Below are 56,082 nucleotides of genomic sequence, written 5' to 3'. Positions count from 1 at the left end.
ATGCCCGAGGGCAGCGCGGACTTCAGCGAGTTCGAGAAGATGGTCGACGACGGCTTCGACCAGCTCACCGAGAGCCAGCACCAGGCGTTCGACGCGATGAACGACGCGATGCAGGACGGCGCGAGCGCGTACGACGAGTTCGCCGACGCGTACGTCGACGCGGTCGACTCCTCGTTCGACTCCTTCCTCGACACGCACGAGCAGGTCGAGGCCGACGTCGAGGACGTCACCGAGTCCGTCTCCGCCTGAGTGCCGACCCAACCGTTTTGAGTACACCCTTCGCAGCAATTACTATGGCAAACCAACAGACAGTCCCGACAGATTGGAACGAGTTCGTCTCCGACATGAACGAGCAGTTCATGGAGGCGATGGAGCAGAACATGGAAGCGCAGGCGTCGTTCGTCGAGCAGTGGAGCGAAGCCGTCGACGCCCAGCAGATGAACCAGCCCGAGATGGAGGAAGGCCTCGAGGGCTACAAGGACGCCTACCAGGCGTGGATGGACGCCGCCGACCAGATGGTCGACCGCGTCAACGACTCGATGGAAGGCGAGGAGGTCGACCCGAGCGAGTTCCGCGACATCTGGCTGAACACCGCGAACTCCGCGTTCAAGGACGTCATGGAGACGACCGCGTTCGCCGCGTGGACGGGGTCGACGGTGCAGCAGATGATGGAGACCCAGCGCCAGGCCGACCAGATGGCCGAGGACACGCTCGAACAGCTCGGGTTCGCGACCGACGAGCAGGTCGTCGAGGTCGGCGACCGGCTCGTGGAACTGGAGCGCCGCCAGCACGCCGTCGAGGAGAAGCTCGACCGCGTCCTCGAACACCTGGAGGACTAGCGTGAAGAACCCCTTCGCTGCCACCATGGAAGCCCAGCGGCGGGCCTGGGAGAACGCGAGCGAACTCATCGAGAAGACGACGGTCGCGCCGGAACGCACGGAGACGTTCCAGGACGTCGAGGTCGGCGAGACGCCGAGCGAGGTCGTCTACGAGGAGAACAAGCTCCGACTCCTGCACTACGAGTCCCGCACCGACGAACAGCACTCGGTCCCGATACTCGTCGTGTACGCGCTCATCAACCGCCCGTACATCCTCGACCTCCAGCCCGAGCGCTCGGTCATCCGGACGCTCCTGGACAACGGGTTCGACGTGTACATGATCGACTGGGACGAGCCGTCGTCGCTCGACCGGTCGCTGACGCTCGACGACTACGTGAACCGCTACATGGAGAACTGCGTGGACGTCGTCCGCGAACGCTCCGGCCAGGACAGCATCAACGTCCTCGGGTACTGCATGGGCGGGACGATGAGTACGATGTACGCCGCACTCAACCCGGAGAAGGTCCGGACGCTCGCGCTCATGGCCGCCGGCCTCTGCTTCGCTGGCGACAGCGGCGTCCTCGAACTCTGGGGCGACGACGAGTACTTCGAGCCTCGTGCGGTCACGGACACGTTCCACAACGTCCCCGCGGAGTTCCTCGACGTCGGGTTCGCGCTCATGGACCCCGTCCAGAACTACGTCACGAAGTACGTGAACCTCTACGAGAACGTCGAGGACGAGGACTTCGTCGAGAACTTCGCGCGGATGGAGGAGTGGCTCGGTGACGGCATCGACGTCGCCGGCCAGACGTTCGTCGAGTTCATCGAGGACATCTACCAGGAGAACAAGCTCATGAACAACGAGCTGTACCTGGGCGGCGAGCACGTCGACATCGACAAGATCGACATGCCCGTGCTCCAGATCGTCGCGGAGTACGACCACCTCATCCCGCCGGAGGCGTCGAAGCCGTTCAACGACGCCATCCCGAGCGACGACAAGACCATCATGGAGTTCCCGACGGGACACATCGGGATGAGCGTGTCCTCGAAGAGTCACGCGAAGCTCTGGCCGGACGTCTGCGACTGGTTCGAGGCACGGATGCCTGACGAGGCGGACGCGGTCGAGCACGACGTCGAGGCGGTCGATGGTGCGGACGCCGCCATCGCGGAGGACGCGACGGACGCGTCCGCCGAAGCCCCCGACGGTGACGGCGTCGAGATCGAGGTCGAGGGGACGGACACGCCCGACCTCACCGACCTCGACGGTATCGGGCCGGCGTACGCCGAGCGCCTCTCGGACGCGGGCTACGACTCCGTTACGGCGCTCGCCGCCGCGGACGCAGTGACCGTCGCGAGCGACACCGACCTTCCGGTGTCTCGCGTCGAGGACTGGATCGACCAGGCCGGCGCGCACGTCGCAGAGTGAGGAGTCAGGGTCGACGACGGCCTCGACGCTCCTCGACGGGATGACGGTTCCGACGGCGATTGGCAGTTCGACTTTTTGCGGGTGACCGTTACACGACGCCGCGTCGTTCGATACGGTCGGTCCTCCGACCAGCAGTTCGAGACGTATCAGGTCGACGAGTGGGTGATATCGAAAGATGACGACCGCCCGTACGGCGCTCGGGAAGGCACACGGGCGAACCATTAAGATGCAGTTGGACGATTGTCCAGATACTGTCGAGTCGCCACCGGTGGCTCGCATCTCAACGCATGTCTATGGAAGGACGCACCTGTGTCATCACGGGTTCAGGGCGTGGCATCGGACGCGGCATCGCCGAACACCTCGGCGCGCGAGGGGCGAACGTCGTCGTGAACTACCGGTCGAGCGACGAGGCCGCGCGCGAGACCGTCGAGAGCATCCACGAGAAAGGCGGTCAGGCCATCAGCGCGAAGGCGGACGTCTGCGACCGCGACGAAGTCGAAGCGATGCGCGAGCTCGCGCACGACGAGTTCGGCCAGGTCGACGTCCTCGTGAACAACGCCGGCATCACGCAGGACACGCGATTCGTGAACATGACTCGTGAGGAGTGGGACCAGGTGATGGACGTGAACCTCGGCGGGCTGTTCAACTGCACGCAAGCGTTCTACGACGACATATGGAACGCCCACGAGGGGCGGCTGATCAACATCTCGAGTATCGTCGGGAAGCAGGGGAACTTCGGGCAGGCTAACTACGCCGCGGCGAAAGCCGGCGTGTTCGGGTTCACGCGCACCATCGCCATCGAGTTGGCGTCGGGTGGCTCGACCGCGAACTGCGTCGCGCCTGGGTTCACGCGCACCGACATGCTCGCCGAGGTCCCCGAGGAGGTCCAGGAGCGCATCGTCGCCCAGATTCCTCTGGAGCGGTTCGCGGAGATCGACGACATCGCAGCGACGGTGCGGTTCCTGGCGACCGAGGAATCGAGTTACATCACGGGCGAGGTCATCGACGTCAACGGCGGCATGGACCTCTGAGCGGTCACGGCCGCGTCCACGGTTGGTTCTTCGGGATGGCGACCGCTTCGTCGCATCGTTGTCGCTTCACATGCAGCGGTGGTGGGGTTGATGCGTGGAACGAACGGATTGAGTCCGCGCGGCCACTGCGGCAAAACACCGCGAGTTCTGCGGCGTCCTCCTCGGCGGCGAGAGCGACTGGCCGGCAAAAACACTAGTCGCCGGGAGCGACTGGCCGGCGAAAACACTAGTCGCCGGGAGCGACTGGCCAGCGGAAACACTAGTCGCCGTGGTCGCCGAGTGCGGCCTGCGTGGTGGGTTCGAGGCCGTCCTCGATGCCGAGTTCGTCCTCGAGTGCGCGCCGCGCGGATTCGAGGGGGACGTCGAGTTCGTAGCTGTAGAAGTTCCCGCGGCTCCCCGAGCGGTTCTCGCGCGCGGTGAGGATACCGAGCATCCGGAGGTCCGAGAGGTGGTTGTGCACCGAGCGCTGCGCGAGACTGTCGATACCCATCGCGTCGCAGACGTCGAGGTAGCGGTCGTAGATGTTCCGCGAGCGCTCCGGGGTACGGCCGGCGCGCGCCAGCGACACGACCGAGAGGAGCGCCAGATGCCCGTGTTGCGTGAGTTGTCGGATGCCCTCCTCGACGCGCTCGCGTTCCAGTTCGTGCTGGGCTTGCTCGACGTGTCGTTCCTCGAGGAAGTCGTCGCCGTTGTTCTGCGCTTGCTCACCGGCGAGGAGGAGGAGGTCGAGCGCCTGTCGCGCGCTCCCACGGTCCTTGGCCGCGAGCGCCGCACAGAGTCGGACGACCGCGTCGTCGTACACGTCCTCGCGGAGCGCGATCTCGGCGCGCGAGGAGAGGATGTTCGAGAGCTCCTGGGCGTTGTACGGTGGGAACTGGAGTTCGCGCTCGCAGAGCGTGTCCTGCACGCGCGGGTCCAGCTGGTCGCGGAACTTGAAGTCGTTCGAGATGCCGATGATACCGACCTTCGCGTTCTCCAGGTCGCCCTTCGACCGGGCGCGGGGCAACTCGTACAGCAACTCGTCTTTCTCGCCGATGGAGTCGATCTCGTCGAGCACGAGGAGGACGGTGCCGCCGACCGCGTCGATCTCCTCGTAGAGCTTGTTGAACACGGTCTGCTGGGGGTACCCCGTCGTCGATATCTCGCCGCCGTCCGGCCGCAGTTCGTTCACGAGTTCGACCGCGACCTGATACGAGGACGAGAGGGGCTTGCAGTTCAGGGTGAGGACGGAGAGGTCGATGTCGTCGTAGCCGCGCGCGTCCTCGCGAAGGCGTTCGAGAAGGTACTCCGTGACCGCGGTCTTCCCGACGCCGGTGTTCCCGTAGAGGAAGATGTTGTTGGGCTCCCAGCCGTCGATGACGGGCTGGAGGGCGTCCATGTACGCGTCGATCTCCTCGTCGCGCTCCTGGATGCGGTCGGGCTGATAGCTCTCTCTGAGCGCGTCCTTGTTTGCGAATATCGTCCGCTTGCGCTCGAAACGACGCATGCGTTCGACCGTAGCACTCACCCTATTTAACGACCGCCTTTTCACGTGATTCGAGTGTTTCGAGTGAACGCCCCGAGCCGAGGTCTCGAACCGGACGGCGATGACGAGTGCGGCCGCACGTTACGGGTTCCGGTACCAACGAACTCGGGCAGTCCCTCGTCGGACGGTCCTCTTGTCTCTCCCGCGCCTCATCCGCTCTGCATCCTCTCTTCCTTTCTTTGCTATTCTCTCTAGTCTAGTCGGTCTAGCTAGACTAGCTAGGTTAGTGAGTAGTCTAGGAACCGTGAGGCGGCGAGGGTGAGCTGGCGGTGACGGGTTGTTCGTGGGGTGAGTGGAAGGTGAGTGATTTGGGGGTGGGGTGAGAGACACCACTGTTTCGTGTGAAGCGTGGGTTGGGCTAGGGGTCACGTGCGAGCACACCGTCGTTTCGAGTGAAGCGCTGACATTTCGGCGAGCGTATCGTCGACCGCTCGTCCGTCCAGTCGTCGCATTCGCCGGATAGTGGGCCTGAAAGTGCCGTTATCGCCGGGCACCCCACCACCATTGCAGGTGAAGTGCCCACGTCGTCGACGGACCCCGCCACTCGCCGCCCCACGCACCACCACCCACACCCAGAACCGCTTCACTTGCAACAGTGGTGTCTCTCTCCCCCTCGAACCCCTCGACCCAGCGACCACACTCGTCTCAACCCCAGCAATCACACTCGTCCTAACCCCAGCGAGCTCACTCGCCTCAACCTCAGCGAACACACCTGGACCTGGTCCTGCCCCAGCGACCACGCTCGGAACGTCACGGTTATTCACTTGCACCAGTGGTGGGTGTCGGTCGCTGAACCACCACTCGTTCGGTCGCGACGCCGCCAGCCCGGCGTCGCTTCACGCGCAACGACGGTGGGGGCGGCAGCGAACACTTCTGTGGCCTGGAAGCGTCCGCGGCGGAAGCAACTACGGCGGAAGCAACCACGGCGGAAGCGACCGCGCCCCGACCGCGCGGGGCGATCGTGGCCGACCGCGTCCTCGGACGGAACGGCGTTCGCGCCAACACCGAGCTATAAGACGCGTCCGGGAGACGGCTCTCGTATGCGAGATGTCGCGATAATCGGCGCGTCCATGACACAGTTCGGGCAGCGCGACGCGTGGATACGAGAGCTACTCGCCGAGGCGGGCGACGCCTGTCTCGACGACGCCGGCGTCGAACCGTCCGCACTCGACCACCTCTACGTCTCGAACATGGCGAGTGGCGAGTTCGAGGGGATGACGGGCGTCCCGAACGCACTCGCGCACGACCTCGGCGCGCTCGGCGCGTACACCCAGCGCGTCGACCAGACGTCGAGTTCCGGTGGCGCCGGCATCTACGCCGCCTGGCAGTCCATCGCGAGCGGCGCGAGCGACGCGACGCTCCTCGTCGGCGGCGAGAAGATGACGCACAAGACGACCGCGGAATCGACGGACGTCATCGCGTCGCTCACGCACCCGGCGGAGTACAAGCACGGCGTCACCCTTCCGAGCTTCGCCGGACTGACCGCGCGACACTACCTGGAGCGCTTCGACGCGCCCCGCGAGAGCCTCGCGAAGGTCGCCGTGAAGAACCACGAGAACGGCACGCGGAACCCGCACGCGCAGTTCCAGAAGGAGGTCGACCTGGAGACCGTCCTCGACTCGCCGATCGTCGCTGACCCGCTCCGGCTCTACGACTTCTGTCCCATCACGGACGGGTCCGCCGCGCTCATGCTCGTCCCAGCCGAGGAAGCCGAATCCTACGTCGACAGGGCCGACGACTACGCCGTCATCTCGGGCGTCGCAGGAGCGACGGACACGCACGTCGTCCACGAGCGCGACGACCCGACGGTGATGAGTGGGGTCGTCGAGAGCGGCGAGCGCGCGTTCGACATGGCGGGGCTCGAACCGGACGACGTCGACGTGGCGGAACTCCACGACATGTTCACCATCCTCGAGTTCCTCCAGATGGAGGGGCTCGGGTTCGCCGAGCACGGCGAGGCGTGGGAGCACGTGGAGGCTGGCGAGACGGAGATGGACGGCGACCTCCCCATCAACACGTCGGGTGGCCTGAAGTCCAAGGGGCATCCGCTCGGCGCGAGCGGTGTCGCACAAGGCGTCGAGATATACGAGCAGATTGTCGGCGAGGCGGGGCCGCGACAGGTCGACGCGGACGTCGCGCTCGCGTGCAACGTCGGCGGGTTCGGGAACTGCGTCATCACCACCATCCTGGAGGCAGCAGCATGAGCGACCACGATTCCACTCACGGCGACGACGAACCGCGGATCCGCGAGGGCCACCTCTCGGGCGACGACCTGACCGCGTACGTCTGCACGAACGGGCACGCGACGTTTCCCGGCCACCAGCGGTGCCCGACGTGCGGCGAGTCACAGGACGCGGAACTCGACCTCTCGGAGACGCGCGCGGAGGTGGTCACGTGGACGACGAGTACGGCGACGCCGCCGGGCGTCCGCGAACCGAACCATCTCGCGATCGTCGAGTTCGACCTCGACGCTGCCCTGGAGGCGTCCCAGGACTTCACCGCGGGGACCGTGCAGGGGCCGGTGCGGACGCTCGCACAGCTCACGACCGGCGACGTCGAATCCGGTGACGTCGTCGCGCCGACGTACGTCGAGGAACTCCGCGAACCGGGCGCTGGAATCCGCGAACCGGACAGTCAGTCCTGGGACGGCTACCGGTTCGAACCCGTGGAGTCGTAGCGCCAGCACACCCGTATTCGAGTCCGTGACGTCGTAGCGACGCCGCATCCGATCTCGTTCCGTTATTCTTCGACGACTGCAAGCGCGACGACGTACTGTCCGTCGAAGACCGACGGGTCTGGTGCGGGGACGCCCGCGCGCTCGTAGACGCCGTCGGGGATGCCGATGTCGCCGAGGAGGAGGTCGCCGGGGACGCTATCGAGACCCGTCTTCGGCAGTGCGAGTGTCAGGGTGGCGTCCGGGTGGACGGCTCGCCCGGGCGCGTCGCCGGTGGTGGCGTCGAACCCGCTGGGGACGTCGAGCGAGAGCGAGCGCTTCGCGCCCTGGTCGACGACCTGTGCGAGGTCGGCGGCGGTGCCGTCGAGTTCGTCGGTGAGTCCGTACCCGACGAGCGCGTCGATGGCGAGGTCGACGTCGAGGACGGTGTCGACCGCGTCGTGGACCGCGCCGTCGCCGTGCACGAGCGTCGCGTCGGTGGCGTCGAGCGCGGCCGCTTGACTGGCTGGGGCGCCCTCGAGTGCGTCGCGGTCGCGGTCGAGGACGACGGTGACGTCGGTCCCGTGATTCGCCAGGTGTCGGGCGGCCGCGAGCCCGCCACCGCCGTTGCCGCCGCCGCCAGCGAGGACGGCCGCGTCCTGTGGGAGTCCACCGACGACCGCACGGCTCGCCTTCGCGAGGTTCCGGCCGGCGTTCTCCATCATCGACAACAGCGGGAGGCCGACGTCGTCGACAGCAGCCCGGTCGACCGCTCGCATCTCGGCGGCGGTGACGGACCGGACTCGAACGCCACGAGTCGTCTCGAACACTGGACGGGCCCTATCCGGTGTGCGTCCGCTACGGTCCACGGACTCCGACCGTTCCGCGGTCATGCGTCCGCGTCGCCGCGCCCATCGTCGGCGTCGTCACCGTCGGCATCGTCGCCCGTTGCTTCCGCCCCATCGTCGCTCGAACCCGCGTCGTCGTCGCCGCCCCCACTCGACGCATCGTTGCCCGAACCCGCGTCCGCGGACCCGTCACCGTCGTCCGCGCCTGCGTCGCCGTCCGCGGTCGCGTCGTCGCGCTTCCCGTATCGGTCCTTGAGCGTCTCTATCTCCGCGTCGACGTCGACCTTCACACCCTCGTCGACGGAGTCGGAGTCCCCGGTGGCACCGGTCGCGTTCCGGTCGGCCGGGTCGTCGTCGCGGGCGGCGTCCGCGCGCCGTGCGTCGTCGGCGCGGTTCGCGCGCTCCTCGAACTCGTCGAGCGTGTGGTCGCGCTCGCGCGCCTCCCGGAGTCGGGACTGGACGTCGTCGCGGAGGGCGCGAGCCTCCGAGAGGAGTTCACCGGCCGCGCCGTCGTCCGGGAGCCCGCCGTCGTCGAGCGCCGTCTGAAGGTCCCCGAGCGACCGTTCGAGGCGTTCGAGCGTCCGGTCGCTGACCTCGGCGAGACGCTCGGCGGACCCCGCCGCTCGGTCGCGTGCACCCGTGGCGCGTTCTCGGGCGCGATTCCCGGTGTCGACGACGCGGATAGCGCGCTGGACGGTCTCGAGGAGTTTGATGTTCACTTCGAGGACGGCGATCGTTCCCGGTATCGCGACCTCGTCGGCGAACCGGACGACTTCGCTCGGCGACGGCGGACGCGGTAACCCGAACGGGCCGCGTGGCGGGTCGCGTCGCAGTTCGTCCCGGAGCTCCTGGAGGACCGTCGACAGCTCCTCCGCGGTGGCCGCGAAGTCGACGTCGTCGTCCCGGCTGTCGGTCATGGTCGGACCTTCTCGCCAGGCGGACAAAAGTCTGGCCCGCTCCAGCGGGTCGCGCTCGCAGCCACGGACCGCTCGTCGACGTTGCGGGTTCGGTCGGTTCGACCGCTCGTCGATACTGCCGGTTCGACCACTTCGACCGCTCGTCGATACTGCCGGTTCGGTCGCCTCGTGGATTATTCTTGCAGGGTGGTCGCCACAATGTTTATTATATGCTGTATCCGTAGTTCCGCAAGAATGCGGACCGATCACGGCGGGGGCGTGCCCGACAGCACTGCATTTGCGCAGACGCTGTCGAGCCTGAAGCAGGAGGGGAGCAACATCCTGCTCGTCGGACAGACGAGCGGGACAGCACATCACGCAGCCTGCGAGCGCTTGCTCGGCGACGGCGAGGAGCCTCGGCGTCGCGTCTACGTCTACACCGCCGGGAACGAGTCCTGTGGGTTCACGGCGACGGCACCGACGGTCGAGGATTCGGCGTGTATCGTCACGCAATCGACGGACGACGGGACGGGCGTGCACGACGGCGTCCCGGAGTCCATCGAGCGGACGGTCGTCGGGAACCAGCTGTTGGCGTCCCTGGGTGCGGAGATAATCGACGCTGTCGCGGCGTACGACGACGAGTTCGACCTCGAACCGGCCGAACTACGGTTATGTTTCGACTCCGTGACGCCGTTGCTCCGCGACCACAAGTCCGAGAACGTGTTCCGACTGCTGCACATGGTGACGTCTCGCGTCCGCGAGGTCGACGGGATGGGGCACTTCCATCTGCCGCTCGCCCGGGATAGCGACTACGTTCACCTGCTGGAGCCGCTGTTCGACGCTATCGTCGAGGTCCGGGATGGCGAGGACGGCCTCGAGCAGCGCTGGGATCTCCGTGACCGCGGCACGGACACGGGCTGGATCTCGCTCTGACGGCTCGGAGCGGCAGGGGCGGGGGTGTCGCGGTCAGGCGTGTTGTGCGACGAGAGCTTCCAGGCTCGCTTTGTCCTTGGCGCCGACGACGCGTTCGACCGGCGTGCCGTCGACGTAGAGGAGCATGGTGGGGACGCCGCGGACGTTCTGTCGTTGGGCGAGCGCCTGGTGTTCGTCGATGTCGACCTTGGCGACGACCGCGGTGCCGTCCTCGTGGAGCGCTTCGACGACCGGCTCGACCATCTTGCATGGGCCGCACCAGTCCGCGTAGAAGTCGACGAGGACGACGTCGTGGGCGTCCGTCACCTCCGCGAGGTGGTCGGGGCCCTCGACGTGGACCGGTGCGTCCGGGCGGGTCTGTTCGGCCTCGCTCTCGCTCACTGCTCCGCCGTCGGCCAGCTGCTCCTGGAGCTCTTTGCGTTTCTGTTCCCGGATCGCGTCGCGTTCGTCTGTCTCTGTCATCGGCTCTCCCTAGCGGTTCCACGCACCTAAACCCACCACAGATGTGTTGGTATGGTGCACAACCGACGTCGGGTCGCGCGTATCGAATCTCGATATCGGACGACGTTCTTTAACGAACGGCGTCCTACGACCGGTAATCATGAGCTCTGAGGTCGTCGTTCCCCCCGCGACCGCCCTGGACGCCGCCGTCCCCCTCCAGGTCGAGATCAGCGTGCAGTTCCTCGCCGGTGTCGCCGGGACGATACTCCTCATGCTGTTGTTCCTGATGGTGGTCGTCCTCTGGGACATCGCACTCGCCCTCCGGGACGTCGCGGAGAAGATAGACTACCTCGAGGACGACGTCGACTCGGACCTGGCGAGCATCAACGGAACGCTCACGCGGATATACGACCGCATGGGTGGCGGAACGCCGACGGGTCGAGAGGGCGTTTCGGGAGCGGGGCCCTCGGCGGGTCGAGAGAGCGTTTCCGGGGCGACGGCGAACGTGCAGGGGACGGACGTGGTCGGCGGGAGCGTCTCGGCGTCTCCCGGGAGCGGCGAACCGGGTGGCGTTCGGCCCGGTGACGTTCGGCCCGGGAGGGTTCGGGCGCACGCTGCTGGCGTGAACGCGGCTGCGGGCGGGACGACGACGGTGAATCCGACCGCGGGTGGCGCGTTCGACGAGCGTGCGACCCCTGCCGATGGTCGTCGTCGGGTCGGCACCGCTCCCACGGCTGCGACGGCCGGGACGTCGACTGATGCGTCCGAGGACGAAGAGTCGACGGCCGCGGGCGTCGGCGTCGACTCAGGTGAGAGTACGCGCGCAGACGGTGCACCGGCCGTCGGGACGCCATCTGCGGGAGACGTGCGCACCGGCGTGGAGGAAGCGACCGACGCGGCCGACGGTGCCGGGGACGGCGACGCCGATGACGACGGGAGCATGGGCGAGGCCGGCAACGACGAGGACGGAGGCGGCGGCGACGAGAACGACGCCGGAGACAGCGACGACGACGGAACCACTGCCGACGGCGGAACCACTGGGAGTGACGTCGAGGGCCCAGCGACCGGGGGTGACGAGACCGGTCCGTCGGTCGATGCGACGTCGCGGAACGTCGGTCGGTTCGCGTCGGACGGGAGCGGCGATCCGGCGTGGTACGACGTCACGATGGACGTCCCACGGACTGCTCGCACGGACCTCGATGACGCCACGACGGATGCGTCAGCGGCGGAGCCGACCGTGGACGAGCGACTCGGGTCGGACGAGGTACGGAACGCGTACGTCGACCCTGTGTCCGCGTTCGGGAACGCGGACGACGACGGCGACCCGACGGTCGATCTCGACGACCTCGGGTCGCGCTTCCAGCCGACGTCCACCGACAGCGAAGCCGACGAGGACGCGGCCGACGGGCCCGACAGTTCCGACGCGTCCGGCACGGAACCGGACGCCCCACGGGACGACGACGGGGAGGCGGCCGTCGACGAAGCCGAACCGGCCACCGGGAGGGCTGACGCTGGTACGGAAGCCGTGGACGTGGAGGACACCGTGGACGTGGAGGGCGACGACGCGACTGGCGACGACGCGACGGGTGACGACGCGACGGGCGACGACGCGACGGGCGACGTGACCGCGGACCCGGGCACGGAGGTCGTGGACGTGGAGACGATGCCGTCCGACGCAGGGGAGACCTCCGGCGTCGACACCGGCGAAGACGACACCGGCGGGAGCGAACCCGACGAAAGCGACCAAGGCAACAGGGAGACCTTCGGAGCGGACGACGAGTTCGACGACGCGAACGTCGACGCGGGCGAGGACGACGCTGAAAGCGGCGACGCGGAGCCTGCGGCCGCAGCCGGCGTGGATGCCGACGCGGTAGTCGATGACCTGTCGGCGGCGAAAGCACGGATCCGCGAGCGACACGAGGACGAGGAGGGGTCGCTCGACTACACGTCGCTCCAGCGGGAGGCGGCGGTGACCCCTGGCGTGAAGGGCAGTGGGATGCCCGCCGAGGAGATGCTTGACGCGCTCGCGGCCGCGGCCGTCCACGGCCTCGACGACCGCGGGGACGAGGACGCAGCTGACGTCGACGCCGTCGAGGACGCGCTCGTCGAGCGACGGGAGGCGACCGACGACGAGTCAGACGCGGCCGAGAACTCGGAGGAAGCAGACGGTGGAGCGGACGACGCGGCCGACGACACGGACGACGATGGTATCGCGGACCTCGTGAACCGCGAGCTGGACACGCTCACCCAGGAGGTCGGCGGGACGAGCATGACGCCCGACGTCTCCGACGCGGACCTCGACGCGGCCGTCGACGAGCTCGATGACGAGTCGTACACGTTCCCGCTCTCGGGGTCTTCGTTCGACGTGACCGCGGACGCGGACGCCGAGACCGCGACGCTCTCGTTCACGTCCAACGAAGCGATGGACCTCGGCGGTGCGCGCGAACGACTCCTCACCTATCAGTTACGGAACTACCTCGACCGTGACGACACCACGCACGCCGAGTTGTCCGTGGACGAGAACGCGGTCGTCCTCGAGATCCCCGCTGCGGACGGGCCGGCGGTGAACGCGTGGGCGGACGCCATCGTCCAGATAATCGACCGCACGCTCTACCTCTCCAAGGACGACGACTGACCCTCAGAGGGGCGACGACTGACCCTCGGCGGTCGCTCGCCTGCGCGCGACAGGCCGAGCCCTTTGTCGAGACCGAAAGACGGAGGGTCGTCCTCGGCTGACCGTTGCGCATGACCGACGACGTGTACGCGGTTGACGTGGCTGTACGGTATCAGGACGTGGACGCGCTCGGGCACGTGAACAACGCGATCTACGCGACGTACCTGGAGGAGGCGCGCGTCCAGTACCTCCCGGACGTGCTCGGTGACACGGGCGCCATCGAGGCGGTGCTCGCGAACCTCGAGATCGATTACTACCGTCCGGTGACGCTCGAGGACGGGTTCGTGACCGTCGAGATCGAGGTCGTGGACGTGGGCACGAAGAGCGTGACGTTCGAGTACGAGGTGTACGCGAGCGGCGAGCTCGCGGCGGAAGCGTCGACCGTCCAGGTGGCGTACGATGGCGAGGCGAAGGAGTCCGTGGAGATCCCCGAGGAGTGGCGCCAGACGCTCCGCGAGTTCGAGGGTCTGAACTGACCGCGCGGGCGGTGGCGGTGGGCGTCTCGCGCGGTCGAAGCGAGGGGTTTAGGCGTCGCCCGACGAACCGTGTGCCGTGCGACTGGAGAACAGTTTCATCGGCGTGCGGGGCGTGGGCGAGAAGTCGGAACGGAACCTGTGGCGGTCGGGGATCACGCACTGGGACGACTTCGACCGGGACGCAGCGAGGTCGACGTCCGGTATCGGGTCGACGACCGCGGAGCGCATCGAGGACTTCCTCGCGGACGCCCGCGAGCGCCTGGACGACGGCGATACGCGGTTCTTCGGGGATGCGTTCCCGAGTGGTGAACGCTGGCGGTTGTACGAGAATTTCCGCGACGAGACGCTGTTCTTCGACATCGAGACGACGGGGCTGGACGAGCACCGGAACGACGTGACGACGGTGTCGTTCCACAAGGGCGGGGACACGACGACACTCGTTCGTGGGCAGGACCTCACCGCCGAGCGCGTCCGCGAGCAGTTCCAGGATGCGGCGTTGGTGTCGTCGTTCAACGGCGCGCGGTTCGACGTCCCGTTCCTCGAGACCGAACTCGGCGTGACGCCGGACGTCCCGCACCTCGACCTGATGTATCCCTGCAAGCGCATCGGGCTCTCGGGCGGCCTGAAGCGCATCGAGCAGGACGTCGGCCTGGAGCGCGACCAGCCGGACATCTCCGGGCAGGACGCGGTCCGCCTCTGGTACGAGTACCAGGACGGCGACGACCGCGCGCTCGAGACGCTCGTCGAGTACAACCGCGACGACACGCGGAACCTCCAGACGCTCGCCGACGAGGTCGTCCGCCGTCTCGACGACCACGTCCGCCCCGCGGACGCCGAGCGGTTCGACGGCGGCTCTCGGTGACGGGACCGAACGACGACGCTCGGTGACGCGACCGAACGACGACGCTCGATAACGCGACCGAACGACGACGCTCGATGACGCGACCGAACGACGGTACTCGAACTGGCGGGGGTCCATGCAGCCACCTCATCGTATAAGTACGCTAGTCATCTGGACAGAATCGACTTGATGGTCGCTGGACGATTCGGGGGTATGAGCACGCCTACGCGGACCGACGTGGACGCCGACGGACCTGGCTCGCAGGACGCGTCGACGGCTGTGGGGGCGGACGGACTGCGAGGCCAGCGGCCGGCGGACGCCGCCGCGGCCGCGTCGCTGGCGGGGAGCGATGGAGCGACCGGTCGTCGGCCGCCGCGAGCGGCCGAGGCGCCGGTCGTGGGGAAACTCCTCCAGCTCGTTCGCGACCCGGACGGCTACTACGCGGAGGTCGGGTACGGGTACGAGTCGGACGCGGTCGCGTACAGCGTGAACCGGACCGACGCCGTGATGCTCACGCACCCGTCGTACGTGGAGTCGGTGCTCGTCGAGCAAGCCGCGGCGTTCCGGAAGGGCAAGGTGCTGTCGCGGGCGTTCGACGGGTTCGCGCCGAACGGGCTCGTCGCGAGCGAGGGCGAAGAATGGGCGCGAGACCGGGCGCTCGTCCAGCCGGCGTTCTACCGGGAGCGCGTCGAGACGTACGCGGACGCGATGGTCGATGCGGCGGCCGGGACCGCGGACGCGTGGGCTGACGCGGACGTCGTCCGGGTCGACGAGGCGACGAAGGACCTCACGCTCGAGATCATCGCACGGACGATGTTCGGCACGGACCTCTCCGGCGACGGCGAGGTCATCGGGGATGCGGCGGACGCGATCCTGTCGCGGACGTCGCCGACGAACGTGAGTTCGTACCTCCCGGTGTGGGTGCCGACGCCGTCGAACCGCCGGTTCCTGCGGACGATGCGAGCGCTCCGGGCGACGATGACGGACCTCGTTGCCGAACGACGCGCGAACGACGACGTCGGCGACGACCTGCTCTCGATCCTCGCGGACGCGGAGTACGAGGACGGGACGTCGATGGACCGGGAACGCCTCCAGGACCACCTCGTGACGTTCGTGTTCGCGGGCCACGAGACGACCGCCGTCCTCCTGACGTGGGCGCTCTGGGAGCTCGCGCGGAACCCGGACGCGCAGACGACGCTGCACGCGGAACTCGACGACGTCCTCGGCGGTGGGACGCCGACGGCGGACGCGGTCCGGGACGCCGAGTACCTCCAGGCGGTCGTCGACGAGAGCACGCGCCTGCACCCGCCGGCGTACAACCTGTTCCGGGAGGCGAAGCGCGACGTCCAGGTCGGCCCCTGGGAGATAACAGAGGGGACGACGGTGACGACGCCGCAGCTGGTCGTGCATCGCGACGAGCGCTGGTACGACGACCCGCTCGCGTTCGACCCGAACCGGTGGACGCCCGCGATGCGCGACGCCCTCCCGGAGTACGCGCACTATCCGTTCGGCGGTGGGCCGCGCTCGTGTATCGGGAACCGGTTCGCGACCCTGGAGGCGAAACTGATACTGGCGACGGTCCTGTCGCGCTTCGAGGTCGACGCCGTCACCGACGCGGTCGAGTACTCGTTCTCGGCGACGCTCCAGCCGGACCGCCCCGTGAAGCTCCGGTTCCGCGAGCGCTGACGCGGCGAGCCCGAGCGTGCACGACCGCGGACGTCCACGACGCGCCCGCTACTCGCCGAGCGCGTCAGCGACGTACGCGACGGCGTCCGCCGGCGAGTCCGCGGCGTAGACGCCGTCGACGTCGTGCGTCCCGAGTCCCGCTATCGGGCGGTCGTAGATGCCCGCGAACCCGAGTTCGCTGAGCGTCCCGTGCCCGCCCTCGATGGCGATCACGGCGTCGCCGTTCAGCGGGACGAGCGCGTTCCGCGCGTGCCCGAGCCCGGTGGCGATTGCGACGTCGACGTGCTCGTTCGCGCCGCCGCGGTCCTCCCCGGGGAGGATCCCGATCGTCGTCCCACTTGCTTCCTTCGCGCCCGCACACGCCGCGGCCATCACGCCGCCGCGGCCGCCGCAGACCAGGTCGAGTCCGCGTTCACCCAGGAGCCGGCCGACCTCGCGCGCCGCGTCCAGGTCGTCGCCGCTCGCTTCCCCGCCGCCGATGACGCTCACTCGCATACGAACGTCGGCGGCCGCGACCGTCAGGAAACTACCGGTCGTCCCGGCGGCCGCGCCGTTCCTCGCGGTCGCGTCGACCGTCGCCCGAACCGTTTTGTCACGCGACTGTGGATACTCGCGTATGGTTCGCGTCGAGGACCTCGTCCCCGGCTTCGTCGAACGCCGCGTCCCGGAGCGCCCGGAGTGGGTCGCGGAGAACCAGCGCGACCCCCGGACCGCTGCCGAAGTGTACGGGACGTTCGCGCTCGCGTTCTCGACGCTGTACTTCGCGCTGTTCGCGGTCGGCATCTGGACCCCGATCATCCTTCTGTTCGTCCCGCTCGTCGTCGTGAACGCGGTCGCCTGGACGTGGGTGCTGTGGCACCTCCGCATCTCCAAAGATGGGGTCGTGCCACGACGCCGGGCACTCACGACCGGGCTCGCCATCGGAGCGGGCTCCTGGCTCACCGTCGGCCCGCTACTCATCGCTGGAACCACCGTCCCGAAACTGCTCAAGGACGGCGGCGTCGACGTCTCCGGGCAACTCCTGGAGCCGCTGGCGTTCGGCCTCTACGTCTCGGTCGCCGGAATCGTCACGACCGCCGGCATCCCGACCATCGCGAGCGTCGCGCTCGCACTCTGGACGCTCAACTGCGAGGAACGAAGCGGCCGTGAGAAACGAAGATCGAACTACGACTTCGAATGACGGAACCGCGAGGTCGCCGTCAGGCGATTACTTCCCTTCGAACTCGGGGTCGTCGTCGCCGAAGAACGCGTTGATGCCCTCGTGGACGTCCTCGCTGCCGACGACGTGCCCGAAGCCCATGGACTCGACTTCGAGGCCGGCCTCGTGGTTGTCCCAGCCCTTGTGCATCGCGCGCTTCGTGAAGCGCTGTGCGAGCGGCGGGCCACCGGCGAGCTTCTCGGCGTACGCGAGCGCCTCCTCGTCGAAGGACTCGGCGTCGTAGACCTCGTTCACGAACCCGAACCCTTCCATCTCCTCGGCGGGGAAGCGCTCGGCGGTGAAGATGATCTCCTTCGCGCGCCCCATGCCGACGATCCGCTGGAGGCGCTGCGTGCCACCCCATCCCGGGAGGAGGCCGAGGTTGAACTCGGGCTGCCCGAACTCGGAGCGCGAGGAGGCGACGCGGACGTCGGCGCACGTCGCGAGCTCCATCCCGCCGCCGAGACAGTAGCCGTCGATGGCGGCGACGACGGGCATCTCGATCTCCTCGAGGCGCCCGAACGTCTCCTGGCCGTACTTCGAGAGCTCGACCGCGCCGAAGGGGTCGGCGCCGCCGCCGGCGATGCTCATGAAGTCCGCGCCCGCGGAGAACGCCTTCGAGCCCGCGCCCGTCAGGAGGAGCGCGCGGACGTCGTCGTCCTCGTCGACCACGTCGATGGCCGCGTCGAGTTCCTCGATGAGTTCCAGGCTGATGGAGTTCATCTGCTGCGGCCGGGAGAGCTCGATCTGCGCGACCTTGTCCGCGGGGTACGTGAGTTCGAGCGTCTCGAAGTCGACCGCGCCGTCCTCGTCGTCGCCGTCGTCGTCGTAGAACCCGCCTTCCTCCGCGACCGTCGCCAGGTGGTCGAACGCCTCGTAGCGCGGATGCCCGTTCTCCTCGTAGGCTTCCTCGAGCGCCTCCGCGAGGCGTGCGACGCCGTACTCGTCCGCGAACTTCGCCGGGCCCTTCGGCCAGCGCCCGCCGAGCTTCACGGCGGTGTCGATCTCCTCGGGGCTGGCGACGTCGTCGCCGACGAGGAACGCGACCTCGTTCGCGAGCGCCGCGAGCAGGCGCTCCTTGACGGTCTCGCTGAACAGGTCGTCGTCCATCGGGACCTCCGCGCCGTCGCCGTCCTCGTAGTCGTAGAAGCCCTTCCCGGACTTCTGGCCGAACTCCTCGTTCTCGACCTTCTCGACCATCATCGGCGCGGGCTCGTAGCGGTCACCGGCGACCTCGTGCATGTAGTCGAGGACGTGGTAGCCGACGTCGATGCCGACGTAGTCCGAGAGCTCGAAGCTCCCCATCGGCAGGCCGATGTCGAACTTCGTGGTCGCGTCGACCTCCTCGATGGTGGCGACGCCCTCGTCGACGAGCCACGCGGCCTCGTTCATCAGGGGGACGAGGATGCGGTTCACGATGAACCCGGGAACGTCCTTGCGGACGCGGACGGGCGTCTTCCCGAAGTCCTCGGCGAGGGCCTCGACGAGGTCGAGGGTCTCGGTGTCCGTGTGCTCGCCGGAGATGACCTCGACGAGGTCCATGCGGATCGGCGGGTTGAAGAAGTGCATCCCGCAGAACGCTTCGGGGCGCTCGGTGAACTCGGAGAGGTCCGTGATCGAGAGCGAGGACGTGTTCGTCGTGAAGACGGTGTGGTCGGGCGCGTACTCCTCGACGTCCGTCCACGTGTCCTCCTTGACGTCCATGCGCTCGGGGACGGCCTCGATGACGACGTCGGCGTCCGAGACGGTCTCCTCGAGGTCGACGAGGGGTGTGACGCGGTCGAGTGCGTCGTCGGCGTCGGTCTCCGTGATCTGCTCGCTGTCCGCGAGCTTGCCGAGCGACCACTCGATTTTCTCGTAGCCACCCTGGACGAACTCCTCCTTGATGTCCCGCATGTTGACGTCGTAGCCGGCGAGGGCCGCGACCTCCGCGATACCGTGGCCCATGTTACCTGCGCCGAGAACTGCGACGGTGTTGACTTCTTCCAACTCCATGGACGAGAAGTCAACTGGCAATCGTTTCAAGGTTTCCCTTAGCGAGTCCACCAACTCCTGTCTAGTTTACCGGCGGGTGCATACCTTTTTAACGAACAATGCGTTAATGATTTACTATGGACTTCGCGCTCTCAGACGAGCAGAAACAGATCAAGGAAGAGGTCGCTCGATTCGCCGAGAACGAGATCGAACCGGTCGCCCAGGAGTACGACGTCGAGGAGAAGTACCCGTGGGAGATCATCGACAAGGCCGCGGACGCGGGCCTGCTCGGCGCGCACATCCCCTTCGAGTACGGCGGCGCCGACTACGGCAACCTCGAGTCCGCGCTCATCACCGAGGAACTGTTCGCGGTCGACCCCGGCATCGGCCTCTCCCTGACGTCCACGAGCTTCGGCGCGGACGCCATCATGGAGTTCGGGACCGAGGACCAGAAGGAGCGCTTCCTCGAACCCATCCCGACGGGTGACGCGATCATGGGCGCCGCGATCAGCGAACCCGACACTGGCAGCGACGTCTCCTCCGTCTCGACGCAGGCGGAGAAGGACGGCGACGAGTGGGTCATCAACGGGAACAAGATGTGGATCACGAACGGCTCCATCGGCGACTACTACGTCGTCCTCTGCGAGACCGACCCGGACGCCGAGGGCCGCTACAACGGCTTCAGTCAGATCGTCGTCGAGTCCGACCGCGACGGGTTCGAGGCGGACAAGATCACGGGCAAGCTCGGCATCCGCGCGAGCGACACCGCGGAACTCATGCTGAACGACGTGCGCGTCCCCGAGGAGAACCTCATCGGGAACCGCGGCATGGGCTTCCTCCAGCAGATGCAGTTCTTCGACGAGACCCGTACCGCCGTCGCCGCGCAGGGCGTCGGTATCGCGAAGGGCGCGAGCGAGGCGGCGCTCTCCTACGCGCAGGAGCGCGAGCAGTTCGACCGCCCCATCAGCGACTTCCAGGCCATCCAGCACAAGCTCGCCGACATGCACACGCGCACCGAGGCGGCGCGCATGCTTACGTACAAGGCCGCGTGGAACGTCGACCAGGGCGAGGACATCACGCAGCTCGCGTCGATGGCCAAGGAGTTCGGGTCGCGCGTCGCGGTCGACGTCGCGAACGAGGCCGTCCAGATCCACGGCGGCGCCGGGTTCGTGAACGACTTCCCCGTGGAGCGGTTCTACCGCGACGCGAAGATCACGCAGATCTACGAGGGCACGACGGAGATCCAGAAGAACATCATCGCGCGCGAACTCCTCGGCAAGGGCTACTGACCGTCGCGTCCGGCGACCGGTCGGCGTCGGCGACCGACCTCTGAACGACGTGGGTGATTCCCACACCGGCTGCACGTTTTTTGCCTCGTCCACGAGCAGCGGTCTCCGTGACGGACGTGTTCGCGCGAGCGCTCCACGAATGGTTCCACGACGAGTACGACGGCCCGCTCCGGTACCGCGACGGCGAGGAGCCGGTCGAGCACGGGGTCGCGGGGTACTTCGAGGCGTGGTCGCTGGAGGACGGTGACGCGCTCGCCGGGCTCGACGCTCCGGTCCTGGACCTTGGGGCGGGCGCAGGCCGGCAGGCGCTCGCGGTCCAGGAGCACGCGACGGCTCCCGACGGCGAACGACCGGCGGTCAGCGCGGTGGAGCCGAGCGAGTTGCTCGCGTCAGTCCTCCGCGACCGCGGCGTCGACCGCGTCGTGCAGGCGGACATGTTCTCGCTCCGCGAGCACTTCGAGCGCGACGCGTTCCGCGGGGCGTACAGCGTCGGCACACAGGTCGGTATCGCGAAGTCGCTCCCGGGACTGCGGGCGTTCCTCGGCGACCTCACGCACGTGACGACGCCGGATGCGACCGCGGTCTTCGACGGCTACGACCCCGACCACGAGCGGACACGCGACCTGTTCGGGTTCCGCGAGGACCCCGCCGGCGAGCACGCGTTCCGCGTCGTCCAGTACGAGTACGACGAGCAGCTCGGCAAGCCGTGGCTCTTCCAGCTGTTCACGCCCGACGACGTCCGGGACGCCGTCGCCGACACTGCGTGGACGGTCGAGTCGATACGCGAGGGTGGCGAGGGCTGGGAGCACGCGTACACGGTGACGCTCGCCAAGCAGTGACCCGCGAAGGCGACCGACCCGAGGCGACGAACGACCCGCGGAGGCGACCCACCTGGGGAATCGAGCGCGTCAGGCGAGTGCGTCCTCGCCGCGGTAGACGAGGAGGTACGCGGTGGCGAGCGAGAGCGACCACGCGACGAACATCGGGAGCGGGTCTCGGGGCGCACGCCAGAGGTCGAAGACGAGGACGAGCGTGGAGACGACGAGCACCCAACCGATGGCGGCGGCGAATGCGGCGACGACGAAGTGCCCGAGGCGGTCGAAGGAGTACGTCCCGAGTTCGAACGCGGCGGTTCCGACGACGCCGATGCCGAACGCGAGCGGGGTGACGATAGCGCCGAGTGGTTCGCCGAACGCGTCGTCGCCGAGGGCGAGGAACGGGAGCGAGACGAGGACGAACGCGAAGAACGTGTACACGACCTCGACGCCGAAACCGAACCACGCCTGCAGTCGTTGTTCGAGGTCGGCCATGCTCAGGTGGTCGCCGCTCGGTCCCCTGAGGGTTTCGGTCCGCGGTCGTGGCCGTCGGTGGACGAGGTCTCGCTCGTCGGGGGACCGGGTCGTGGCCGTCGGTGGACCGAGTCGCGACCCTCGCTGGATCGAGTCGTCCCCGCCGGTGTCACCGGAAGAGTTGGCGTTCCTGCCAGTAGACGACGGCGTACGCGGTGGCGAGGGCGAGCGTCCACGCGGTCGCGATGGGTGCGGGGTCGCCGGGGACGGTGGCGAGGTCGAGGGCGAGGACGACGCCGGCGACGAGTGCGCCCCACGCGAGCGACCCGGCGACGGCGACGAACAGGAACTCGCCGAGGCGGCCGAGCGACCAGTCGCCGGCGACGTACGGGTAGCTCGCGCCGAACGCGAGGACGAACGTGAGGACGGGAACGAGCGCTCGGAGGGTCGGTGACCCGACGAGTGCGCCAGCCAGTGCGAGGGTCGGGTACGCGATGGCGGCGACGCCGAGGAAGGCGAACGCGAAGTCGACTGTGGCGAGCAGCCACGACCGGACGCTGCCGGTAGTGTTCTCCATACCGACAGTACTCTCCTCGGATACCTGATGCTATCGGTGTGGTGAGTGATGGCGTGTCCCGGCAACTCCTCCCGGGTCGACAGGCGCGAGACGCGTCGTCGACCCCCTCAGGACGCGCCGAACGACGACGCGCTCCCCTGCTCGTAGTCGACGTCGACGGCGTCGCTGTAGACGCCGACGTACGCGGACGCGAGCGGTTCGTGCGCCGCGGCGGAGCGCGCCAGCGTCCGTGAACGCTAACCGCCAGGAGGGCGTACGCTCGCTCGTGTCAGACGACGCCGAGCCAGCCGCGAGTGACCCGCACGCGTTCCTCCGGAGCGACGAGATACTCGGCCCCTTGATCGCCGAACACGGCGAGTTGCACGTCGAGACCGCCGACGACCTCTTCGAGCGCCTCGTCACGTCCATCCTCCGCCAGCAGGTGTCGATGGCGAGCGCCGCCGCGACCCGCGAGCGCCTGTTCGACGCGGTCGACGTGACGCCCGCCGGCATCCGGGCCGCCGACGACGACGTCCTCAGGGACGCGGGACTGTCGCGTCAGAAGACGCGGTACGTGAACGAAGTCGCGGACGCGTTCACCGAACACGGGTACAGCGTCGAGTCCTTCGCCGACGAGCGCGACGACGCGGTTCGGGACGCCCTCACCGCCATCACGGGCGTCGGCGAGTGGACCGCGAACATGCAACTGTTGTTCGCGCTCGGCCGCGAGGACGTCTTCCCCGTCGGCGACCTCGGCATCCGCAAGGGCATGCAGCGCGTGTTCCCCGACGGCGAGGACCTCACCCGGAGCGAGATGCGCGAGCGCGCCGAACGCTGGAAGCCCTATCGGAGCTACGCGAGCCTCTACCTCTGGCGCGTCGACGAGGACCTCGCCGAGAGCGTCGACGAGGTCGTCGAGGACTGACCGCGACTCCGACCGGACCGGTCGCATCGACCGTCGCGACTGCCCCGACCCAAAGACCGATTGGTGGGGGCGTCGTCGGATTCTGCCATGACCCAGACGCGAGCGTGGCTGCTGGTGATGTCGGCGTGAGCGCTCGCGCCGACGCGCTCGACGGCGTGCGAGCAATCAGCCCGTTCCTCCTCGGCGTCGTCCCGTTCGGGCTCGTCTACGGCGTCACCGCCGTCGACCGCGGCCTCCCGCCGACCGTCGCCGCGGCGATGTCCGCGGTCGTGTTCGCGGGCGCCGCCCAGCTCGCCGCCGTCGAGTTGCTCGCCCGAGGCGCACCCGCAGCCGTGGTCGTCGCGACCATCCTCGTCGTGAACCTCCGCTATCCGATGTACGCCGCGAGCATCGCTCCGCACTTCCGGGCGTTCTCCAGTCGCTGGCGCGCGTTCCTGGCGTACCTCATGACCGACCAGGCGTACGCGGTCGCGCTCGTCGACTACCAGGAGCACGACCGGAGTCCATCGCGTCGCAAGTGGTACTTCGTCGGCGCCGCCGCGACGCTCTGGGTGGCGTGGCAGCTCTCGACGATAACGGGCGTCCTCGTCGGCGCGCAAGTCCCACCAGGGCTCTCGCTCGAGTTCGCCATCCCGCTGACGTTCCTCACGCTCCTCGTCCCGAACGTCAAGGGCGCACCGAGCGCGGTCGCCGCCGTCGTCGGCGGCGTCGGCACCGTCGTCGGCACGAACCTCCCGTACGACGTCTCGCTCGTCGTCGCCGCACTCCTCGGTGTCGTCGCCGCGACCGCGCTCGAGGTCACCCGCAACGACCCGAACGACGCACCGGCAGGTGACGGCTCGTGACCGCCGGCGACGCCACCCTCTGGCTCGTCGTCCTCGCCGGCGGGCTCGGGACGTTCGCGCTCAAGGCGTCGTTCGTCGTCGTCGTCGGCCGCGTCGACGAGATTCCACCCGGGCTCGAACGCGCACTCGAGTTCGTTCCCGCAGCCGTCCTCGCCGCGCTCGTCGTCCCCGCGGTCGTCGTCGTCGAACCAACGGCCACGGTCCTCCCCGCGGTCGCGTACTCGCCGAAACTCCCGGCCGCGGCACTCGCAGCGCTCGTCGCCTGGAAGACGGAGAACGTACCCGCGACCATCACCGTCGGGATGCTCGCGCTCTGGACGCTCGAAGCGCTCTGACTACTCCTCGAGGCTCTCTTCCTCTTCCTCGTTCGCCTCGTCGCTCCCGTCGACGCGCTTGGAGACGTCGACCTGGTAGTTCCCGAGGATATCCCGGCCGAGCAGGAGCGGGTAGTCCATGTGACTGCGGTCCTCGACGCTCGCCGTGACCGTGTGCTGGCGGCCGCCGACGCCGACCACGAGGTCGACGACCGGCCGGGACTTCCCGGACTTGAGGCTCCCGGACTTCACCTTCATCACGGACTTGATCGGGCCCGCGCCGATCTCCGCGGCGAGACTCGTGTCGATGCTCGTCCGCGTCGCGCCCGTGTCTGACTTCGCGACCACCGTCTTCGAGCCCTGCGTGCCGTGCACGACGACCTCCTCGGTGTACCCGACGATGACGGGTTCGTCCGAGTCCGACGTCGGCAGCCGCGGCTTACACGACGGCACCGAATCGTCGAGGGTCGCCGACAGCTCGCGAACGCGCTCCTGGTCGACCGTCCCCCCGGCGCGCTCGATGGCGAGCTTCGCGATGTACGGCGCCGGACTCCGCCCCGTCGCCTCGTACAGGCCCTTGAAGCCCGCGGTCGGGTTCACCTCGAGGACGAACCAGCCGTCGTTCCCTTCGACGATGTCGACGCCCGCGTAGTCCAGGCCGACGACCTCGGAGGCCTTCGTCGCGATGTCGACGACCTCCTCGGGGAGGTCGTCGGTCGCGTCCTCGACGCTCCCACCGAGTGCGACGTTCGTCCGCCAGTCGTTGTCCGGCGCGTACCGGTACATCGCGCCGACGACCTCGTCGCCGACGACGTAGACGCGGATGTCGCGGTGCTTCTGGCCGTCGCGCTCGATGAGCGACTGCAGGAACGCGTACCGGTTCCCGACCTTCGGGTTCACGTGCTCGTCGCGCGAGACCTTCCACGTCCCACCACCGTGCGTGCCGATGGCGGTCTTGTACACCGCTTCCTCGCCGAAGTCGTCGCGCGCGGCGTTCAGCGCCATCGAGTCCAGTGCCATCAGCGCGTCCGGGACCTGGATGTCCGCCTCCGCGAGCGCACCGGCGGTCGCGAACTTGTGGGACGCACGCAGCGTCGCGTTCGGCGTGTTCAGCATCGGTCGCAGGCTCTGGATCGTGTTCGCGATACCGAGTTCCTCGCAGGGCTGCTCGGTGTTCGAGAGCAGCATCCGGTTCGCGACCACGTCGACGTCCGGTGTCAGCTCCACGTCGTCACCGCGAACGCGGATCGTCGTGTTCTCCTCGCGGAGCCACTCGGGTTCGTGGCCGAGGTCCTCGACCGCGTTACAGATGGCCTTGGACTCCTTGCTGTTGTGGAAGCTGAGAACGCCGACGCGTACACCGGAAGAACCGTTCATGTCCATACCCACTCACGGGGGTTCCAAAAACGTTCCTTGATAGACGCGTACCAAGCGCGTGAGGGTCTCAGTCACTGTTTCCCCGACAGGTTCGACGTGACCGCCGGACGGCGGCGGCTTTCGTATCCAAGCCGTCGGCTGTCCGTCTCGCGCGACCTGAACCTGGAACGACAGGGAGCCGTGAACGATAGCGGCCAGAGGATGAGTCGCGCGGAGTTCAGAGGTACGACGCGTCCCAGCGCGTCGCCTTCCGACGGTTCTCGCAGTCGTTACACTCGACGACCCCCATCGAGTCCATCGAGACGTCGAACGAGTGGCACGCGCCACAGAAGAACCCGTACTTGCGCTCGCGGCCCGGGTCGCTGTACGCCGTGTACAGCGGGCCCTTCGACCCGCGGTCGGCCTCGCTGTAGCTCACGTACACCGACCGGCCGTCGACCTCGTACTCGTCGAGGCTCTCCCACTCCGTCCCGCCGGAATCGCCCTGGACGTAGATCGCTTCGGCGTAGGACTCGTCGCCGACCTCGACCTCGCGGTCGCCGGCGCGCGTGAACCCGTGCCCCTCGTAGAACGCCGTCCCGAGGTCGTTCCCCTCCAGCACCACGCCAGTGATGCGTTCCGCGCCCGCGTCGACGAGCGCCTCCTGTGCGCGAACGAACAGGCGCGACCCGACGCCGTCGCCGCGAGCGTCCGGATGCACGTGCAACCAGAGCACGCGTCCCTCCACGGGGTCCTTCGACACCGTCTCCGCCTGCACGAAGCCGACGACGTCACCGTCCTCCACGGCGACGTACAGGAGCGCGCCCTCGGCGGTCACCTGCGCCGCGAGCGTGTCGGCACCGTACCATTCGTCGAGCGCGGCGTCGATGGTCTCCGGGTCGAGGAACGAATCGTAGGACTCGTGCATCGACGCCGCAGCGGTCCTGCGCATCGCTTCGAAGTCGTCGGCGGTTGCGTCGCGAACTTCCATGACAACAACTACGACACCAACTGTAATAACGGTCGGTCCCTCTTGACACGACGCGACGGGACCTGCAGGCATTTACGTGCCGACGACCGAAGGCGAGTCATGAGCGACGACGCGGCGGACGCGTTCACGTACAACGGGGGCCGCGTGGACCCCGGGGAGACCGCGAACATCCGCTACGGTATCAGCGAGACGTACCTCGGTGACCCCGTCCGCATCCCAGTGACCATCATCAACGGCGAGCAGGCCGGCCCGACCGTGTTCCTCTCGGCGGCCGCGCACGGCGACGAACTGAACGGCATCGAGGTCGTGCGCGAGGTCGCCCACGAGTGGGACCTCGCGGACCTCCGCGGGACGCTCGTCTGTATGCCCGTCCTGAACGTCCCCGGGTTCCTCGCGCAGCAACGCTACCTCCCGATCTACGACCGCGACCTGAACCGGTCGTTCCCGGGCCACGAGGACTCGACGAGCGCGAAACGCATGGCACACCGCATCTTCACGAACTTCGTCGAACCGTGCGATCTCGGCATCGACCTCCACACGTCCACGCGCGGTCGAACGAACATGCTCCACGTCCGCGCCGACATGGCCGACGACGAGGTCTCGCGTCTCGCGAACGCGTTCTCCTCGAACGTCATCATCTCCAGCGACGGCCCCTCCGGCACGCTCCGCCGGGAGGCCAGCGACGCCGGCGTCCCCACCATCACCATCGAGATGGGGGAAGCCCACCGCTTCCAGCGTCGCCTCATCGACCGCGCGCTCGACGGCGTCCGGAGCGTCCTCGCGGAGTACGGCCTCCTCGCACAGGAGGCCGTGAGCTGGCCGGGCTGGCGGACCGTCGTCGAGGACAACGACGAGAAGACGTGGCTGCGCGCCGACGCCGGCGGCATGGTCGACATGCACTTCGAGTGCGGGAGTCTCGTCCACGAAGGCGACCGCATCTGCACCATCACCAGTCCGTTCAAGGAGGACAACACCGCCGTCGAAGCCCCCTTCACTGGCGTCCTCGTCGGCATCCTCGAGAACCCCGTCGTCTACCCCGGGAACCCGCTCTGTCACCTCGTCGAACTCGACGAACCGACGCGGCGCGCGCTCGAACGCGACCAGACGCCGACCGCCGTCGACGCGCCCGCGAACGCCTGACCGAACAGCGCGACCGCGACCACCGGCGCACCGTCGCGCGACCGAACGGATCCGGTTCGAATCCCGCCAACCGTCGCTCGACGACCGCCACCTCGCCCCCCGACACCACCCAGCCAGCGCGAACCCCGGTCGCGACGCCGTCGAACCGCCAGCTATGACGCCGAGGTAGTAACTTCTATACCGGTACGGTCCAAGCGTCCCGCATAGAGCATGAGCCAGTCTTACAACCGTGGTCTCGTCGAGGACTTCGGCCGGTGGAAGGAGTTCCAGGCCGGCATGTGGGCGTGGATATTCCACAAGTTCACCGGATGGATCCTCGTCGGCTACCTCTTCACGCACATCGCAGTTCTCAGCACCGCAATCCAAGGACCGGAGTCGTACACGACGACGCTCCAGAGCCTCGAGAGCATCTTCGTCGTCCGCATCCTCGAGATCGGCCTGCTGTCGACGGCGGTCTTTCATATCCTGAACGGCACCCGCCTACTGCTCGTCGACCTCGGCATCGGCCTGGGGAGTCAGGACAAGAGCTTCTACGCGTCGCTCGTCCTGACGGGCGCGATCGTCGTCGCGAGCGTCCCGACGTTCCTCGCCGGGCTCGGAGGTGGCGTCTGATGGCGGCCGAGACCAGCGGTGCGCCGACGTCGTTCGACCGCGGCGGCTGGGGCTGGCTCTTCCAGCGTATCACTGCAGCGTTCCTCATCGTCGTGCTCGCGTTCCACTTCTTCCTCCTGCACTTCTATCACCACGCGTACGAGGTGACGTTCGCGGGGACGAACGCGCGGATGTCCGACGTCGGGTACTTCGCGACGATGTGGCTGTTCCTCGTCACCGCGACGTTCCACGGCGTCAACGGCATCTACAACGCGATGGTGAACCAGGGCATCACGGGCACGCAGAAGCGCGCCGCGCAGGGCATCCTCGGACTCGCCGCCCTCCTGCTCGTCGTGCAGGGGACGCGCGTCGCACTTCACATGAACGGGTTCCTCTAACAATGAGTACGCAGATTCCAGAACAGGAAGCGGAGGCGGAGTCGAGCGCCGAGGCGGAGGCGGACGCGTCGGCCGAATCACCCCAGGAGAAGCGGATGGCCAAGAAGGCCGAGTCGGCGTCGTACCGGGACGCCCAGAAGAAGGCCCAGGAGGAGATCGAGGCGGCCGAGAGGGCCGTCCAGCTGAAGGTCTTCCGGTACGACCCCGAGGTCGAGGGCAAGCAGGAGCCGCGGTTCGACGAGTTCCACGTGCCCTTCACGAAGGGGATGACGGTCCTGGACGCGCTCATGTACGCGCGCGACCACTACGACCCGTCGCTGACGTTCCGCCACTCGTGCCGGCAGGCGGTGTGTGGGTCGGACGCGATGTTCGTGAACGGCCAGCAGCGACTGTGCTGTAAGACCCAGATGAGCGAGCTGGAGTGGCCGGTTCGCGTGGAACCGCTCCCGCATCAGGACGTCGTGAAGGACCTGGTCGTGGACATGCAGCACTTCTACGACCAGATGCACTCGGTGGAGCCGTACTTCCAGGGCGACGAGAACGCGCCGAGTGGCGAAGAGCAGAAGCAGACCCGCGAGAACCGCGAGAAAATCAAGATGAGCACGCGCTGCATCTGGTGTGGGGCGTGCATGTCCTCGTGTAACATCGCGGCGGGCGACAACGAGTACCTCGGGCCGGCAGCGATCAACAAGGCCTACCGGTTCTACATGGACGAACGCGAGGACCAGGAGGAACTCGAAGAGCACCGGCTCCGCATCCTCGAACAGGAACACGGCGTGTGGCGGTGCCAGACACAGTTCTCCTGTACCGAGGTCTGCCCGAAGGACATCCCGCTCACCGAGCACATCCAGGAGCTCAAGCGCGAAGCCGTGAAGAACAACCTCAAGTTCTGGTAGACAACTTCAAGTCATCGAATCCTAAGCACTCAACATGTACGAACACGACGTAATCGTGGTCGGTGGTGGCGGCGCGGGACTCCGCGCAGCGATCGCCGCCCACGAAGAAGGCGCGGACGTGGCTATCGTCACGAAACTCCATCCGGTGCGCTCGCACACGGGCGCGGCGGAAGGTGGCATCAACGCGGCACTCCGGGAGGGCGACGACTGGGAACTGCACGCGTACGACACAATGAAGGGCTCGGACTACCTCGGGGACGCTCCGGCGGTCGAGACCCTGGCGCAGGACGCGCCCGAGGAGGTCATCCAGATCGAGCACTGGGGGATGCCGTTCTCGCGCGAGGACGACGGGACCGTCTCCCAGCGGCCGTTCGGCGGGTTGTCGTTCCCGCGGACGACGTACGCCGGCGCGGAGACCGGCCATCACCTCCTGCACACGATGTACGAGCAGGTGGTGAAGCGAGGTATCGAGGTGTACGACGAGTGGTACGTGCAGGACGTCGCGGTCACGGACGAGGACGACCCGAACGAGCGCACGTGTCACGGCTGCGTCGCGATGGACATCAAGACCGGCGAGATCGCGGGCTTCAAGGCGAAGAACGGCGTCATCCTCGCGACCGGCGGACCGGGGCAGGCGTTCGACCACACGACGAACGCGGTCGCGAACACCGGTGACGGATACGCGATCGCGTACCGCGCTGGCGTTCCGCTGGAGGACATGGAGTTCGTACAGTTCCACCCGACGACGCTCCCGAGCACGGGCGTCCTCATCTCCGAGGGCGTCCGCGGGGAAGGCGGTATCCTCTTCAACGCTGAAGGGGAGCGCTTCATGTTCGAGCACGGGTACGCGAACAACGAGGGCGAGCTCGCGAGCCGCGACGTCGTCTCCCGCGCCGAGCTGACGGAGGTCAACGAAGGGCGTGGGTTCGAGGACGAGTACGTGATGCTCGACATGCGTCACCTCGGCGAGGAACGCATCATGGACCGCCTGGAGAACATCCTCCACCTCGCGGAGGACTTCGAGGGCGTCGACGGGCTCGTCGAGCCGATGCCGGTCAAGCCCGGCCAGCACTACCAGATGGGTGGCGTGGAGACCGACGAGAACGGTCACACGTGCATCGACGGCCTGTACGCGGCCGGGGAGACGGCGTGCGTGAGCGTGCACGGCGCGAACCGCCTCGGCGGGAACGCGCTCCCGGAACTCATCGTGTTCGGTGCGCGCGCCGGCAAGCACGCTGCGGGCGCCGACATGGGCGAGTCGAAGATCGAGACGGGCGAGCGCGGCGACATCGAGTACGACGACACCCAGATGCCGGTTCAGCCGGGCGAAGCCGGTATCAGCGGTGCGGGTAGCGCGACCGCAGCGGCGGACGGTGGCGCGGTCACGCAGGACCCGACCGCGGTCGTCGAACGCGAGGTCGAAGCCGAACGCGAACGCGTCGAGGAGATGCTCTCGAAGGAAGAGGGCGTGAAGCACTCGCAGATCCGCGAGCGCCTCCAGAAGACGATGACCCAGAACGTGAACGTCTTCCGGGAGGAGGAAGGCGTGAAGCAGGCGCTGCGGGACATCCGCGACATCCGCGAGGCCTACGAGGACGTGTACGTCGAGGACCCGAGTCGCACGTTCAACACGGACCTCCAGCACACCATCGAGACGCGGAACCTCATCGACATCGCGGAGACGATCGCGATGGGCGCGCTCGTCCGCGACGAGTTCCGTGGCGCGCACTGGCGCAAGGAGCACCAGGAGCGCAAGGACGAGGAGTGGCTGAAGCACACGCTCATCGGGTGGCACGACGGCGAACCCCAGGTGTTCTTCCGTCCGGTCATCCTCGAAGGCGAGAACAAGACGTACGAGCCCAAGGAACGCTCGTACTGACCACTCCTCGACTCGGCTCTCGTTGACAGTATCGGCTCCGTGTTCTCACCCCGCGAGCATCGCGTCTCGAAAGTAGCAGCTTACTCGGCGCCGGCGAGCGTTCTGCCCGTCCCTCAGCAGGGCGTGAAATGTGACCCTGCGGGCACGATATGGTCAATATTACATTACGCTCGTCGTGTCTACGTACTCTCAATCGATGGCTACTGAGACGACCCAATCACCACCGGAGGTCGCGGACCCGTTCGGCGGCGATTGGCGACTGGGGCTGGCAAGTGGGCTGGTCGGTGGGCTCGCGTCCGGCGCGGTGGTATCCGTCATCGACCCGGTGGTACTCCGGGAGATGATTCCGGCGCTGTACGGCGTCGGCCCACCAGGCGATGCGGTCCTCGGGTGGGTACTGCACGTCCTGCACGCGAGCGTGCTCGGTATCGCGTTCGCCGCGGTCATCGGACTGACCGACCGGTCCGGCGCGAGTGCTCGCGAGCAGATCGGTGCCGGACTCATGTTCTCGCTCGGCGTCTGGGTCGTCCTGACGGCGCTCGCGATGCCGCTCTGGCTCGCGGTCATCTCGTCGGTCTCGCTCCCGTTCCCGTACGTGTCGAGCGCGATGCTCGCCGGCCACGCCGTGTTCGGCGTCGTCATGGGAACGGTCTATTACGCGTTCGACGCCCCGGACGAAGACACGACGAACTCGGGCGTCTCCGGCGACTAGCGACCTCTCGTCGTCAAAACGGAATCGCGTCCGCGACTGCGCCAACGAGCTCGAAGTGCTCGACGAGCTTGAATCCGGCGTAGATGCCGACGATACCCATGACGCCAGCGAGCGCCGGCGGCGCCGGTATCGGTGCATCGACGAGCGCGAAAACCGCACCAGCAATCAACCCCGTCAGCGTCGCGAAGACTATCTCTGCGATACTCATAACGACCACGTGCTTGCGCGCAAGAGCGGTTAAGACGTTCGTTTCGATTCGTCGACCAACGCTCCTATCAGCCACCACCTCGAACCGCAAGCCGTGGAAGGGTAGCTCAGTGGGAGAGCAGTCCACGAACACAGTTCGTGGAGAGGCTTCGCGTGGTTCGAATCCCGCCCCTTCCGCTTCGCGAGGAACGAACGTGACGAGCGAAGCGGAAAGGGATTCGAACCCTGCCGGTCGCGCGCAGCGAACGAAGTGGGAGAACGCCTGATATCGGTTCGAACTCCGCCTCTTCGGTTCCGCCTGTCGCTGTCTCGACGGTGGTCGTCGTCAGTCGAAGAACACGCAAGCGTTGCCAGTGGCGTGAGACGGTGTCCAGTGGTGTTCGAGCGGGTACCTTTCGCCGAGGGCGTGGGACGCGTGGTCGTCGCCGGCGACTATCCGCCAAAAGTTTCGACGACTGTCGACACGGAGATTTATGGTCGTCGAACTGTTGGATTCGTCCTACCATGACCACTGCCACTCGCGCGCGAACGGACGCGACACCGGTCGTTCCGGAGAGCATCGAATCACCGCAAGCGAAGCTCGTCTACGTCTACCTCGCGCAGGAACGCAACGCGACCGTCGACGACCTCGCGGACGCACTCGGCCTCCGGAAGCTTGGGCTGTTCGACGTCATCGCCACGCTCGAAGCCGACGGGCACGTCGAATGCCACGACGCCGAACGCGTCTCCGTCACCACCTGACGCCGACCGACGCATCGACCGACCGAGCGTACCGACCGACGCATCGACCGACGGCCCAGGGGTCGGCGAGACACTCGAGGACCGCGGACTCGGTCACTCGTCGACGAACCGATCGTAGACGAGGTCACCGAGGAACCCGCCGACGAGCAACGGCAGGACGACGTACCCCATGAGCTGGAGGAGAACCAGCGTGAACCATCGCGACAGCGACTCGTGGGGCGGCCAGAGCATCGCAAGCACCTCGCCGGCGTAGTTCCAGGAGAGCGCGACGAACGCGACGAACACCACGGCCGAGCACAGGAGTCGGACGCGGAGACGGCCGGCGTCGCGGTCGCTCTCGAGCGGCGGGTCGGGCCAATCGCGGTCCTCCTCTGTCACGCTCGACGCTCGGGACCACGACGACAGAAAGCTTGCGCTCCCGGTACCACCCTACAGCTCGATGCGTTCGACGAGCTCGTCGCCGTTGCTCGTCGACTGTATCGCGACGATCCGGATCTCGTGCTCGAGCATCGAATCCTGGAGCTTCGCCTTCAGGAGGTTGTCGACCTGGTAGACGCCCGCTGCGGAGTTCATCTCGATCTCCACGAGCACCGGATGGTCCTCGCCAGCCGAGAGCGAGACGCTCTCGATCGCCTGACTCGAGATGGTGTTGATGCCGCGTCCACCGCGCTCGTACGGCATCCGCGACCGCCCGCTCTCCATGTCGAGCGCGTCCGCGACGCGGACGACGCCCGCCTCCTTCGTGAGCGGGATCTCCTCGGTGTGATGGCAGAGGATGGCGTGCAGGACCTCGCCCTTCACGCGAACGCACTCCGGCTTCGAGTAGAACTCCGGGAGGATGCGGTCGAGTTCGTCCGACGCGAGCGGTATCGAGTAGTACGAGTGGTGGTCGCGGTGCACGACGTGCCCGATGTCGTGGAGGGTCGCGGCGAGCGCGACGATGACCGCTTCGTCTTCCTCGTCGAGTCCCTGCTGTCTCGCACCGTTGAACTCGACGTCAGCGCGCTTCAGGAGGTCGTACAGGCAGAGCGCGCGATGCCGGACGATACTGATGTGCTTCGCGCCGTGGTCGTTGTACCCCTTGCGGTCGACCGCGTTCACGTTCTGCGCTTCGAGGTACGTCTGTATCTCCGGGTCGTTCTCGACGAACTCCAGGACTGCGTTCAGTTTCTCGTCCGGGAACGCGTGCTCGCCCTTCGGCGAGTACACGCGACCGTTCCCGGTATCACTCTCGATTTCGCTCATACCGCGTCGTGGCGCTGCGGAAGGAAGAATCCTCCGTCGACCCGCTGCCAGTGACGGGTTGTCGTCCGCGAGACGTGAACGCGGCCGCGTCAGTCGGCGGCGTGGGCGGCAGTCGCGACCTCGTCGTAATCGGGTTCCACGCCTGGGTCGTCGCTCACCCACGCGTACGATATCGTTCGGTCGCTATCGACGACGAAGACGGCGCGCTTCGCGAGCCCGTGCAGGCCGATGTGGTCGAAGCTCGTGCGGACGTCGTACGCGTCGATTATCTCCTTCTCGTGGTCGCTGACGAGCCCGAACGAGAGGTCGTTCTGGGAACGGAACTCGTTCAGTGAGAACGGCGAGTCGGTGCTGACGCCGTACACGGTCGCGTCGACGTCCTCGAACGCACTCAACCGATCGCGGAACGAGCACATCTCGGTCGTGCAGACGCTCGTGAACGCGCCCGGGAAGAACGCGAGGACGACCGGGCCGTCCTCGACCGCGTCCGAGAGCGTGATCGATTCGACGTCGCCGGTCGCGACCGGTGCGATGAAGTCGGGTGCAGTGTCGCCTACGTCGGCCATCACCCCGACACTTGTGGAAGGACTGGCATACCGGTTGCGTTCGCGGAGCCGCTGGCGTGCGTTCACGGGGGGTTTCGATTCCTCGGTCCAGGGGCGAGTTCGTGTCGATACCTGAACCGGACTGGTTCGTTCGCGTCGGTCCAACGAGCAAAAAGCCTATATTTGGCGTCGGGTAAGCGTGAGGTAGAGATGGCACTCGAAACGATTCCGACATTCATTGGGGGGCTCGGTGCGCCAGAGATGGTCATCGTCTTCCTCATCGCGGTCCTGCTCTTCGGAGCGAACAAGATTCCCAAGCTCGCGCGTTCGACCGGCGAAGCGATGGGCGAGTTCCAGAAGGGCCGCGAGGAAGTGGAGGACGAACTCCAGGACATGCGAGAAGGTCCCTCCAGTAACGACGAGAGCGCGTTCGACGACACGACCACCACGACCGACACGTCCACGGACGCTTCCACAGACACGTCGACGGAAACCAACTGATTCTCCACCGCGCCCCTCGCGGGCGTGTGGCCTAGCGGATAGGGCGGGAGGTTCCTAACCCCCCGATCGCGGGTTCGAATCCCGCCACGCCCGTGGCGAGACGAACTGACGTGAGGAGCGCCACGGGCAACCGGGGGTTCGGAGCCTGTGAGTCACAGCAGCCGAACGAAGTGACTGCCCGTCTCACTTCGGTTCGAATCCCGTCACGGCCGCTTCATTCGCTGTGCTCGCTCAGCGAGCGTTCCCGAGTCCCACTCGCTCCCGTCGGTCGCTCGCGGCACTCCCGTCACGCCCGGCCTCGCGACGGACGTAGGGCAGGAGCGAGACGGAACGTGAGATTCGAAGTCCATGACTCGCAGCCGCCAGCGCCGTCCTCGAAGGGGGACCTGTCGCGTTCGGGTGCTGTCCCGAGATTCTCACGCGCTGGCTTCGTCGTACACGTAGCACCGTTCGTCGTCGAGAATCGCGTAGCGGCCCTGCGTGGCGTCGTACAGCACTCGGTTGTTGCTGTCCGCGGCGACGTCCACGAGGTCCATCAGCGAATGGAGTTCGACCGTCTTCGACTCGGGGTAGTCGAGTTCCGCCGGGAGGTCGGCGTGCGAGATCCACTCCTCGTATCGGGCGCGGACCATGCGGGTTCGTTCCTCGTGGCTGAGCGAGAGTTGGTCGAGCCGTCGAAGCCACGCGAGGAGCCCGGCACCGCCGAACCCTACGACGAGCAGGACTGGAGTGGAGAGCTTCCAGAGCATCGGGTACTCTTGCGTGCGCTGGACGCGTCGCGTCTGCGTGAACGACTCGCGGTCGCGTCCGGGGTCGTCGACCACGAAGGCGTCTCCTTCTGGGGTCAGCGTGAGGCTACTCGTGAACGTCCGGTCGACGGTGCGACCGTTCACGGTCCCGGTGACGCGCGTGGTCGCCTGAACGACGACCTCCGGATCGCCGATGCTGTCACCGAACGTCTCGTCGATGCGCTCTATGGTCCGCCGGCTCTCGTTCAGGTTGAAGCGGTAGTCCGTCCGGAGGGTGTCTCCTGGTCGAAGGTCGGTGGCGTCGTTACTCCCGAGGAGCGTCGAGGACTGCCAGTACGTCTCGTCGCCGTCCGTCGACTGGGTGAGCAGGCGGACCGTCGTCCTCGCGTCCACGGACGCGTTGTCGCTCGCCGTGTAGTCGAACCGATGTTCGCCGCCGAGCGAGGGCGCGATCAGTGGGAAGTACGCGGTCCGGTCCCGGAGTGTGGTTCCGACGGCGTAGACGGGATTGCGCCTGGTGACCTCGGCGCTGTGCGTGAAGGTCGCGGTCTTCGACCACGTCGACACCGTCTGTTCCTCCGACACCGTCGCCGGGGAGAGGAACGCGGTGTAGCCCATCCAGAGACCGACGACGCCGACGACGAGGAGGACGGCGAGGACGAGAGCGTAGTTCTCGGCGACGAGTCGCCTGTACTGGAGCGGCTGCGTCGATGTCTCGCCGCCGGTGGACTCAGTCATGGATCGGATCGAAGGGGCGACAGGTGCGGGCGGTGTTCGTGGGGCGTTGCTGGGCCGACGCTGTCGCACCACGGCGGACGCACTGCGTCCTGGGGGACCTCCGTCCGCTCGCGTTCCGCGATTGCGTTCTCGACCATCCGCTGTAGATACCAGCCCGTTGAACGGTTCGTTATATGAAGCTGTTGCAACGTTGTTGCGTCGCGGTGTGCGCGGGAGAGCGTTCGACGCCTCGTTCCGGAGCGGATTTTCGGTGGGTCGGCTCGGAAATGGTTCATTGCTGTCCGTCCGACTGCCGAAAACGGCCATTACGGTGCATGCAGAGTTTAATATTCAGGCACAATGTGGTTATATCCTATGGAAATCCGTCCTCGAATACCACGTAACCATTAATTATATTTACTATAGGACGTGGCTACCTGATTGTAGATTGATGAACGGTTTGAGCTATCGTCCCACGACCGAGTACGATTCGAACGGCCACACACGCATCACGCGGACGACCAGACGAACCGACGACGCCGGGAGTGAGTGAGGGATGAACGGGGGACTACTCACTGGGGTGAACGGGAGCGAGCTCGACGAGGAGACGGTCTTTGCGGTGCTCAGTAACCAGCGACGCCGGTTCGTACTGCACGCGCTCCAGGACCGGCCCGCCGGGAGCGAGGTGCCGCTGGGGTCGCTTGCGGAGCGGGTCGCAGCCTGGGAGAACGGCATCGACGAGTCCGAGGTCGGCTCGAAGGACCGCAAGTCCGTCTACACCTCGCTCCAGCAACTCCACCTGCCGAAGATGGACGACGCGGGCATCCTCGGGTTCGACGAGCGCGGGGGCACGGTGACGGTGACCGACGAGACCGAGGACCTCACCATCTACCTCGAGGTCGTCAACGGCTCGGAGGTGCCCTGGCACGGGTACTACCTGGGGCTGGGCGCGATCGGCGCCTCGCTCGTCGTCGCGCTCGCGACGGGTGCCGGACCGTTCGACGCCCTCCCGGACCTCGCGTGGGTCTCCTTCCTCGTCGCCACCCTCCTCGTGTTCGCCGCAGCACACACCTACACCGCCCGGGGGCGACGACTGGGCACGTACGAACGACCGCCGGAGGTAGAATGATCGACCACGGTCGAGCCGTCCTCGCACTGTTCGTCATCGCGGCCCTCATCGTCGGCACCGCCGGCTACGACAGCATCCAGAGCGAACGCTCGGCCGACGTGAACGTCGCGAACGACGCCGACGCCTACCTCGCACTCGAGGAGACCGGAACGCCGATCGAGAACGGGTCGACCGGACCGGTGCTCGTCGTGACGAACCAGTTCGGGACGAACGTAGACATCTCGGTCACGGTAGAATCGACGAGCGAGAACGTGACCAGCGGAAGCCTCACAGCTGAAGACCTCGGTCCAGGAAAGAGCGTAGAATTACAGGCAACCTGCGAGAGCAACGAGTCCGGGGAGTTGATAGCCGAGATCGAGGCACAGGGGGATGGCATTCAGTTCCGAACGACGACGACACTCGTCGTCGAGTGTGTGAGTTCGAGCAATTAGGATCCCGAACCGACGCCGTGCGATACGAAGATTCATCGGACGGCCTGGGTGAGATTCTACTTCTTTGGCGCCCGAAAGCAATATGACTAGAGTAGACTGAGGGCTACAGTTCAACCGGCGAAGACGGATGGAAGGAGGAAACGTCCCGAGTCTCAGGGGCCTTAGACCGTCTTAGCTCGTGGGGTTCGCCACCTCTATCCCGACCGACCGGAACGTGACGTTGCTCGGGGCAGTGTAGTCCTTGTTCGTGTTCTTGTTCACGATCCCGATGTCAACGGTCTGGATCACGGTGTTCGGACCGGTGAACGACAGTTCGTCTGGATCGGCGACATCGGTATCACTGGGACCACCCGACGTGCTATCGACTCCAATCCCGACGCTGTCGTAATCGGTACCAGTGATCGTGTTAATCGAGAACCCGTCGAAGTTGACAGCGGTCGGAATCCCGCTCTCTTGGCTGGCTGGGGTCAGCACGACACCATACCCCCAACTCCCAGTTACGTTCCGAATCGTCGTATCGACGACGTCGATGTTGTTGAGGTCCGCTTGAAGCTTGATGCCGTTGCCGCCTGCGCCGCCAGACGTGACCCCGTCGATGTCGACGTTCCTGATAGTGAGCCCGTCGATCGGGTCGCCCGCGTCGTAGTGCTTCACGTGGATTCCCTCAGTCGACTTACTCGTTCCCTCGACGTTCGTGATGCTGACGTCTTCGATGGTGATGACCCCAGAGCTGTCGGTGAATCCGTTGGGGTCACCGACGAAGATACCCTCCACCTCACCGGACGAGACACCGACACCGGTCGAGTCGATGTTGAGCCCGCGGACGACGACGTCGTCCGCTTCGACGTTCATTCCGCTCTCGGCTCCGCTCGCGTCGAGCGTGGGCGTGACCCCATTCTCGGACTCGATAGTCAGCCCTGGTGCGTCGAGTACCACGGGCGCTGAATCGTACGTGCCGTCTTTCACACGGACGTAGCCACCGTTGCCGGCTTCGTCGACCCCGGTCTGGATTTCAGCGTAGACGTTCGATGCGCTGCCGTTGGCATCGACGGTCACTCCGTCACTCCCCGCGACGCTCACGGTATTGACATCGTTGCCTTCGAGGAGGGTCCGGAAGAACGCATCCGTCCCGGAGACACCATTAAGACTGTTAGGCATCTCCGACGCGCTCGTGGCGACCAGGATCTCTCGGGAGCTCCCTCCCTGATTATTGACCGCGTTCGCAGCGAGTTCGAGGGTCTTCTTCGAGAGTCCCTCGCCATAGACGAAGATGCCCTCGGTGACGTTGCCGGACCCACCGGGATTTGCGTTGATAGTGTTCCCCGTCACGGTCACGGTGTCGCTCGCGGCATCCTTCTGGTGATTGACACCGATTGCGCCTCCGGAGACGTCGTTGTTCGTTATCGTGACGTCGTCGACCTTCTCCGTGTTGATTGCTGGCTGACCGGTGAGGTCTCCAACGTTCGTGACGACCAGCCCGTCGACAGTCAGGCCACTGTAATCGCCTGCCGCTTCGACACCGTTCGTGGCGCCTCCAGAGCTCGCAAGGTCTCGATAGTTCAGTTCGAAGTTCCGGAGCGTGACGTCGTCGGCGTCGATGTCGATGGCACCACCATCCCCCGTGAACGTGGTCGCATCGATGCTGGGAGTGCCGTTGAACCCGGTGATAGTCACCGACTGGTCGACGACGACCTGCGAACTCTCGGTGATGCTGGCACTCCCTTTGATGCCGATGACCGACCCCGCGGAGACGTCCGAACTGTCGAGGGCCGCGGAGAGCGTCGCGAACGTGTTCGGCTGGCTGCCGCTGCCGTCGACGACATACTGTGGCGCGGGCGTGCTCTGGCCGGGCGCCGACGCGTTCGCGTCCGCGACCACCGTGACGGCGTCGAGGAGACCGCCACTGACGTCGTTGTTGAGGGTGTCGACGGTGAGGCCGACGACGACCTGCTCGCCGACGTCGAGCTCGACCGAGTTGTCGGCGCCTTCGAGGGACTGGCCGTTCGACCCGTTCGTGCTGGTGTCCGTCGAGCGCGTCACGCGGAACGTCACCGCGTCGCTGTCGTCCTCGAAGTAGACGCTCGTCGACTGCGTCCCCTGGTTGACGACCTTGAACAGGTCCTCGATCTGCGTGATCGCGTCCTGGTTCACGCCGCTGCCGGCGGCGCCCCCGGAACCGTCGAGGGTGATGGAGAGCGTGTCGTCGTCCTCCGTGGTGACGTAGTCGTTCCCGTTGGTGCTGTCGAGCGCCTGGAATGCGAGGTAGGCGCTGGAGTCCCCCGCGACCTGGACGTCGACGTTCCGTTCCGCCTCGATGCTCGTGAACGCCTCGGTCCCGAAGGCCGCCGCTCCCCCTGTCCCGAGCGCGCCGATACTGATCAGTAGTTTCCGTCGCTCCATGCGGTCGGTTCAACTGGCCATAGAGTGATTGTATTCAGTCTCTTGAACGAACACCATCGTCCCTTACAGCGCCCGGTCGGGCTTCAAAACCTGTTTGAAGTGGCCGGATGCGACGATTACGGCCGCCAGCGTCCGCCCGCATCCGCCTGCAATCGCGTCGAACCGGACCGAGGGCTCTCGGGGCGCCCGCCCCGGGGCAACGCGACCGTTCACTGGGACTTGCGACCGCAGCGGACGGCTCCGGTCGTCCGGACGGCGCCTTCACGCGGGTTTTGAACCGGTTCAAGACGACTAATACAATGGTATTCTAGACGCATGCACCGACAATGCGAGTGTACGTGTCTTCCGTGACGTTCGGCTGGGGGCCGGGTGACCCAGTTGGAAGGACCGTCCGGCGCGTCGCCTGTCGAGCGACGCCGGAGTCGTCGTCCACCGGGACTTCTGATACATGAGACGCTCTACGCTGGTTCTCTTGATCGTCGTCGTCGCGTCACTGTCGGTCGTGGCGTCGTTCCACGGCGGGACGCAGGCCGGCGCCGTCGGCAACGGTATCGTCCTCGAGGCGGCCGACGCTCCGAACGAGGAGTTCGTGACGGCGAACTCCGACACCGGGAACGTCAGCATCGACCTGGACGCGTTGAACTCCGATCTGGATGGAACGGGGGTGAACCAGGACGCCGTCACGATGTTCGAGGACGTCCTGGTGCTCACGAACACGAACGACCGCGAGGCGTACGTGTGGGTGACCGACTACTCCGGTCAGGTGACGTTCTACGCGTTCGAGGACGGGTCGAAAGCGCCAATCGAGGGCGAGGAGAACAAGGTGCAACTCGGCCCCGGCGAGGAGCTGCTCGTCGGGTTCAGCGTCGACACGACGTCGGGACAGGTCGACCCCGACGGGCAGCTGACCGTCCACGCGCTCGTCGCTGAACCACCGAGCGGCGGTGGTCCGGGGACGACGACCACGACGGCGCCGGGTACCACCCAGACGTCCACCACGCCGACGTCGACGACCGCTACCACGACCGAGCAGACGACCACGACGACCGAACAGACGACCACGACCGAGGGCGACGGTGGTGGCGGTGGTGGTGGCGGCGGCGGCGGCGGCGGTGGTGGCGGTGGTGAGGAGCCGAAGGTCCGCCTCACCGACGTCGACGTCCAGGGCTCGTCGTTCGAGGTCGGGGATACGTTGACCGTGAACGCGACCTACTACAACGAGTACCGGTCGTCGAAGACGGTGACCGTGGACCTCTACGTCTCCGGCGAGCGGGTCGACAAGGAGATAATCACGGTACCCGGTCTGTCGAACCGGACGGTGACGGTGTCGCACGTCCTCGAGCAGCCCGGGACGTACAGGGTCGCCGTCGACGGGCGGTCTGCCGGGTTCATCTCCGTCAGCGGGGGCGACGATGGCGAGGGTACGACGACCGACCGCGGGAGCACGCAGGCCGGACCGACGACCACGACCCAGCCCACGACGACGACCACCGACCCAGAACCGACGCAGGGGTCGGCGACGCCTTCGACGCTGGAGCCGACGTCCTCGTCGGCCGCCAGTACGGACGCGACGACGACGGACCGGACTCCCGGCGAGGACGACGGCATGGATCCGGCAACGATTGCGCTCGTCGCGGTGCTGGTACTGGCCGGGGTGGGACTCCTCGTGGTGCGGTTCATCGAGTTCGACCCGAACTACTGACGTGAGTCATCCTTTTGAGCATGGCTCGGAGAGTGCACGCTAGATGACGTCCGTTCGTTCGAGGGCGGTCACCGGGGTCGTCGTCATCGTGGTCGTGCTCCTGGTAGCGAGTACCGTCGGGCAGCCGCTGCTCCTGAGCTACGTTCGGACGGGGAGCATGGCGCCGACGCTCGAAACCGGGGACGGGTTCGTCGCCGTCCCGACGACGGTCGCCGGGGCGCCCGAGGAGGGCGACGTCATAATCTACCGCGCCCAGGAGCTGAACGGAGGCGGACTGACGACTCACCGCGTCGTCGACGTGACCGAGCGCGGATACGTCACGCAGGGCGACGCGAACCCGTTCACCGACCAGTCCGCGGGCGAACCCCCGGTCCGTCGGTCGCAGGTCGTCGCGGTCGCGCTCGAGGTCGGGGGCGGGCCGCTCGTCGTTCCGGCGCTCGGGACGGTGGTGACTGGCGTCCGAGATGGGACCGCCGCCCTGCTCGAGCGGGTCGGACTCTCGGTTCCCGGTGGCTCCGGTGGGCTGTGGGTCGGCGCCGCCGCGACCGGACTGGTGCTGCTGGCGTTCGGCGGGAGCGCAGCCGGTCGCGAGCGGGTACGCGCGAGAGGTCGTAACGAGGAGGGCGACAGGACGCCGACGCTCTCTGTCCGCAGCATCGCCTTGCTCGCCGCCGTCGCCGTCGTCGTCGCTGCCACCGCGAGCATGCTCCTACCCCTTGGACCCGTACAGTACGACGTCGTGAGTGCGGAGAGCGACCTCGCTGGGGCGGGCGTGATTCCGGCGGGGGAGTCCGAGCGAACGACCTACCGGGTCCCCGGTGGACGACTGTTCCCCATCAGGTACTACGCCGACCCGGCGAGCGACGGTATCGCGGTCGAGAACGCGTCCGGCGTCGTCCCTCCCGGGTCGAGCGCGAACGTCTCGGTGACGTTGACGGCGCCACCGGAACTGGGGAACTACCGTCGGTCGCTCGACGTTCACCGGTATCCGGTCGTCCTCCCGACCGGCGTCCTCGATTCGCTGTACCGATTCCACCCGCTCGCGCCGGTGGTCGTCGTCGACCTGCTGGTCGCTATCCCGTTCCTCCTGTTCGCATCGCTCGTTCCCCCGAAGCGGACGCCGACCGGGTCGCCTGGTGCGACCAGCGGGGGCCGGGGTCGGGAGTCCGGCCGCAGGTGACTGCCGGGCCGGTTGTCGCCCTGGGGCTGCCTGTGGTGCGAGTGGTGGGCAGTGTCCTCCGGAGTAGCTGGCTCCGTGGTGGTGTCCGTGGCTGGCTCTGTGATGGTGTCCGTGGCTGGCTCTGTGATGGTGTCCGTGGCTGGCTCTGTGATGGTGTCCGTGGCTGGCTCTGTGATGGTGTCAGTGGTCGTGGAGTAGGTATTGGTTGCGTGTACGTCGCGGGTTCGTAACTGCGTCTTACCGGGGATGCAGTGGCCGTGCACCCCGAGTGTGGAATTTAGTGACATGGCCGTAGATATAAATGGAAGTTCATACAGGTATTATAAGGGAGAAATAAAGTCGATGCGTAACGCTGGCGTTTCCATCGAAATCGACAGCAAGCGTTGACTTGCATGCCGAAATAGACAACGAAGTGACTGGACGGGGAGGGAAGTATCATCGCTGATAATCGGTGGAAGGTTTTTTGCTCGCACGCGTAAAGGGGTAGGCAATGGCTATCAACGACGCCGACCAGACAGGGCAAGACGGGCTCGATGGGGGCGATTCTGGGGCGTCGGACGAGGCGGCGTCCGATGGCCCGACCGACGGTTCCTCGGTTCGGGTTGGCGAGTATACCTGGCGAGAGTTCATGCAGGAGCACGGGTACGGCGACGACGTATCCGCACTCTACCGGAACGTCGAAGAGAACACGAACGAGGATTCGAGCAGGATGGGCCTGGGAACCCAGGAGGGGACTGTCCAGACGGTTCCCGAAGGCGACGACTGGGACCGCGTCGACTTCGATCCCGAACCGTACATCGGCGTGCATCCCGACGACCTCGCCGCGCACATCACCGAGGACGTCGCCCCGGGCGCGAAGTGGCTCTGGAACGAGTTCAAGGACCACGTCGACCCCGAGGCGACGCCCGTCGTCAAGGACACGTGGACGTGGGAGCACTTCAAGTGGCAGTACTACTACGAGGGCGACGGCGACGTCCCGACCGACGGCGACGGCGAGAAGGTCCAGTTCGACGAGACCGACTACCTGAGCTTCGAGGACGAAGAGGTCGAAGGCGTCCTCAGTCAGGGCGACGACTTCGCACAGGAGCTCGCGGACGTCGTCGAGGAACGCACCGTGAACGTGCAAGACGAGATCGAGGAGGACGAGTTCTTCTCGGACCCCGGTGGGAACACGACGGTCGTCAATCGCTACGACCTGGAGAAGGCCGTTCCGATGGAGAAGAAGACGCACTTCCGCGAAGAGGAACGGTACTGGGTGAACAAACCCTACGCGTTCGTCATCATCTTCCTCTCCGAGAAGGAGAACGAGCGCAAGTACTACGTCATCCAGCCGTACATGAACGAGCTCGAGGACGACCTCGAGGAGTTCATGACGGGGAAGCTCCGGACCGCGATCAAGTACAGCGACGAGGACGTCGCGGTCGAAGGCGACGAGGACGCTCGCCGGGGCGTCATCGACCGTGAGACGAAACGACTCCTGAAGCGCTACGACCTGTTCAAGGGAACGCCCGCGTCGTCGGACTCGGCGGGCGCGGCTTCGGGCACGAAGTCGATAACGGAGAGCATCCGACGGTTCTTCGGGACGGCGGACGCGGACGGCGAGGGCGCGCCCGATACGGGCGCCGACGAGGACGCGGAAGGGTTCGGGCGGGAGCTCGACGGTATCAAGGCCCGACCGGAGCCCGTGCTGCTCGAAGAGGACCCGGAGACGCTCAACGAGTACCAGGTCGAGAAGCTGCTGTACTTCCTGAAGCGGGACTTCATCGGGTACGAGCGCATCGACCCGATCAAGCACGACATCAACGTGGAGGACATCTCCTGTGACGGCCACAACTCGCCGATCTTCGTCTACCACGGCGAGTACGAGCAGATCATCTCGAACATCTATCACGGCGAACGCGAGCTCGACGACTTCGTCGTGAAGCTCGCCCAGCGCTCCGGGAAAGGCATCTCGAAGCGTCGGCCGCAGGTCGACGCGACCCTCCCGGACGGGTCGCGTGCGCAGTTGACCCTCGGGAAGGAGGTGAGCGACCACGGGACGAACTACACCATCCGTCAGTTCAAGGACGTCCCGTTCACGCCAGTGGACCTCATCAACTGGAACACGTTCTCGCTCGACGAGATGGCGTTCCTCTGGCTGTGTATCGAGAACCACAAGAGCCTCATCTTCGCGGGCGGCACGGCGTCCGGGAAGACGACGAGCCTGAACGCGATCTCGCTCTTCATCCCGTCGAACACCAAGATCGTGTCCATCGAGGACACGCGCGAGGTCGAGCTCCCCCAGCGGAACTGGGTGGCCAGCGTCACGCGGCCGTCGTTCAGCGAGGACTCGCAGGGTGACGTCGACGAGTTCGACCTGCTGCGTGCGGCACTGCGTCAACGCCCGGACTACATCGTGATGGGTGAGATCCGTGGCGAGGAAGGCCGGGTCCTGTTCCAGGTCATGTCGACGGGGCACACGACGTACACGACGTTCCACGCGGACTCCGTCGGCGAGGTCCTGAAGCGGTTCACGACCGACCCGATCAACGTCTCGAAGACGATGTTCACGGCACTGGACCTCGTCTCGATCCAGACGCAGACGCGGGTGAACGGCCGGAAGGTCCGTCGGAACCGGAACATCACGGAGATCAATCACTACGACGCGGAGAACGACGAGATCAACGTGCAGGACGTCTACCAGTGGCAGGCGGAGACGGACGAGTTCCTGAAGATGGGGGACTCGAACACCGTCGAGGAGATCAAGTTCGACCGCGGGTGGGGCCAGGAGAAGCTCGACGAGGAGCTGTTCAAGCGTCGCGTCATCCTCGCGTACATCATCAAGACCGGGTTGAACGAGTACGCGCAGGTCGCGGCGATCGTCCAGGCGTTCATCAACGACCCGGAGACCATCCTGACGCTCATCGCGAACGGGCAACTCGAGGAGAGCCTCACGGACCTCCGGGAGATGGAGTCTGTCCTCATCGACGTCGACCCGGAGGACGAGGAGCTCGTTCCGCGGCCGGACCCGGACGACGAGACGTACAATCTCGCGCAGGACATCCTCGAGCGCGCGGAGGAGTCGATGTTCGAGGAGTACCGCGGGAAGATACCGAGTGGGCTGGCGAGCGCGCTCAGTGGCGTGAGCACCGAGGAGGACGTGGACGCGTCGGAGGCGGTGGAGTCCGGCGGCGACGACTTCGACTTCGGGAGTTCGCTGGACGACGTCGGTGGCGGCGACGGGTTCACGCTCGGTGGGGACGACGAGGACGAGGACTTCTCGTTCGGTGACAGCGGGGAGACGGACGGGCCGTCGTGGTTGAGCGACGACGGTGGCGGGTTCTCGTTCGGCGAGGGCGAGGAGGACGCGAATCCGTTCAGTGAGGATTCCGGCGGGTCGACCGACGCGCAGGACGCGAGTTCCGCGCAGGCGTCGGCACCGGCTGACGCACCGGAGTTGGAAGCCGGGAGCGGGGCGCAAGAGGACGAGGGCGACGATTCGTCGGTCGGAGATGCGGACGATGGAAGCGTCGGGCAGGCGGCTGCGTCGGCGGCAGACGACGAGTCGGCGTTCGACGCTGGCTCGGACGAGGAATCGCTCCTCGAGGAGGACGGGGCCGCGTTCGACGCTGACGCGTCCGACGAGCAGGGAGCGATGTTCGGCGAGGACGACGCGGCACTGGAGGACGACGCTGGCGACATCGACGCGGAGTTCCCGGCGTTGACCGACGAGGAGACCGAGTCGTCGGCCGACGACGAACCGTCGCGCGAGCCAGCGAAGGCCGGCGATTCGACGGCGTCGACGGAGCCATCGTCCAGCGATTCCGTCGACGACGAGGATGCTGCAGCGGCCGGGAGCGGCGACGAGGGCGCGATATTCGGTGACGACGACCACTCGACCGGCGACGATGCGTCGAACGCGGACGGCGACGTCGAGGACGACGTCGACGAGGAGGCGTTCTTCGGCGACGACGACGAGCCGTTCTTCGACGAGGACGACGACTCCATCTTCGGGGAGAGCGACGGTGCGATCTTCGACGACGGTGCGGACGCAGTGGACGACGGCGCAGACGCGGGGGACGACGACAGCGTCTTCGGTGACGAGGACGGCGCCGACGGCGGGCCGCCGGACGACGACTCGGTGTTCGGTGGTGGCGACGGCGGTGGCGTGTTCGACGAGGGAGACGGCGAGGACGACGAGGACGACGGCTCCGTGTTCTCGAGCGGCGGTGACGAGGAATGAGCCTGCAAACGACCGATCAGGACGGCGGGTTCGACGCTGGCTCGGACAGTCTCGGCGACATGTTCTACCCGCTGTACACGCGGTTGTTCGCGGACGATTCGAACTTCGTCGCGGACGTGGAGACGAAGCTCGCGCAGTCACGGATGACGGACACCGTCGAGATGTACCTGTCGCGCGCGCTCGGCATCGGCGTGCTCGCGGGCGGCATCCTCTGGCTGATGGGGATGCTCCTCGGGTACCTCGTGTTCACGTTCCTCATCAAGAACACGGAGAGCTTGACGGGGATCGGCATCACGAATCCGGCGCTCATCGACTTCATCAACCTCATCAAGGTCCCGGCCCTCATCCTCGCGACCGGGTTGTTCCTCGGGACGATCGGGTTCGCGCTGGGGTTCGGTGCGCTCGTCGCGGTCCCGTACTCGCGAGCGTCCAGCCGGAAACGCGAGATAAACATGCTCCTGACAGACGCGGTGTCGTTCATGTACGCACTCTCCGTCGGTGGCCTGAACCAACTCGAGATATTGGAGGCGATGGCGGCCGCGGAGGACACGTACGGCGAGGTCGCGAAGGAGTTCCAGAGCATCGTCCAGGAGACGGAGTACTTCGACACCGACTATCGGACCGCGATCCGGAATCAGGCGATGGAGACGCCGAGTGACGAACTCGCGCAGTTCCTGACGGACATGCTCTCCATCGTGAACTCCGGCGGTGACATGGAGGGGTTCCTCTACGACAAGAAGGAGAAACACATGCGGACGGCGAAACAGCAACAGGAGCTCACGCTGGAGACCCTGGAGCTGTTCGGCGAGATGTACATGACGCTCTCGCTGTTCCCGCTCCTGCTCATCATCATCCTCGTCATCATGCAGATGCTCGGCGAAGCGCAGGTGACGATGCTGTACGGGACCGTCTACGGCCTCATTCCCTTGACGGGACTGGGGTTCCTCGTGCTGGTGTCGACGGTGAAGGAGGACGAACCGGGTGACGGCTACCTGTTACCGAGTGACGCTGACGACCGGTTGCTGCAACAGCAGGACGCCGGCCTCCTGAACCTCGGGCTCGTCGAACAGTACGCTGACCGCGGGTCGATGTTCAAGCGCATCAAGAACAAGGAAGGGACCCACGAGACCATCCGCGTCCTGAAAGCACCGCACCTGTTCTTCCGCGAGAACCCGGCGTACACGGCTGCGATAACGGTGCCGCTCGCACTCGTCGTCGTCATACTGGCGGCGCTCACCGGGTCGGTACCGACGAGCTGGGAGGGCATGCAGAACGCGCCCGTCTGGGGGACGTTCATGTACGTCTACATGCCGGCGTACCTGATCTTCCTACCGTTCGCGGTGTTCCGCGAATGGAACGTCCGGTCGCGGAAGGCCATCGTCTCGAACATCTCCGACAACCTCCGGAAGCTGTCCTCGGCGAACGACACCGGCCTGACGCTCCTGGAGTCGCTGAAGACGGTGTCGGAGACGACGAGCGGGAAGATGGCGACCGAGTTCGACACGATGCACGCGAAGGTGAACTACGGGATGAGCCTGAAGGACGCGCTGGTCGAGTTCAACAACAAGTACCACATGCCGCGGATGGCGCGGACGGTGAAGCTCATCTCGAAGGCGCAGGAAGCGTCCAGTCAGATCACGGACGTGCTGTCGACGGCGGCGCAAGCGTCCGAGAACCAGGACGACATCGAGCGCGAACGGAAGTCCCGCACCAGGATGCAGGTCGTCATCATCATCATGACGTACCTGACGTTACTGGCGGTGATGGCGATATTGAAGACGCAGTTCCTGGATACGCTCCAGGGTGTCACCGCGAACTCCTCGAGTGGCGGTGGTGGCGCGTCGGCTGGCGGTGCGGCGTCGGGACTGGGGAGCAGCATCAACGTCTCGCTGCTGTCGATGCTGTTCTTCCACGCGGTCACGATGCAAGCCATCCTGTCGGGCGTCATCGCGGGCTACATCCGTGACGCGGACATCACGAGTGGCCTGAAGTTCGTGCTGGTACTGCTCACGATCGCGCTCGTGGTCTGGGCTGCGGTGGGCGCAGGATAATGACAGGGCGAGACCTCACGGGACTGCGGGGACGCGACCGCGGGCAGACGACGCAGGACTTCGCGGTCGGTATCAGCGTGTTCTTGTTGACGGTGACGTTCACGTTCGCGTTCGTCCCCTCGACCGTAACGCCGTTCGGCTCGCCGGTGACGGACGCGATTCCCGCGAAGTCCGACCGCGTCGCGGCGACCGTCGTGGACACGTACGCCGAGGATGGAAGCGCACGGACCCTCGATCTCGACAAGATGGTCGGCGAAGTGATTGGTTCGTCAGATTCGGGGGTCACGGTGTCCGGGACCGACATCCGGGACAAGTTCGGATTGCGTGCAACCGCACAAGTCAACGTCACGATACAGAAGCGTACTGGTGACGTCGTCGAGACGACCTACGACGGAGGGACGTATCGATTGACCGGCGGCGACGATTACCCGTCGAACCAGGCTGCGGCGTCGACGACGCGCGTTATCCGCCTCGAAGGCGTCGATGGCTGTCAGACTGGGTGTCTGCTCGTCGTGAGGGTGTGGTAATCATGTTCGACGACAACAGAGGACAGGCGTACACGCTCGAGGGGTTCATCGGGTCGATACTCATCTTGACCGCGGTACTGTTCGCGCTCCAGTCGGTCGTCATCACGCCGACGACGGGTGGGACGGTCGACCGCGATGCGCGCGACCAGGTGCGTCTGGAAGCCCAGGACATGCTCGTGTTGAGCGCGGATTCGGGGAACCTCTCGAAGATGATCCGGTACTGGAACGGGACGGAGGATAGCACCGATCGGCGGTTCGCGGCGTCGGACAGCCGGTCGCTCGGGTACAGTAGCGATCTGCCACCCGGGAAGGCACCGCGAGGACTGTTGCTGATGTTGGAGGAGGCGTTCGAGGACAAGAACGGGTACAACGTGGTCGTGACCTATCAGGACGATTCCGGTGACCCGAACGGTGGAACGATGACGATGGTCCGAAACGGGTTCTCCACCCAAAGTGGCGTGGTGGCGACGTACACCATCACGCTCTACGACGACCAGCGGCTCACCGGCCCCGGTGGGTCGCAGTTGCCGTTGAGTGAGTACGACACCAACCCGAGCAACGGCGACGACCGGTTCTATCCGATCCCGGACGCGTACCCGAACAGTCCTGTGTACAACGTGGTGACGGTGAAGGTGGTCGTATGGTAGGGTTCGCGTTCGACGAGCGGAGCGAGCGCGCGCAACTCATCCTCGTCGGCGCGGTCGCCATCGCGTTCATCGTGCTCGGGCTCGCGGTCGTGTTCAACACGGTCCTGTACACGGAGAACGTCGCGTCGACGGGTGCAGCGAGCGCGCCACGGGACGCGCAGATCCTGAACCGGGAGGTCGAGCTTGGCTCACAGCGCCTCGTGGAGCGGGTGAACCACCAGACGAAGCCGAAGTTGCCCAGTCAGGCGAACGCGAACCTGACCGAGAACCTGTCGGCGTACAGTGACAATATGACGAAGGTGGTCGGTGCGTCGTCGCCGGCGCTCGTTTCGTTCAGCTTGACAAGCGTTGCCGACGTGACGCACGGTGCGCGCATCCGTGACGACGACGGATCGGACTTCAAGTTTGGGGGCGGGGCGAAGAACTGGACGGTGATGCAGTCGTCCGGCGATGGCGCTATCGTCAGGGACTTCGACATGACCGTCGACCGGTCCTCGCTTGAGGGCGCGTCACAGGACGCGTTCCACGTCGCGTGGTTGGGACCGAGCAACAACCACGTCGTCTGGATCTACGAGACCGCGGGTGGCCAGGTGGCGATACGGACAGTGAACAACACGGCAAAACCGGGGCCGGACTTCTCCGGCACGGAGTGCGTACTCCCGGGGTCGGATTCGGCGTCGACGGTGACGTTCAACTTCTCGGACGGGAACATCGAGGGGTACGATGCGTGCGACGCCCAGCTGGGGCCGTGGGCAACCATCGACAACGGGACGACGCGGAACGTGAAGTTCTTCCGCGGCGACAACGCCACCGGGCGGTACTCGCTCGCCGTCAACGACCAGAGCGAGCTGAATCCGTCGCTGAACCTTCCGACGGATTCCCTCTTTGATAGTGGGGACCCGTACTGGACTTGGGACGTCTGGGAGTTCGAGGTCGAGGTCCGGTACGAGTCCGGGCAGGTGTCGTACACCGAGGAGTACTACGTGGAGGTGTACAATCGGTCACGATGATTCGAGACAGCTTCTTTACCGACGACCGGGCGGTGTCTATCGCGGTGACGCACGTGCTGACGATCGGTATCACGACCATCCTCATCACGGGGCTGCTCGTCGGCGGGAGCGGCCTCCTTCGGGACGAGAAGGAGCGTGCGACGCAGACGGAACTGCGGACCATCGGGAACCGGATGGCATCGGAGATCTCGTCGGCGTACTACAGTGCCGAAGACGCTGGCGGCGGGACGATGGCCGTCCGCGTCTCGCACCCGCAGTACGTCGCGGGGGACAACTACAACGTAGAGTTAAGGGACGGAGACGCAAACTGTGACGCACCTGGAGACCTAGCGCCGACTCCCTCAGAGGTACAGTGTTTGGTTCTATCGACCCCTGGCGGTGGTGAGAGCGAAATCGTCGTCCCGATAGACCCGTCTATCACCCTGAAGGATCCCCCGACGACGGTTAGTGGTGGTTCCTTCTACATCGTCATCGAAGAATCCGGTGGGACGATGGAACTGACGATTCAGAACGACCGACCGTCGCCGTCGCTCGCGCCGTCGGGGGTGACGTGGTGATGGACCTGTTCAGCAGGGATGACGAGCGTGCGGTGAGTGACGTCCTCGCGTTCATCATCGTGTTCTCCATCATCATCACGTCGGTCGCGCTCGTGTACGGGACGGGGTTTTCGTCGATACGGGAGGTGCGTGACGGCGAGCAGAAGGCGAACGCGGAGCGTGCGCTGGAGGCGGTGGCGTTGAGTATGAGCGACCTCGTGAAGGGTGAGGCGACGCGGCGTGGTGGGTCGCTGAACCTCGGTGGCGGTCAGTTGCAAGTGGACGAATCGACGGACATCGAGGTGGTCGTCGACGGGACAGAGGTGACGCCAGATCCGAATCCAGTCGGGTCGTTCGAGTTCTACGTGGACGATACGGCGGTCGCGTACGAGTCCGGTGGCGTGTTCCGGCGGGACGGGTCGGCGTCGGTGACGGTGCTGCAGCCGACGATGAAGTGCACGGGCGAGAGTGCGGTGGTGTCGCTCGTGGCAGTGACGTCGACCCAGGGTGCCATCGGGGCGACGGACAACGTCGAGGTGACCATGGCCGAGGAGTCGACGGAACTCCTGTACGCCGAGACGGGTTCGGGGATCGGCGTCGAGGTCGACGTCGACGGGTCGGACTACACGACTGCGTGGGAGCGGACGCTCGAAGAGCAGGGCTGGTCGGACGACGACACTGGGATCGATAACGGCGAGATGAGCTGTACCACGGATCGCGTCGTCGTTCGCTTGGTCGTCATCGAGCTGACGTACGGGTCGCTGTGACCTGTTCGCGACCCAATCTACGTAGGGTCGGCCTACGTAGTTAGGCGCGTCTGACTTTAGGGGGCCGTCTGAATACGACCGCAATGAGTACTGACGCGACCGAGGACGTGCCGTCGCACGACGACGCGCCGGTCGTTCTCGTTGTGGACGACGACGAGGACCTGGCGGAGACCTGCGAGTACTGGCTGGACGCTGGACAGTACGTGCCTCGCGTCGCGAACAGCGGCGAGGAGGCGCTGGAGGCGATGAGCGAGGACGTGGACGCCGTCCTGCTCGACCGGCGGATGCCGACGCTCTCGGGTGACGAGGTGCTCGAGGAGTTCCGGGACCGCGGGTTCGACGTGCCGGTGGCGATGATGACGGCGGTCGCGCCCGATACGGACATCGTCGACATGCCGTTCGACGACTACCTCGTGAAGCCGGTGTCCCAGGACGACATCCTGGAGGCGGTCGACGAGATGCTCGCGCGGTCGTCGTTCGACGAGGACGTCCGCGAGTACTTCGCGATGAGTTCGACCGAGGAGGCGCTCGCGGCCCGGGAGACCGAGGAGCTCCGGGACGCCGACGAGCTGGCGGCGCTCCGCGAGGAGATCACTGAGCAGTACGAGGAGTACGAGCCGGTCATCGAGCGACGGGAGCGCGAACTGGATCGATTGACGCACATCAACACGGTCATCCGCGAGGTCGATCGCGTGCTCGTGGACGCGGAGAGCCGCGAGGAGATCGAGTCGGAGGTGTGTGCGTCGCTCGCGGACTCGGGCGCGTACTCGGTGGCGTGGATCACGGGGTACAACGAGCGCACGGAGCGGTTCGATCCGCGGGTCGCGGCTGGTGCGGACGTCGACCGCGTCGAGGCGGAGACGGCTGACGTGAGCGAGGTGGCGACGCGCGTGAAGGACGCGGTGACGACGGGCGAGGTTCGCGCCATCGATGCGGTGTCCTCGGCGCATCGCGAGGCGGTGTTCGGGGGCGACGGTTCGACGGACGACGATTCGACGGTGGAGACGTCGGCGGTGGTCGCGCCGCTGTCGTACCGTGAGAAGACGTACGGGGCGGTGCTGGTGTACGCGGACCGCGCCGAGGCGTTCGGCGAGCAGGAGCTGGAGGTGTTCGGCGAGCTCGGGGAGCGCATCGGGAACGGGATCAACTCGGTCGAGCAACGGAAGCTCCTGCTCGCGGACACCATCGTGGAACTGGAGTTCCGGCATACGGACCGCGACGACCCGTTCGTGGACCTATCAGCGTCGACGGGTGCGACGGCGAATCTGAAGGGCGTGGCGTCGACGAGCGATTCGTCGTTGACGTGCTACCTGGAGGCCGCTGGGGTGTCCGGGGAGTCGTTCCTGGAGGCGGCGACGACGCACGACCTCGTGGAGGACGTCCGACTGGTGACGGAGGGCGACCCGTCGTTGTTCGAGATTACGGTCGCGTCGTCGGCGGTGCACACGCTCTCGTCGGCTGGGGCGACGGTGAAGACGTTCCGCGTGGAGGAGGGCGAGGGCCGGCTGGTGGCGGAGGTCGCACCGGACGCGGACCTGAAGGCGCTGGCGCGAGCGGTCGAGTCCGCGTACGAGGAGACGTCCGTCCTCTCGAAGCGGCGCGTGGAGCGGTCGGTGCAGTCGGGCGAGTCGTTCCGGAAGGACCTCGAGGACCGGTTGACCGAGCGCCAGCAGACGGCGATGGAGACGGCGTTCTCGGCGGGGTACTACGAGTGGCCGCGGGAGTCGACGGCGGAGGAGGTCGCGGAGGCGATGGACATCTCCTCGCCGACGCTCCACGAGCACCTTCGTGCGGGCGAGCGCAAACTCCTGCAGTCGTTCATGTCCGAGGTCGACGACGAGGACGAGCCGCGGTGACGAGCGACAGCGGTGTGGTCGCGTTCTGGCGGTCCAACGTCCGGGTGGTCTGACGTTCGCGTGTTCTGACGCTCTAGCGTTCGAGCGTCGAGACGTCGGGCTGTTTCTGGCTGCTTCTGGCTGCGTCAGGCCTCGTCGTGGCCGGGGTCGAGGTCGAGTTCGTCGTTGACGAGGTCGGTCGCGTTCTGGAGTTCGCCGATACCGGAGAGGTAGCCGGCGCCGACGCTGGCTTTGAGCGCGACGGCGGCGCGGCCGGTGATGACGGTGGGGCCGACCTGTGCGACGGCGCCGTTCCCGATGGAGACGAGCCAGCCGGGG

The 56,082-nt window shown here is 66.4% G+C and carries 54 protein-coding genes and 2 tRNA genes (2 of these 56 running past the window's edge); 39 read left to right on the top strand and 17 right to left on the bottom strand.

Annotation, left to right across the window (positions count from 1 at the left end; all coding sequences use genetic code 11):
• The 4 genes from LI336_RS00815 to fabG all read left to right on the top strand — a co-directional run.
• On the top strand, nt 1–249 hold the 3' portion of the coding sequence (locus LI336_RS00815) for a hypothetical protein (protein ID WP_227130720.1). 195 nt of this gene lie to the left of the window's left edge; only the last 249 of its 444 coding nucleotides appear in the window; its start codon lies beyond the left edge, outside the window; the stop codon is at nt 247–249.
• A 44-nt stretch (nt 250–293) separates the two neighbouring features.
• Nucleotides 294–839: a poly(R)-hydroxyalkanoic acid synthase subunit PhaE gene (locus tag LI336_RS00810; protein WP_227130719.1), complete on the top strand. Its 546-nt coding sequence runs from the start codon at nt 294–296 to the stop codon at nt 837–839.
• Between the two features lies 1 nt (nt 840).
• Nucleotides 841–2,244 (top strand): class III poly(R)-hydroxyalkanoic acid synthase subunit PhaC, encoded by a 1,404-nt coding sequence (phaC, locus tag LI336_RS00805; RefSeq protein ID WP_368408333.1) that lies wholly within the window; start codon nt 841–843, stop codon nt 2,242–2,244.
• 287 nt (nt 2,245–2,531) lie between these two features.
• Complete coding sequence (gene fabG, locus LI336_RS00800) at nt 2,532–3,275, top strand: 3-oxoacyl-[acyl-carrier-protein] reductase (protein WP_227130718.1); 744 nt, start codon at nt 2,532–2,534, stop codon at nt 3,273–3,275.
• A 259-nt stretch (nt 3,276–3,534) separates the two neighbouring features.
• On the opposite strand, the gene LI336_RS00795 is transcribed toward fabG, so the two are convergent.
• Complete coding sequence (locus LI336_RS00795; protein WP_227130717.1) at nt 3,535–4,761, bottom strand: orc1/cdc6 family replication initiation protein; 1,227 nt, start codon at nt 4,759–4,761, stop codon at nt 3,535–3,537.
• 1,079 nt (nt 4,762–5,840) lie between these two features.
• Here LI336_RS00795 and LI336_RS00790 point away from each other — a divergent pair.
• Together LI336_RS00790 and LI336_RS00785 are read left to right on the top strand one after the other, a co-directional pair.
• The gene (locus LI336_RS00790) at nt 5,841–7,004 is read left to right on the top strand and encodes a thiolase family protein (RefSeq protein WP_227130716.1); all 1,164 of its coding nucleotides are present in this window, start codon (nt 5,841–5,843) and stop codon (nt 7,002–7,004) included.
• Complete coding sequence (locus LI336_RS00785) at nt 7,001–7,477, top strand: PhlB family protein (RefSeq protein ID WP_227130715.1); 477 nt, start codon at nt 7,001–7,003, stop codon at nt 7,475–7,477. Before LI336_RS00790 ends, LI336_RS00785 begins: the two co-directional genes overlap by 4 nt.
• Nucleotides 7,478–7,539: 62 nt before the next feature.
• Here LI336_RS00785 and LI336_RS00780 read toward each other — a convergent pair whose 3' ends face one another.
• Nucleotides 7,540–8,346: an NAD(P)H-hydrate epimerase gene (locus tag LI336_RS00780; protein WP_264475215.1), complete on the bottom strand. Its 807-nt coding sequence runs from the start codon at nt 8,344–8,346 to the stop codon at nt 7,540–7,542.
• Entirely contained in the window at nt 8,343–9,218 is an 876-nt protein-coding gene (locus LI336_RS00775) for a DUF7547 family protein (protein ID WP_227130713.1), read from the bottom strand. Before LI336_RS00775 ends, LI336_RS00780 begins: the two co-directional genes overlap by 4 nt.
• A gap of 234 nt (nt 9,219–9,452) precedes the next feature.
• Here LI336_RS00775 and LI336_RS00770 point away from each other — a divergent pair, with 234 nt between their 5' ends.
• Complete coding sequence (locus LI336_RS00770; RefSeq protein WP_227130712.1) at nt 9,453–10,130, top strand: DUF7504 family protein; 678 nt, start codon at nt 9,453–9,455, stop codon at nt 10,128–10,130.
• A gap of 33 nt (nt 10,131–10,163) precedes the next feature.
• Here the strand turns inward: LI336_RS00770 and trxA are convergent, their stop codons facing one another.
• Nucleotides 10,164–10,592: a thioredoxin gene (trxA, locus tag LI336_RS00765; RefSeq protein ID WP_227130711.1), complete on the bottom strand. Its 429-nt coding sequence runs from the start codon at nt 10,590–10,592 to the stop codon at nt 10,164–10,166.
• Nucleotides 10,593–10,731: 139 nt separating this feature from the next.
• Between trxA and LI336_RS00760 the strand changes: the two genes are divergently transcribed.
• The 4 genes from LI336_RS00760 to LI336_RS00745 all read left to right on the top strand — a co-directional run bounded on the left by LI336_RS00760 (nt 10,732) and on the right by LI336_RS00745 (nt 16,248).
• The gene (locus LI336_RS00760) at nt 10,732–13,206 is read left to right on the top strand and encodes a putative sodium/potassium/calcium exchanger (RefSeq protein ID WP_227130710.1); all 2,475 of its coding nucleotides are present in this window, start codon (nt 10,732–10,734) and stop codon (nt 13,204–13,206) included.
• A 110-nt stretch (nt 13,207–13,316) separates the two neighbouring features.
• Nucleotides 13,317–13,721 carry an acyl-CoA thioesterase gene (locus LI336_RS00755; RefSeq protein WP_227130709.1) on the top strand — a complete coding sequence of 135 codons (405 nt, stop codon included), beginning with the start codon at nt 13,317–13,319 and terminating at the stop codon, nt 13,719–13,721.
• Nucleotides 13,722–13,797: 76 nt separating this feature from the next.
• A complete protein-coding gene (locus LI336_RS00750; RefSeq protein WP_227130708.1) occupies nt 13,798–14,583 on the top strand; it encodes a ribonuclease H-like domain-containing protein in 786 nt (261 codons plus the stop codon).
• A gap of 192 nt (nt 14,584–14,775) precedes the next feature.
• Nucleotides 14,776–16,248, top strand: coding sequence for a cytochrome P450 (locus LI336_RS00745; RefSeq protein ID WP_227130707.1), 1,473 nt, complete (start codon nt 14,776–14,778; stop codon nt 16,246–16,248).
• Between the two features lie 48 nt (nt 16,249–16,296).
• On the opposite strand, the gene LI336_RS00740 is transcribed toward LI336_RS00745, so the two are convergent.
• Nucleotides 16,297–16,743, bottom strand: coding sequence for an SLOG cluster 4 domain-containing protein (locus tag LI336_RS00740; RefSeq protein WP_227130706.1), 447 nt, complete (start codon nt 16,741–16,743; stop codon nt 16,297–16,299).
• 121 nt (nt 16,744–16,864) lie between these two features.
• Here LI336_RS00740 and LI336_RS00735 point away from each other — a divergent pair, with 121 nt between their 5' ends.
• Nucleotides 16,865–17,428, top strand: a complete 564-nt coding sequence (locus LI336_RS00735; RefSeq protein ID WP_227130705.1) for a hypothetical protein — start codon at nt 16,865–16,867, stop codon at nt 17,426–17,428.
• A 27-nt stretch (nt 17,429–17,455) separates the two neighbouring features.
• Here the strand turns inward: LI336_RS00735 and LI336_RS00730 are convergent, their stop codons facing one another.
• On the bottom strand, nt 17,456–19,441 hold the full coding sequence (locus LI336_RS00730; RefSeq protein WP_227130704.1) for a 3-hydroxyacyl-CoA dehydrogenase/enoyl-CoA hydratase family protein: 1,986 nt from the start codon (nt 19,439–19,441) through the stop codon (nt 17,456–17,458).
• 116 nt (nt 19,442–19,557) lie between these two features.
• Between LI336_RS00730 and LI336_RS00725 the strand changes: the two genes are divergently transcribed.
• Together LI336_RS00725 and LI336_RS00720 are read left to right on the top strand one after the other, a co-directional pair.
• Nucleotides 19,558–20,709, top strand: coding sequence for an acyl-CoA dehydrogenase family protein (locus LI336_RS00725; protein ID WP_227130703.1), 1,152 nt, complete (start codon nt 19,558–19,560; stop codon nt 20,707–20,709).
• Nucleotides 20,710–20,816: 107 nt separating this feature from the next.
• On the top strand, nt 20,817–21,548 hold the full coding sequence (locus tag LI336_RS00720) for a class I SAM-dependent methyltransferase (RefSeq protein ID WP_227130702.1): 732 nt from the start codon (nt 20,817–20,819) through the stop codon (nt 21,546–21,548).
• Between the two features lie 69 nt (nt 21,549–21,617).
• On the opposite strand, the gene LI336_RS00715 is transcribed toward LI336_RS00720, so the two are convergent.
• Nucleotides 21,618–22,019, bottom strand: a complete 402-nt coding sequence (locus tag LI336_RS00715) for a hypothetical protein (protein ID WP_227130701.1) — start codon at nt 22,017–22,019, stop codon at nt 21,618–21,620.
• Between the two features lie 148 nt (nt 22,020–22,167).
• Nucleotides 22,168–22,575 (bottom strand): hypothetical protein, encoded by a 408-nt coding sequence (locus LI336_RS00710; protein WP_227130700.1) that lies wholly within the window; start codon nt 22,573–22,575, stop codon nt 22,168–22,170.
• A gap of 265 nt (nt 22,576–22,840) precedes the next feature.
• On the opposite strand from LI336_RS00710, the gene LI336_RS00705 reads away from it, so the two are divergent.
• The 3 genes from LI336_RS00705 to LI336_RS00695 all read left to right on the top strand — a co-directional run bounded on the left by LI336_RS00705 (nt 22,841) and on the right by LI336_RS00695 (nt 24,659).
• Entirely contained in the window at nt 22,841–23,479 is a 639-nt protein-coding gene (locus LI336_RS00705) for a DNA-3-methyladenine glycosylase family protein (RefSeq protein ID WP_227130699.1), read from the top strand.
• 125 nt (nt 23,480–23,604) lie between these two features.
• Entirely contained in the window at nt 23,605–24,324 is a 720-nt protein-coding gene (locus tag LI336_RS00700; RefSeq protein ID WP_227130698.1) for an AzlC family ABC transporter permease, read from the top strand.
• Nucleotides 24,321–24,659, top strand: coding sequence for an AzlD domain-containing protein (locus LI336_RS00695; RefSeq protein ID WP_227130697.1), 339 nt, complete (start codon nt 24,321–24,323; stop codon nt 24,657–24,659). The genes LI336_RS00700 and LI336_RS00695 overlap by 4 nt, the downstream gene beginning before the upstream one ends.
• Here the strand turns inward: LI336_RS00695 and LI336_RS00690 are convergent, their stop codons facing one another.
• Both LI336_RS00690 and LI336_RS00685 read right to left on the bottom strand, forming a co-directional pair.
• Nucleotides 24,660–26,015, bottom strand: a complete 1,356-nt coding sequence (locus LI336_RS00690; RefSeq protein ID WP_227130696.1) for a RimK family alpha-L-glutamate ligase — start codon at nt 26,013–26,015, stop codon at nt 24,660–24,662.
• 217 nt (nt 26,016–26,232) lie between these two features.
• A complete protein-coding gene (locus tag LI336_RS00685; protein ID WP_227130695.1) occupies nt 26,233–26,985 on the bottom strand; it encodes a GNAT family N-acetyltransferase in 753 nt (250 codons plus the stop codon).
• 99 nt (nt 26,986–27,084) lie between these two features.
• Here LI336_RS00685 and LI336_RS00680 point away from each other — a divergent pair, with 99 nt between their 5' ends.
• From LI336_RS00680 to LI336_RS00655, 6 genes are all read left to right on the top strand, one after another.
• Nucleotides 27,085–28,125 (top strand): succinylglutamate desuccinylase/aspartoacylase family protein, encoded by a 1,041-nt coding sequence (locus LI336_RS00680; protein WP_227130694.1) that lies wholly within the window; start codon nt 27,085–27,087, stop codon nt 28,123–28,125.
• Between the two features lie 210 nt (nt 28,126–28,335).
• Complete coding sequence (sdhC, locus tag LI336_RS00675; RefSeq protein ID WP_227130693.1) at nt 28,336–28,737, top strand: succinate dehydrogenase, cytochrome b556 subunit; 402 nt, start codon at nt 28,336–28,338, stop codon at nt 28,735–28,737.
• Nucleotides 28,737–29,114, top strand: coding sequence for a succinate dehydrogenase hydrophobic membrane anchor subunit (locus LI336_RS00670; protein WP_227130692.1), 378 nt, complete (start codon nt 28,737–28,739; stop codon nt 29,112–29,114). Before sdhC ends, LI336_RS00670 begins: the two co-directional genes overlap by 1 nt.
• 2 nt (nt 29,115–29,116) lie before the next feature.
• On the top strand, nt 29,117–30,010 hold the full coding sequence (locus LI336_RS00665; RefSeq protein WP_227130691.1) for a succinate dehydrogenase/fumarate reductase iron-sulfur subunit: 894 nt from the start codon (nt 29,117–29,119) through the stop codon (nt 30,008–30,010).
• Between the two features lie 34 nt (nt 30,011–30,044).
• A complete protein-coding gene (locus LI336_RS00660; protein ID WP_227130690.1) occupies nt 30,045–31,889 on the top strand; it encodes an FAD-binding protein in 1,845 nt (614 codons plus the stop codon).
• A 196-nt stretch (nt 31,890–32,085) separates the two neighbouring features.
• Nucleotides 32,086–32,601: a histidine kinase gene (locus LI336_RS00655; RefSeq protein WP_227130689.1), complete on the top strand. Its 516-nt coding sequence runs from the start codon at nt 32,086–32,088 to the stop codon at nt 32,599–32,601.
• A gap of 13 nt (nt 32,602–32,614) precedes the next feature.
• Here the strand turns inward: LI336_RS00655 and LI336_RS00650 are convergent, their stop codons facing one another.
• Nucleotides 32,615–32,809, bottom strand: coding sequence for a XapX domain-containing protein (locus LI336_RS00650; protein ID WP_227131423.1), 195 nt, complete (start codon nt 32,807–32,809; stop codon nt 32,615–32,617).
• 95 nt (nt 32,810–32,904) lie between these two features.
• Between LI336_RS00650 and LI336_RS00645 the strand changes: the two genes are divergently transcribed.
• A tRNA-Val gene (locus LI336_RS00645) sits at nt 32,905–32,985 on the top strand.
• Between the two features lie 327 nt (nt 32,986–33,312).
• A complete protein-coding gene (locus LI336_RS00640) occupies nt 33,313–33,549 on the top strand; it encodes a TrmB family transcriptional regulator (protein WP_227130688.1) in 237 nt (78 codons plus the stop codon).
• 93 nt (nt 33,550–33,642) lie between these two features.
• Here LI336_RS00640 and LI336_RS00635 read toward each other — a convergent pair whose 3' ends face one another.
• From LI336_RS00635 to LI336_RS00625, 3 genes are all read right to left on the bottom strand, one after another.
• A complete protein-coding gene (locus LI336_RS00635) occupies nt 33,643–33,927 on the bottom strand; it encodes a hypothetical protein (protein WP_227130687.1) in 285 nt (94 codons plus the stop codon).
• Between the two features lie 51 nt (nt 33,928–33,978).
• The gene (locus LI336_RS00630; protein WP_227130686.1) at nt 33,979–34,794 is read right to left on the bottom strand and encodes an HD domain-containing protein; all 816 of its coding nucleotides are present in this window, start codon (nt 34,792–34,794) and stop codon (nt 33,979–33,981) included.
• Nucleotides 34,795–34,883: 89 nt separating this feature from the next.
• Nucleotides 34,884–35,360 (bottom strand): redoxin domain-containing protein, encoded by a 477-nt coding sequence (locus LI336_RS00625; RefSeq protein WP_227130685.1) that lies wholly within the window; start codon nt 35,358–35,360, stop codon nt 34,884–34,886.
• A gap of 189 nt (nt 35,361–35,549) precedes the next feature.
• Here LI336_RS00625 and LI336_RS00620 point away from each other — a divergent pair, with 189 nt between their 5' ends.
• Both LI336_RS00620 and LI336_RS00615 read left to right on the top strand, forming a co-directional pair.
• A complete protein-coding gene (locus tag LI336_RS00620; RefSeq protein WP_227130684.1) occupies nt 35,550–35,840 on the top strand; it encodes a twin-arginine translocase TatA/TatE family subunit in 291 nt (96 codons plus the stop codon).
• 20 nt (nt 35,841–35,860) lie between these two features.
• Nucleotides 35,861–35,933: transfer RNA gene (locus LI336_RS00615), tRNA-Arg, on the top strand.
• Nucleotides 35,934–36,256: 323 nt separating this feature from the next.
• Here the strand turns inward: LI336_RS00615 and LI336_RS00610 are convergent.
• Nucleotides 36,257–37,327 carry a DUF5305 domain-containing protein gene (locus tag LI336_RS00610; RefSeq protein WP_227130683.1) on the bottom strand — a complete coding sequence of 357 codons (1,071 nt, stop codon included), beginning with the start codon at nt 37,325–37,327 and terminating at the stop codon, nt 36,257–36,259.
• Nucleotides 37,328–37,862: 535 nt separating this feature from the next.
• Here LI336_RS00610 and LI336_RS00605 point away from each other — a divergent pair.
• Together LI336_RS00605 and LI336_RS00600 are read left to right on the top strand one after the other, a co-directional pair.
• Nucleotides 37,863–38,435, top strand: coding sequence for a DUF7344 domain-containing protein (locus tag LI336_RS00605; protein ID WP_227130682.1), 573 nt, complete (start codon nt 37,863–37,865; stop codon nt 38,433–38,435).
• Nucleotides 38,432–38,866 carry a hypothetical protein gene (locus LI336_RS00600; protein WP_227130681.1) on the top strand — a complete coding sequence of 145 codons (435 nt, stop codon included), beginning with the start codon at nt 38,432–38,434 and terminating at the stop codon, nt 38,864–38,866. The genes LI336_RS00605 and LI336_RS00600 overlap by 4 nt, the downstream gene beginning before the upstream one ends.
• A 171-nt stretch (nt 38,867–39,037) precedes the next feature.
• Here the strand turns inward: LI336_RS00600 and LI336_RS00595 are convergent, their stop codons facing one another.
• Entirely contained in the window at nt 39,038–41,266 is a 2,229-nt protein-coding gene (locus LI336_RS00595; RefSeq protein WP_227130680.1) for a hypothetical protein, read from the bottom strand.
• A 448-nt stretch (nt 41,267–41,714) separates the two neighbouring features.
• On the opposite strand from LI336_RS00595, the gene LI336_RS00590 reads away from it, so the two are divergent.
• From LI336_RS00590 to LI336_RS00545, 10 genes are all read left to right on the top strand, one after another.
• Complete coding sequence (locus tag LI336_RS00590) at nt 41,715–42,968, top strand: DUF1102 domain-containing protein (RefSeq protein WP_227130679.1); 1,254 nt, start codon at nt 41,715–41,717, stop codon at nt 42,966–42,968.
• Nucleotides 42,969–43,011: 43 nt separating this feature from the next.
• Nucleotides 43,012–44,148 (top strand): signal peptidase I, encoded by a 1,137-nt coding sequence (locus tag LI336_RS00585; RefSeq protein WP_227130678.1) that lies wholly within the window; start codon nt 43,012–43,014, stop codon nt 44,146–44,148.
• Nucleotides 44,149–44,638: 490 nt separating this feature from the next.
• Entirely contained in the window at nt 44,639–48,370 is a 3,732-nt protein-coding gene (locus LI336_RS20305; RefSeq protein ID WP_368408331.1) for an ATPase, T2SS/T4P/T4SS family, read from the top strand.
• Nucleotides 48,367–50,421: a type II secretion system F family protein gene (locus tag LI336_RS00575; protein WP_227130677.1), complete on the top strand. Its 2,055-nt coding sequence runs from the start codon at nt 48,367–48,369 to the stop codon at nt 50,419–50,421. Before LI336_RS20305 ends, LI336_RS00575 begins: the two co-directional genes overlap by 4 nt.
• Nucleotides 50,421–50,948 carry a DUF7287 family protein gene (locus LI336_RS00570; protein WP_227130676.1) on the top strand — a complete coding sequence of 176 codons (528 nt, stop codon included), beginning with the start codon at nt 50,421–50,423 and terminating at the stop codon, nt 50,946–50,948. The genes LI336_RS00575 and LI336_RS00570 overlap by 1 nt, the downstream gene beginning before the upstream one ends.
• A gap of 2 nt (nt 50,949–50,950) precedes the next feature.
• Nucleotides 50,951–51,595, top strand: a complete 645-nt coding sequence (locus LI336_RS00565; RefSeq protein WP_227130675.1) for a DUF7288 family protein — start codon at nt 50,951–50,953, stop codon at nt 51,593–51,595.
• On the top strand, nt 51,589–52,605 hold the full coding sequence (locus tag LI336_RS00560) for a DUF7261 family protein (protein ID WP_227130674.1): 1,017 nt from the start codon (nt 51,589–51,591) through the stop codon (nt 52,603–52,605). Before LI336_RS00565 ends, LI336_RS00560 begins: the two co-directional genes overlap by 7 nt.
• Nucleotides 52,602–53,162, top strand: coding sequence for a DUF7266 family protein (locus LI336_RS00555; RefSeq protein WP_227130673.1), 561 nt, complete (start codon nt 52,602–52,604; stop codon nt 53,160–53,162). Before LI336_RS00560 ends, LI336_RS00555 begins: the two co-directional genes overlap by 4 nt.
• Nucleotides 53,162–53,908 carry a DUF7289 family protein gene (locus LI336_RS00550; protein ID WP_227130672.1) on the top strand — a complete coding sequence of 249 codons (747 nt, stop codon included), beginning with the start codon at nt 53,162–53,164 and terminating at the stop codon, nt 53,906–53,908. The genes LI336_RS00555 and LI336_RS00550 overlap by 1 nt, the downstream gene beginning before the upstream one ends.
• Nucleotides 53,909–53,991: 83 nt before the next feature.
• Nucleotides 53,992–55,764, top strand: coding sequence for a bacterio-opsin activator domain-containing protein (locus LI336_RS00545; RefSeq protein WP_227130671.1), 1,773 nt, complete (start codon nt 53,992–53,994; stop codon nt 55,762–55,764).
• Nucleotides 55,765–55,889: 125 nt separating this feature from the next.
• On the opposite strand, the gene LI336_RS00540 is transcribed toward LI336_RS00545, so the two are convergent.
• Nucleotides 55,890–56,082, bottom strand: the final stretch of a protein-coding gene (locus LI336_RS00540; protein ID WP_227130670.1) for an NAD(P)/FAD-dependent oxidoreductase. Its footprint extends 1,121 nt past the window's final position; 193 of the gene's 1,314 nt are visible here — the last part of the coding sequence; its start codon lies off the right edge, out of view — the gene reads right to left on this strand; the stop codon is at nt 55,890–55,892.

Source organism: Halorubellus salinus (assembly GCF_020567525.1).
Taxonomy (GTDB): domain Archaea; phylum Halobacteriota; class Halobacteria; order Halobacteriales; family Natrialbaceae; genus Halorubellus; species Halorubellus salinus.
The sequence above is the reverse complement of the archived record's forward strand: the minus strand, read 5'-3'. Positions and strand labels throughout refer to the sequence as shown.

Excerpts from the sequence above, each read along its gene's own strand:
- LI336_RS00810 (WP_227130719.1), top strand. The coding sequence starts at position 294 with ATGGCAAACCAACAGACAGTCCCGACAGATTGGAACGAGTTCGTCTCC.
- fabG (WP_227130718.1), top strand. The coding sequence starts at position 2,532 with ATGTCTATGGAAGGACGCACCTGTGTCATCACGGGTTCAGGGCGTGGC.
- LI336_RS00795 (WP_227130717.1), bottom strand. The coding sequence starts at position 4,761 with ATGCGTCGTTTCGAGCGCAAGCGGACGATATTCGCAAACAAGGACGCG.
- LI336_RS00790 (WP_227130716.1), top strand. The coding sequence starts at position 5,841 with ATGCGAGATGTCGCGATAATCGGCGCGTCCATGACACAGTTCGGGCAG.
- LI336_RS00785 (WP_227130715.1), top strand. The coding sequence starts at position 7,001 with ATGAGCGACCACGATTCCACTCACGGCGACGACGAACCGCGGATCCGC.
- LI336_RS00780 (WP_264475215.1), bottom strand. The coding sequence starts at position 8,346 with ATGACCGCGGAACGGTCGGAGTCCGTGGACCGTAGCGGACGCACACCG.
- LI336_RS00775 (WP_227130713.1), bottom strand. The coding sequence starts at position 9,218 with ATGACCGACAGCCGGGACGACGACGTCGACTTCGCGGCCACCGCGGAG.
- LI336_RS00770 (WP_227130712.1), top strand. The coding sequence starts at position 9,453 with ATGCGGACCGATCACGGCGGGGGCGTGCCCGACAGCACTGCATTTGCG.
- trxA (WP_227130711.1), bottom strand. The coding sequence starts at position 10,592 with ATGACAGAGACAGACGAACGCGACGCGATCCGGGAACAGAAACGCAAA.
- LI336_RS00760 (WP_227130710.1), top strand. The coding sequence starts at position 10,732 with ATGAGCTCTGAGGTCGTCGTTCCCCCCGCGACCGCCCTGGACGCCGCC.
- LI336_RS00755 (WP_227130709.1), top strand. The coding sequence starts at position 13,317 with ATGACCGACGACGTGTACGCGGTTGACGTGGCTGTACGGTATCAGGAC.
- LI336_RS00745 (WP_227130707.1), top strand. The coding sequence starts at position 14,776 with ATGAGCACGCCTACGCGGACCGACGTGGACGCCGACGGACCTGGCTCG.
- LI336_RS00740 (WP_227130706.1), bottom strand. The coding sequence starts at position 16,743 with ATGCGAGTGAGCGTCATCGGCGGCGGGGAAGCGAGCGGCGACGACCTG.
- LI336_RS00735 (WP_227130705.1), top strand. The coding sequence starts at position 16,865 with ATGGTTCGCGTCGAGGACCTCGTCCCCGGCTTCGTCGAACGCCGCGTC.
- LI336_RS00730 (WP_227130704.1), bottom strand. The coding sequence starts at position 19,441 with ATGGAGTTGGAAGAAGTCAACACCGTCGCAGTTCTCGGCGCAGGTAAC.
- LI336_RS00725 (WP_227130703.1), top strand. The coding sequence starts at position 19,558 with ATGGACTTCGCGCTCTCAGACGAGCAGAAACAGATCAAGGAAGAGGTC.
- LI336_RS00715 (WP_227130701.1), bottom strand. The coding sequence starts at position 22,019 with ATGGCCGACCTCGAACAACGACTGCAGGCGTGGTTCGGTTTCGGCGTC.
- LI336_RS00710 (WP_227130700.1), bottom strand. The coding sequence starts at position 22,575 with ATGGAGAACACTACCGGCAGCGTCCGGTCGTGGCTGCTCGCCACAGTC.
- LI336_RS00690 (WP_227130696.1), bottom strand. The coding sequence starts at position 26,015 with ATGAACGGTTCTTCCGGTGTACGCGTCGGCGTTCTCAGCTTCCACAAC.
- LI336_RS00685 (WP_227130695.1), bottom strand. The coding sequence starts at position 26,985 with ATGGAAGTTCGCGACGCAACCGCCGACGACTTCGAAGCGATGCGCAGG.
- LI336_RS00680 (WP_227130694.1), top strand. The coding sequence starts at position 27,085 with ATGAGCGACGACGCGGCGGACGCGTTCACGTACAACGGGGGCCGCGTG.
- sdhC (WP_227130693.1), top strand. The coding sequence starts at position 28,336 with ATGAGCCAGTCTTACAACCGTGGTCTCGTCGAGGACTTCGGCCGGTGG.
- LI336_RS00670 (WP_227130692.1), top strand. The coding sequence starts at position 28,737 with ATGGCGGCCGAGACCAGCGGTGCGCCGACGTCGTTCGACCGCGGCGGC.
- LI336_RS00665 (WP_227130691.1), top strand. The coding sequence starts at position 29,117 with ATGAGTACGCAGATTCCAGAACAGGAAGCGGAGGCGGAGTCGAGCGCC.
- LI336_RS00660 (WP_227130690.1), top strand. The coding sequence starts at position 30,045 with ATGTACGAACACGACGTAATCGTGGTCGGTGGTGGCGGCGCGGGACTC.
- LI336_RS00655 (WP_227130689.1), top strand. The coding sequence starts at position 32,086 with ATGGCTACTGAGACGACCCAATCACCACCGGAGGTCGCGGACCCGTTC.
- LI336_RS00650 (WP_227131423.1), bottom strand. The coding sequence starts at position 32,809 with ATGAGTATCGCAGAGATAGTCTTCGCGACGCTGACGGGGTTGATTGCT.
- LI336_RS00640 (WP_227130688.1), top strand. The coding sequence starts at position 33,313 with ATGACCACTGCCACTCGCGCGCGAACGGACGCGACACCGGTCGTTCCG.
- LI336_RS00630 (WP_227130686.1), bottom strand. The coding sequence starts at position 34,794 with ATGAGCGAAATCGAGAGTGATACCGGGAACGGTCGCGTGTACTCGCCG.
- LI336_RS00625 (WP_227130685.1), bottom strand. The coding sequence starts at position 35,360 with ATGGCCGACGTAGGCGACACTGCACCCGACTTCATCGCACCGGTCGCG.
- LI336_RS00620 (WP_227130684.1), top strand. The coding sequence starts at position 35,550 with ATGGCACTCGAAACGATTCCGACATTCATTGGGGGGCTCGGTGCGCCA.
- LI336_RS00610 (WP_227130683.1), bottom strand. The coding sequence starts at position 37,327 with ATGACTGAGTCCACCGGCGGCGAGACATCGACGCAGCCGCTCCAGTAC.
- LI336_RS00605 (WP_227130682.1), top strand. The coding sequence starts at position 37,863 with ATGAACGGGGGACTACTCACTGGGGTGAACGGGAGCGAGCTCGACGAG.
- LI336_RS00600 (WP_227130681.1), top strand. The coding sequence starts at position 38,432 with ATGATCGACCACGGTCGAGCCGTCCTCGCACTGTTCGTCATCGCGGCC.
- LI336_RS00595 (WP_227130680.1), bottom strand. The coding sequence starts at position 41,266 with ATGGAGCGACGGAAACTACTGATCAGTATCGGCGCGCTCGGGACAGGG.
- LI336_RS00590 (WP_227130679.1), top strand. The coding sequence starts at position 41,715 with ATGAGACGCTCTACGCTGGTTCTCTTGATCGTCGTCGTCGCGTCACTG.
- LI336_RS00585 (WP_227130678.1), top strand. The coding sequence starts at position 43,012 with ATGACGTCCGTTCGTTCGAGGGCGGTCACCGGGGTCGTCGTCATCGTG.
- LI336_RS20305 (WP_368408331.1), top strand. The coding sequence starts at position 44,639 with ATGGCTATCAACGACGCCGACCAGACAGGGCAAGACGGGCTCGATGGG.
- LI336_RS00575 (WP_227130677.1), top strand. The coding sequence starts at position 48,367 with ATGAGCCTGCAAACGACCGATCAGGACGGCGGGTTCGACGCTGGCTCG.
- LI336_RS00570 (WP_227130676.1), top strand. The coding sequence starts at position 50,421 with ATGACAGGGCGAGACCTCACGGGACTGCGGGGACGCGACCGCGGGCAG.
- LI336_RS00565 (WP_227130675.1), top strand. The coding sequence starts at position 50,951 with ATGTTCGACGACAACAGAGGACAGGCGTACACGCTCGAGGGGTTCATC.
- LI336_RS00560 (WP_227130674.1), top strand. The coding sequence starts at position 51,589 with ATGGTAGGGTTCGCGTTCGACGAGCGGAGCGAGCGCGCGCAACTCATC.
- LI336_RS00555 (WP_227130673.1), top strand. The coding sequence starts at position 52,602 with ATGATTCGAGACAGCTTCTTTACCGACGACCGGGCGGTGTCTATCGCG.
- LI336_RS00550 (WP_227130672.1), top strand. The coding sequence starts at position 53,162 with ATGGACCTGTTCAGCAGGGATGACGAGCGTGCGGTGAGTGACGTCCTC.
- LI336_RS00545 (WP_227130671.1), top strand. The coding sequence starts at position 53,992 with ATGAGTACTGACGCGACCGAGGACGTGCCGTCGCACGACGACGCGCCG.